The 57,671-nt window shown below is 52.6% G+C and carries 57 protein-coding genes, 1 tRNA gene and 1 other RNA gene (2 of these 59 only partly in view); 34 read left to right on the top strand and 25 right to left on the bottom strand.

From position 1 onward, the window contains the following. Positions 1–749, top strand: partial view of an AMP-binding protein gene (locus PED39_07315; GenBank protein WII07392.1) — the 3' end only. 928 nt of this gene lie to the left of the window's left edge; only the last 749 of its 1,677 coding nucleotides appear in the window; the start codon falls outside the window, past its left edge; the stop codon is at positions 747–749. Here the strand turns inward: PED39_07315 and PED39_07310 are convergent. The 6 genes from PED39_07310 to PED39_07285 form a co-directional block, all read right to left on the bottom strand. Next, positions 743–1,279: a YkgJ family cysteine cluster protein gene (locus tag PED39_07310; protein WII07391.1), complete on the bottom strand. Its 537-nt coding sequence runs from the start codon at positions 1,277–1,279 to the stop codon at positions 743–745. The genes PED39_07315 and PED39_07310 overlap by 7 nt on opposite strands. A gap of 2 nt (positions 1,280–1,281) precedes the next feature. Then, entirely contained in the window at positions 1,282–1,629 is a 348-nt protein-coding gene (locus tag PED39_07305) for a zinc ribbon domain-containing protein (GenBank protein WII07390.1), read from the bottom strand. Then, positions 1,626–2,546, bottom strand: coding sequence for a transposase (locus PED39_07300; GenBank protein WII07389.1), 921 nt, complete (start codon positions 2,544–2,546; stop codon positions 1,626–1,628). The genes PED39_07305 and PED39_07300 overlap by 4 nt, the downstream gene beginning before the upstream one ends. Positions 2,547–2,591: 45 nt before the next feature. After that, complete coding sequence (locus tag PED39_07295) at positions 2,592–2,960, bottom strand: helix-turn-helix domain-containing protein (GenBank protein WII07388.1); 369 nt, start codon at positions 2,958–2,960, stop codon at positions 2,592–2,594. A gap of 463 nt (positions 2,961–3,423) precedes the next feature. Then, the gene (locus tag PED39_07290) at positions 3,424–3,996 is read right to left on the bottom strand and encodes a methyltransferase domain-containing protein (protein WII07387.1); all 573 of its coding nucleotides are present in this window, start codon (positions 3,994–3,996) and stop codon (positions 3,424–3,426) included. Next, the gene (locus PED39_07285; protein WII07386.1) at positions 3,993–4,622 is read right to left on the bottom strand and encodes a hypothetical protein; all 630 of its coding nucleotides are present in this window, start codon (positions 4,620–4,622) and stop codon (positions 3,993–3,995) included. Before PED39_07285 ends, PED39_07290 begins: the two co-directional genes overlap by 4 nt. Positions 4,623–4,743: 121 nt before the next feature. Here PED39_07285 and ppk1 point away from each other — a divergent pair, with 121 nt between their 5' ends. Next, complete coding sequence (gene ppk1 / locus PED39_07280) at positions 4,744–6,801, top strand: polyphosphate kinase 1 (protein WII07385.1); 2,058 nt, start codon at positions 4,744–4,746, stop codon at positions 6,799–6,801. 34 nt (positions 6,802–6,835) lie between these two features. On the opposite strand, the gene PED39_07275 is transcribed toward ppk1, so the two are convergent. Beyond that, positions 6,836–8,218: a hypothetical protein gene (locus tag PED39_07275; GenBank protein ID WII07384.1), complete on the bottom strand. Its 1,383-nt coding sequence runs from the start codon at positions 8,216–8,218 to the stop codon at positions 6,836–6,838. Positions 8,219–8,317: 99 nt separating this feature from the next. Here PED39_07275 and PED39_07270 point away from each other — a divergent pair, with 99 nt between their 5' ends. The 8 genes from PED39_07270 (at position 8,318) to PED39_07235 (ending at position 16,582) form a co-directional block, all read left to right on the top strand. Then, positions 8,318–8,797 carry a hypothetical protein gene (locus PED39_07270; GenBank protein ID WII07383.1) on the top strand — a complete coding sequence of 160 codons (480 nt, stop codon included), beginning with the start codon at positions 8,318–8,320 and terminating at the stop codon, positions 8,795–8,797. A gap of 113 nt (positions 8,798–8,910) precedes the next feature. Beyond that, positions 8,911–10,017, top strand: coding sequence for an iron ABC transporter permease (locus tag PED39_07265; protein ID WII07382.1), 1,107 nt, complete (start codon positions 8,911–8,913; stop codon positions 10,015–10,017). After that, complete coding sequence (locus tag PED39_07260) at positions 10,014–10,781, top strand: ABC transporter ATP-binding protein (GenBank protein ID WII07381.1); 768 nt, start codon at positions 10,014–10,016, stop codon at positions 10,779–10,781. The genes PED39_07265 and PED39_07260 overlap by 4 nt, the downstream gene beginning before the upstream one ends. Before the next feature lie 12 nt (positions 10,782–10,793). Then, the gene (locus tag PED39_07255; GenBank protein ID WII07380.1) at positions 10,794–12,188 is read left to right on the top strand and encodes a hypothetical protein; all 1,395 of its coding nucleotides are present in this window, start codon (positions 10,794–10,796) and stop codon (positions 12,186–12,188) included. A gap of 172 nt (positions 12,189–12,360) precedes the next feature. Further along, positions 12,361–13,632, top strand: coding sequence for a phenylacetate--CoA ligase (locus tag PED39_07250; GenBank protein WII07379.1), 1,272 nt, complete (start codon positions 12,361–12,363; stop codon positions 13,630–13,632). Then, positions 13,632–14,054 carry an amino acid-binding protein gene (locus PED39_07245; GenBank protein ID WII07378.1) on the top strand — a complete coding sequence of 141 codons (423 nt, stop codon included), beginning with the start codon at positions 13,632–13,634 and terminating at the stop codon, positions 14,052–14,054. Before PED39_07250 ends, PED39_07245 begins: the two co-directional genes overlap by 1 nt. A 4-nt stretch (positions 14,055–14,058) precedes the next feature. After that, entirely contained in the window at positions 14,059–15,021 is a 963-nt protein-coding gene (locus PED39_07240; protein ID WII07377.1) for an EF-Tu/IF-2/RF-3 family GTPase, read from the top strand. Between the two features lie 259 nt (positions 15,022–15,280). Beyond that, complete coding sequence (locus PED39_07235; GenBank protein WII07376.1) at positions 15,281–16,582, top strand: phenylacetate--CoA ligase; 1,302 nt, start codon at positions 15,281–15,283, stop codon at positions 16,580–16,582. Positions 16,583–16,605: 23 nt separating this feature from the next. On the opposite strand, the gene PED39_07230 is transcribed toward PED39_07235, so the two are convergent. Together PED39_07230 and PED39_07225 are read right to left on the bottom strand one after the other, a co-directional pair. Beyond that, the gene (locus tag PED39_07230) at positions 16,606–16,977 is read right to left on the bottom strand and encodes a hypothetical protein (GenBank protein WII07375.1); all 372 of its coding nucleotides are present in this window, start codon (positions 16,975–16,977) and stop codon (positions 16,606–16,608) included. Between the two features lie 166 nt (positions 16,978–17,143). Next, positions 17,144–18,181, bottom strand: a complete 1,038-nt coding sequence (locus PED39_07225) for an mRNA surveillance protein pelota (protein ID WII07374.1) — start codon at positions 18,179–18,181, stop codon at positions 17,144–17,146. 144 nt (positions 18,182–18,325) lie between these two features. On the opposite strand from PED39_07225, the gene PED39_07220 reads away from it, so the two are divergent. Further along, positions 18,326–19,402, top strand: a complete 1,077-nt coding sequence (locus tag PED39_07220) for a carbamoyl phosphate synthase small subunit (protein ID WII07373.1) — start codon at positions 18,326–18,328, stop codon at positions 19,400–19,402. Then, positions 19,399–22,614 carry a carbamoyl-phosphate synthase large subunit gene (gene carB / locus PED39_07215; protein ID WII07372.1) on the top strand — a complete coding sequence of 1,072 codons (3,216 nt, stop codon included), beginning with the start codon at positions 19,399–19,401 and terminating at the stop codon, positions 22,612–22,614. The genes PED39_07220 and carB overlap by 4 nt, the downstream gene beginning before the upstream one ends. 48 nt (positions 22,615–22,662) lie before the next feature. Here carB and PED39_07210 read toward each other — a convergent pair. Further along, positions 22,663–22,746 (bottom strand) — tRNA-Leu (locus tag PED39_07210). Between the two features lie 95 nt (positions 22,747–22,841). Between PED39_07210 and iorA the strand changes: the two genes are divergently transcribed. Further along, positions 22,842–24,659, top strand: coding sequence for an indolepyruvate ferredoxin oxidoreductase subunit alpha (iorA, locus tag PED39_07205; protein WII07371.1), 1,818 nt, complete (start codon positions 22,842–22,844; stop codon positions 24,657–24,659). Further along, entirely contained in the window at positions 24,656–25,243 is a 588-nt protein-coding gene (locus PED39_07200) for an indolepyruvate oxidoreductase subunit beta (protein WII07370.1), read from the top strand. The genes iorA and PED39_07200 overlap by 4 nt, the downstream gene beginning before the upstream one ends. 49 nt (positions 25,244–25,292) lie before the next feature. Here PED39_07200 and PED39_07195 read toward each other — a convergent pair whose 3' ends face one another. The 4 genes from PED39_07195 to PED39_07180 form a co-directional block, all read right to left on the bottom strand. Then, on the bottom strand, positions 25,293–26,177 hold the full coding sequence (locus PED39_07195; GenBank protein ID WII07369.1) for an ABC transporter permease subunit: 885 nt from the start codon (positions 26,175–26,177) through the stop codon (positions 25,293–25,295). Continuing rightward, a complete protein-coding gene (locus PED39_07190; protein WII07368.1) occupies positions 26,174–27,118 on the bottom strand; it encodes an ABC transporter ATP-binding protein in 945 nt (314 codons plus the stop codon). Before PED39_07190 ends, PED39_07195 begins: the two co-directional genes overlap by 4 nt. An 80-nt stretch (positions 27,119–27,198) precedes the next feature. After that, a complete protein-coding gene (locus PED39_07185) occupies positions 27,199–27,879 on the bottom strand; it encodes a cell division protein FtsZ (GenBank protein WII07367.1) in 681 nt (226 codons plus the stop codon). A gap of 112 nt (positions 27,880–27,991) precedes the next feature. Continuing rightward, positions 27,992–28,351, bottom strand: a complete 360-nt coding sequence (locus tag PED39_07180; protein ID WII07366.1) for a ribbon-helix-helix domain-containing protein — start codon at positions 28,349–28,351, stop codon at positions 27,992–27,994. A gap of 270 nt (positions 28,352–28,621) precedes the next feature. On the opposite strand from PED39_07180, the gene leuS reads away from it, so the two are divergent. Beyond that, on the top strand, positions 28,622–31,522 hold the full coding sequence (gene leuS, locus PED39_07175) for a leucine--tRNA ligase (protein WII07365.1): 2,901 nt from the start codon (positions 28,622–28,624) through the stop codon (positions 31,520–31,522). Positions 31,523–31,553: 31 nt separating this feature from the next. On the opposite strand, the gene PED39_07170 is transcribed toward leuS, so the two are convergent. Next, positions 31,554–32,096 carry a UbiX family flavin prenyltransferase gene (locus PED39_07170; GenBank protein WII07364.1) on the bottom strand — a complete coding sequence of 181 codons (543 nt, stop codon included), beginning with the start codon at positions 32,094–32,096 and terminating at the stop codon, positions 31,554–31,556. Positions 32,097–32,100: 4 nt separating this feature from the next. After that, complete coding sequence (locus tag PED39_07165) at positions 32,101–32,709, bottom strand: zinc ribbon domain-containing protein (protein ID WII07363.1); 609 nt, start codon at positions 32,707–32,709, stop codon at positions 32,101–32,103. 109 nt (positions 32,710–32,818) lie between these two features. On the opposite strand from PED39_07165, the gene PED39_07160 reads away from it, so the two are divergent. From PED39_07160 to PED39_07135, 6 genes are all read left to right on the top strand, one after another. After that, complete coding sequence (locus PED39_07160) at positions 32,819–33,358, top strand: zinc ribbon domain-containing protein (GenBank protein WII07362.1); 540 nt, start codon at positions 32,819–32,821, stop codon at positions 33,356–33,358. 584 nt (positions 33,359–33,942) lie between these two features. Beyond that, positions 33,943–34,371: a 30S ribosomal protein S19e gene (locus tag PED39_07155; protein ID WII07361.1), complete on the top strand. Its 429-nt coding sequence runs from the start codon at positions 33,943–33,945 to the stop codon at positions 34,369–34,371. Between the two features lie 15 nt (positions 34,372–34,386). Then, positions 34,387–34,716 carry a DNA-binding protein gene (locus PED39_07150; protein WII07360.1) on the top strand — a complete coding sequence of 110 codons (330 nt, stop codon included), beginning with the start codon at positions 34,387–34,389 and terminating at the stop codon, positions 34,714–34,716. A 2-nt stretch (positions 34,717–34,718) separates the two neighbouring features. Continuing rightward, positions 34,719–34,874 (top strand): 50S ribosomal protein L39e, encoded by a 156-nt coding sequence (locus PED39_07145; GenBank protein ID WII07359.1) that lies wholly within the window; start codon positions 34,719–34,721, stop codon positions 34,872–34,874. Between the two features lie 5 nt (positions 34,875–34,879). Next, positions 34,880–35,143 carry a 50S ribosomal protein L31e gene (locus PED39_07140; GenBank protein WII07358.1) on the top strand — a complete coding sequence of 88 codons (264 nt, stop codon included), beginning with the start codon at positions 34,880–34,882 and terminating at the stop codon, positions 35,141–35,143. An 11-nt stretch (positions 35,144–35,154) separates the two neighbouring features. Then, complete coding sequence (locus PED39_07135; protein WII07357.1) at positions 35,155–35,814, top strand: translation initiation factor IF-6; 660 nt, start codon at positions 35,155–35,157, stop codon at positions 35,812–35,814. On the opposite strand, the gene PED39_07130 is transcribed toward PED39_07135, so the two are convergent. Further along, positions 35,815–36,459: an MBL fold metallo-hydrolase gene (locus PED39_07130; protein ID WII07356.1), complete on the bottom strand. Its 645-nt coding sequence runs from the start codon at positions 36,457–36,459 to the stop codon at positions 35,815–35,817. A gap of 85 nt (positions 36,460–36,544) precedes the next feature. On the opposite strand from PED39_07130, the gene PED39_07125 reads away from it, so the two are divergent. The 5 genes from PED39_07125 to PED39_07105 are packed head-to-tail and all read left to right on the top strand — an operon-like array spanning position 36,545 to position 41,906. After that, on the top strand, positions 36,545–37,651 hold the full coding sequence (locus tag PED39_07125; GenBank protein WII07355.1) for a DUF373 family protein: 1,107 nt from the start codon (positions 36,545–36,547) through the stop codon (positions 37,649–37,651). 4 nt (positions 37,652–37,655) lie between these two features. Further along, a complete protein-coding gene (locus PED39_07120; protein ID WII07354.1) occupies positions 37,656–38,291 on the top strand; it encodes a DUF115 domain-containing protein in 636 nt (211 codons plus the stop codon). 55 nt (positions 38,292–38,346) lie between these two features. Continuing rightward, on the top strand, positions 38,347–39,960 hold the full coding sequence (locus PED39_07115) for a site-2 protease family protein (GenBank protein WII07353.1): 1,614 nt from the start codon (positions 38,347–38,349) through the stop codon (positions 39,958–39,960). Between the two features lie 18 nt (positions 39,961–39,978). Continuing rightward, on the top strand, positions 39,979–40,923 hold the full coding sequence (locus PED39_07110) for a magnesium transporter CorA family protein (protein WII07352.1): 945 nt from the start codon (positions 39,979–39,981) through the stop codon (positions 40,921–40,923). Positions 40,924–40,928: 5 nt separating this feature from the next. Beyond that, complete coding sequence (locus PED39_07105; protein WII07351.1) at positions 40,929–41,906, top strand: methanogenesis marker 2 protein; 978 nt, start codon at positions 40,929–40,931, stop codon at positions 41,904–41,906. Between the two features lies 1 nt (position 41,907). Here PED39_07105 and ffs read toward each other — a convergent pair. Continuing rightward, an RNA gene (ffs, locus tag PED39_07100) (signal recognition particle sRNA) lies at positions 41,908–42,216 on the bottom strand. A 165-nt stretch (positions 42,217–42,381) separates the two neighbouring features. On the opposite strand from ffs, the gene PED39_07095 reads away from it, so the two are divergent. The 6 genes from PED39_07095 (at position 42,382) to twy1 (ending at position 47,506) form a co-directional block, all read left to right on the top strand. Then, entirely contained in the window at positions 42,382–42,516 is a 135-nt protein-coding gene (locus PED39_07095) for a hypothetical protein (protein ID WII07350.1), read from the top strand. Beyond that, complete coding sequence (locus PED39_07090; GenBank protein WII07349.1) at positions 42,509–44,143, top strand: sodium:solute symporter family protein; 1,635 nt, start codon at positions 42,509–42,511, stop codon at positions 44,141–44,143. Before PED39_07095 ends, PED39_07090 begins: the two co-directional genes overlap by 8 nt. A gap of 24 nt (positions 44,144–44,167) precedes the next feature. Further along, the gene (locus tag PED39_07085; GenBank protein ID WII07348.1) at positions 44,168–44,446 is read left to right on the top strand and encodes a hypothetical protein; all 279 of its coding nucleotides are present in this window, start codon (positions 44,168–44,170) and stop codon (positions 44,444–44,446) included. A gap of 166 nt (positions 44,447–44,612) precedes the next feature. Continuing rightward, a complete protein-coding gene (locus tag PED39_07080; protein WII07347.1) occupies positions 44,613–45,107 on the top strand; it encodes a zinc ribbon domain-containing protein in 495 nt (164 codons plus the stop codon). Beyond that, complete coding sequence (locus PED39_07075) at positions 45,107–46,504, top strand: replication factor C large subunit (GenBank protein WII07346.1); 1,398 nt, start codon at positions 45,107–45,109, stop codon at positions 46,502–46,504. The genes PED39_07080 and PED39_07075 overlap by 1 nt, the downstream gene beginning before the upstream one ends. Before the next feature lie 57 nt (positions 46,505–46,561). Then, positions 46,562–47,506 (top strand): 4-demethylwyosine synthase TYW1, encoded by a 945-nt coding sequence (twy1, locus tag PED39_07070; GenBank protein WII07345.1) that lies wholly within the window; start codon positions 46,562–46,564, stop codon positions 47,504–47,506. On the opposite strand, the gene PED39_07065 is transcribed toward twy1, so the two are convergent. From PED39_07065 to PED39_07055, 3 genes are all read right to left on the bottom strand, one after another. Then, positions 47,491–47,790, bottom strand: coding sequence for a DUF1294 domain-containing protein (locus PED39_07065; GenBank protein ID WII07344.1), 300 nt, complete (start codon positions 47,788–47,790; stop codon positions 47,491–47,493). The genes twy1 and PED39_07065 overlap by 16 nt on opposite strands. Positions 47,791–47,794: 4 nt before the next feature. Further along, positions 47,795–48,208: a hypothetical protein gene (locus PED39_07060; protein ID WII07343.1), complete on the bottom strand. Its 414-nt coding sequence runs from the start codon at positions 48,206–48,208 to the stop codon at positions 47,795–47,797. A 78-nt stretch (positions 48,209–48,286) separates the two neighbouring features. Continuing rightward, positions 48,287–48,835 (bottom strand): manganese efflux pump, encoded by a 549-nt coding sequence (locus PED39_07055; protein ID WII07342.1) that lies wholly within the window; start codon positions 48,833–48,835, stop codon positions 48,287–48,289. 177 nt (positions 48,836–49,012) lie between these two features. Here PED39_07055 and PED39_07050 point away from each other — a divergent pair, with 177 nt between their 5' ends. Then, positions 49,013–49,954 carry a hypothetical protein gene (locus tag PED39_07050; protein ID WII07341.1) on the top strand — a complete coding sequence of 314 codons (942 nt, stop codon included), beginning with the start codon at positions 49,013–49,015 and terminating at the stop codon, positions 49,952–49,954. Positions 49,955–50,007: 53 nt separating this feature from the next. Further along, positions 50,008–50,622, top strand: coding sequence for a 3'-5' exonuclease (locus PED39_07045; protein ID WII07340.1), 615 nt, complete (start codon positions 50,008–50,010; stop codon positions 50,620–50,622). Here PED39_07045 and PED39_07040 read toward each other — a convergent pair. The 4 genes in view from PED39_07040 to PED39_07025 are tightly spaced (at most 48 nt apart) and all read right to left on the bottom strand, a layout consistent with a single transcriptional unit that may run on beyond the window. Next, the gene (locus PED39_07040; protein WII07339.1) at positions 50,597–53,224 is read right to left on the bottom strand and encodes an HAD-IC family P-type ATPase; all 2,628 of its coding nucleotides are present in this window, start codon (positions 53,222–53,224) and stop codon (positions 50,597–50,599) included. The genes PED39_07045 and PED39_07040 overlap by 26 nt on opposite strands. 18 nt (positions 53,225–53,242) lie before the next feature. Continuing rightward, a complete protein-coding gene (locus PED39_07035; GenBank protein WII08389.1) occupies positions 53,243–54,847 on the bottom strand; it encodes a PD-(D/E)XK nuclease family protein in 1,605 nt (534 codons plus the stop codon). Between the two features lie 48 nt (positions 54,848–54,895). Next, entirely contained in the window at positions 54,896–56,128 is a 1,233-nt protein-coding gene (locus tag PED39_07030) for a UvrD-helicase domain-containing protein (GenBank protein WII07338.1), read from the bottom strand. Beyond that, positions 56,121–57,671, bottom strand: partial view of a PD-(D/E)XK nuclease family protein gene (locus tag PED39_07025; protein ID WII07337.1) — the 3' portion only. 1,077 nt of this gene lie beyond the right edge of the window; 1,551 of the gene's 2,628 nt are visible here — the last part of the coding sequence; the start codon falls outside the window, past its right edge; the stop codon is at positions 56,121–56,123. The genes PED39_07030 and PED39_07025 overlap by 8 nt, the downstream gene beginning before the upstream one ends.

Below are 57,671 nucleotides of genomic sequence, written 5' to 3'. Positions count from 1 at the left end.
AAGGCCACGACCTTTCGTCCCTCACCCACACCAACATCGCTGGTGAGGCGCTCAATGCGGATACATTCGACAAGTGGTATCAGGCCACAGGACTGAAGCTCATGGAGGGATTCGGACAGTCCGAGTCCACAGTCATAGTCGGTAACCTCAGGGGAATGACCCCCAAGCCCGGTTCCATGGGTAAACCCTCACCTCAATACAAGGTAGATATCATCGACGAGAACGGCAAGCCCTGTCCGCCCAGCGTGGTCGGGGAGATCGTCGTAGGAGTGGACCCCCACCCCGCAGGAATCTTCGTCGGCTATCTGCACGACAGGCAGAAGACAAGGGCCACGCTCTTCGGAGGATTCCATCATACCGGTGACCTCGCCTGGAAGGACGAGGACGGTTACTTCTGGTATGTCGGAAGGAACGACGACGTCATAAAATCCTCAGGATACAGGATCAGTCCGTTCGAGATCGAATCGGTTCTCCTGACCCACCCCTGCTGTCTCGAGTGTGCCGTCACTGCGGTTCCGGACCCGGTAAGGGGACAGATCGTCAAGGCCACCATCGTCCTGAGGGACGGATACGAGGGCACGGACGAGCTCAAGAAGGAACTCCAGGACTACGTCAAGAAAGAGACAGCCCCGTACAAGTACCCCAGGGCAGTCGATTTCGTGAAGGAGCTCCCCAAGTCCATCAGCGGTAAGATCAAACGTGTCGATATCCGCAACAAGGACAAGGAGCTTGCAAACCAGAATCAGTGAGCCTCAGGGAGGATAACGTCCTCTCTGCGCTCCTCTATCTTTTCTTTGATCGTCCTCTTGATGACCCTGGTGCAAGGCCATTTCGAGTCCATGTAGGCGATGAGTTTCAGAATATCCGCATCGGGATTGGTCAGAGCAAGGTAGACCCTGCTCATGAACATAGATACGGCGTAAGGGAAATCATCGCAGATCTGGGGTCTGTCCTTCCAGACGGTGCATCTCTTGTCATCGCCAAGGAAGGGACAGGGCCCGTTGTTCTGCTTGTTTATCAGGAACCTTCCGTCAGGCATCTCCACGACGTAGTTCCTTCTGAACATGAACGGCGTGATGCCTGCAGCCGAAGCGACCCTGTCGATCTCCTCCGGGAGGATCACGATGTTGGGCTGGTGGCAGCATCTTCCGCACATCTCGCACGGGAAGTCGTCCTTGTAGGACAGGCATATCTCGTAGGCAATGTCGAGGTTGTGCTCCATATCTGGAGTGATCTCGTCGAGACCTTCGAGTATGTACTTCCCGCGGTAGATCGCCATGTTCACACCAGGATCGTCAGTCCGTACATGAATGCGATGACGCTCAGCAGGAGTCCGATGCCGCCAAGGGCCAGCAGGAGGTTCTTGTTGGGCAGGTTCATCAGCCTGGATGCGTTGAAGGAGTATCCTCCGAGGACAAGTCCGATCGCACCGAGGATCAGGGAGACGATGAGCATGTCTCCGATGATTATGGGGATGACGGCGATTATTCCGACGATCAGGGCGACGTATGAGAAGATCGCACGGTTGACCTTCATCTCGGGTATGTAGGTCTCGCTCAGCTTCCAATCGCATTTCTCGCAGAAGAGGGCATCATCTGCGTTATCGAAACCGCATTTCGAGCATTTCATGCGTGTGTGATTGACTGCTCAGATATTAACCTGACTTTGACACATCGCAGCGATCCGGCTGACCGATCGGTGAAGGTCTCTGTACGTGCCTCTCCGCCTATCATGGCGGTCGGCGATTCGTCCTTTGCAGGAACGGGGTGGCCGGTCCACCCCCTGTGAAGTATATTGATCGCCGCATTGACATCCCTGTCCACGGTGAGGCCGCAGCAGGGGCACATATGTATGCGGACATCCAGCTTCTTCTTCACTTCCGCTCCGCATTGGGAACACATCTGGGAAGTCCCTCTGGGATTGACTTCGATCACCCTCTTGCCGGCGCATTCTGCCTTGCTTTGGATCCTGTTTCTCAGCAATCCCAGGGAACTGTTGACGAAACCGCGGGTCATGCTCTTCGATAACGACCTGTTCCACAGCTTCTTCACGTTCAATTTCTCCATCACAATGATGTCGTTGTTGTCCACTATCTCCTTCGATATCCTCTCTATGTTCTCCTTCCTTTTGTTTACCATTTTCTCATGGTGATGCCTGAGCCTGCTGCGTGCCTTCCTCTCCTTGACAGGATCACAGCAGTCCTTGGACAGCCTTTGACTGAGCTTCTTCAGTTTCTTCAGATCGTTCCGCATGTCGTTGCTGTGGTCGTAGGTCTTACAGTACGATGTTGCCGCTATGTGCCTTATGCCCATATCCACTCCGACGGCCTTGGGCTCCGAGTGCTCCTTGGGCTCTTCGGCTGGGAATTCGTAAGAGATGCACGCGTAGTATTCCATATGGGTGCCCATGTCCTTCCTTGATATGATGCAGGTCTTCGGCTCCCCCGGTAGAGGCGTGTCCTGGTTGTAGCACCTTATCAGCCCCTTGACCTTCCCCAGCCTCAGCTTCCTGACCCTCTTCCCGTTTACATTTACAGCATACTCCAATCCGAAGTCCCTTTTGGAAAGATGGGCGTAGGAATCGTACCTACCCTACTTCCTGTACCTCGGCCATGACATGTCAATCGGAGATCCGGCAGGTATGGTCCCTTTCGCCACGGCCCTGTCCCTCTTCCTGACCGCGTTCTCCCTGCATTTGGAACAGGCCTGATGTACCCTTCTCGATACGTCGTTGTGGGTCATGCTGTGCATCTTCCGGAAGCACGGCCACATCTTCCTTAATTTGGTGCAGAGGTTGTTCATCTCGAACTCAGATAGGATCCTCTCCTCCTCGGCATAAGCCAGTTTGTTGGCAGTGATGAGGTAGTTGAAGACGTACCTGTTGTAGCCGATGGTGCAGTCTATCATATCCCTTTGAGTAGCATTGGGCTCGATCCTCATCTTGAGCACTTTGTAGCACATCGTCGGATGGGTTGTATCTTTAGAATATAATTGTGCGTCCGGTTCGTCGGTCCCTATCCAGAAAATGCATGTTTATGTTCATCATAATAAACGCCGTATCATTCAATGGAACGTCACCGCTTGTGTTGCGCGATGATCATTCAGAGCATTTTCCATCCTTTGAAACAACTTCATTTGACACATGATCCGTTCGGTCCAGACGTCCGAGGACTCGGATTATTCTCGTTTAATCCGAGACGAAATTTGACAGCTGATGCCCGTTAGGAACATTGAATGGATGAGCGGTCCGTCGGTTCTTGATTTCCGATATAACTCAAGTCAGGAATGGGTGTCTATCCGTATCATATCGCCTGATGTGTCCAATCAGAGATGTCCTCCACGGTTAGATCCCGCTCCATATCGACAACTGTCAAATTCTGTCGGTTCCCGTTTTTTAGAATAATGATTGGCAGATGTGTCAAAGTCAGGTATTAAGTTTCATTAGGGCCTCGACTCTGGAGCGTACCGTGCCGAACCTGGTCGGTTCCTCCTTGGTCTCCAACGATTCGATGGTGAAATCCCTAAAGGCATCCCTGATCATCGATTCATCGTAGAAGCGATAGAAGATGTCGGAATCCTCTCTCTTCTTGGAGCGCATGTCGTTAGGGGTGAAGCTCCTGACGAAGACGTATCCGCCATCCTTCAGCACCCTGCGAATCTCTCCGACGGTCGAAGAAAGTTCCTCGTCGTTCAGATGCTCCATAACATGGACGGCCGTGATATAATCGAAGGAGCGGTCATCGAACGGCATATCTGTGATGCTGCAAACACGGAATTCCGAATCCTTGAAACGTTCCCTGCACTGTTCGACTGCCACCGATGAGAAGTCGACGCCGGTGACATCGTATCCGTTATCGATGAGGGTGGACGTCGTCTTACCGTTGCCGCATCCGAGATCCAAAGCCTTTCCTTTGTTCGGAATGGGGATGGAAGTGTTGCCTCTCCAAGTCGTCTGGTTCCCGGAATAGAGCCGATTCCAGAGCTCTTCCTGACTCATCTCCTGTACGCCTCGTTCACTGCCTTCAGCCAGTTGTAGAACAGCTCTACCGCCTTCTCGCTCAGGATCACGAATGTGTTGGCCGGGCCCTTCATCATCCTGTCCGGACGCATGGAGATCTTCAGATCGCCCATCTCGAAGATCATGGACCTGTCGGAGACGGAGTTGTTATGCATGACCAGATTCCTCATCAGGAACACCAGGTCCCATTCCTTGAGCTCTTTCTCCGAGACCAATCCCTTCTTGGCCGAGGCATAGATGATGTACCTGAGGTACAGGTAGCTGTTGTCCTTCATCGCCTCTTCCTTGATGTCGTTCATCCAGTAAGCGGGGATGCAATCCTTCGCAGCCTTCTCTATCGAGGACATGGTGTCGGTGAACAGCCCTCTGGTGACTATGACGACCCTCTCATTCTCCTGAGCCTGGTTGTCCTCTTCCTGGAATGGTCTGACCGACCTCTCCAGAAGTGTGACGATCTCTCTGGTCAGGATGCCGCGGTTATAGATGTTGTAGAAGCACATCGAACGGAAGTCATTCTGCCTGTTGACGAAATGGTTCTCCACATCTTCGATCATCGATCCGACTCCGTCGATGAATGTGTTAAGTTCTTCCGTAACGGTGTTCACGTTCTGGAGACGGTATTAATCATTGATATCCGTAGCGGTTTAGAATTTTACCAAGTTAAGTAAGCACCTTTATTAATTATAATTACCTTAATAAGCCTGCATTTTCAAAGGATGGATGGGAATGTCAACGAAAATCGATCTCTACGACAAGAAGTACTACATCAACAGGGAGATGTCATGGCTAGAGTTCAACCAGAGATGTCTGGATGAGGCCAACAATTCCGACAACCCCTTGTTGGAGAGGGTAAAGTTCCTTGCGATCTGCTACAACAATCTGAACGAGTTCCTGATGATCCGCATGCCGGGTCTCCTCAGCAAGACTCCTTCAATCGCCCAGAGCGCTCCCGACTACATCAACAACGACAAGATCATCGGCATGGTGTCCGAGAGGATGAACAAGCTCTACAGCGACTACGAGGTCTGTTGGAAATCGTTGAGGAAACTCCTTGCCAAGGAGAAGATCCGCATCAAGAGAATCGATGAGTTGACGGACGAGCAGCTGGAGTGCGTCAGGAAGTTCTACAAAGAGAGGGTCCACATGATGTTGACCCCGCTTGCCCTGGACATTTCTCACCCGTTCCCATTCATATCGAACAACTCAGTCAACGTAGCATTCAGGCTCAGGGGAGAGGAGAACGGAGTCGTATATGCTAGGGTCAAGGTGCCCGACACACTGAACAGGTTCGTCCGCGTCACCGCAGGTAAGAGCAAGCTGGAATACGTCCTCCTGGAGGATGTCATCAAGGACTCCGCGCATCTGCTGTTCCCCGGAATGACCATCCTCGGTGCGTACTCGTTCTGCATCATTAGGAATGCGGATGTCAAGATCACGATCGATGAGGCATGCGATCTCATGGATGCTGTGGAGGAGAGCATCAACGGAAGGGATATGGGTTACCCCGTTGCCATGATCACTGAATCGTCCATGCCCAAGAACATGCAGTCAAGGTTCCTCAGGAACCTCAACCTATCTGATGAGCAAGTCATCACCACCAAGGATGCACTTGCCCTTTCCAGCCTCTGGCAGCTGTACGCCATAGACCGTCCTTCTCTGAAGGAGAAGCCGCTCATACAGACGACGCCCACCGATCTTCAGGAGGATGGCGACATCTTCGAGTGGATTAAGAAGAGGGACAGGATCCTCTACCACCCGTACGAGTCGTTCGCCAACATCGTCAGGTTCATGAGGCAATCCGCTATGGATCCCAACGTCCAGAGCATCAAGATCTGCCTTTACAGACTGGGAACAGATCCATCTATATTCGAGGCCCTGAAGGCCGCCAGGATGAACGGGAAGAGCGTATCCGTCCTGATGGAGCTCCGTGCGAAGTTCGATGAGGACCGCAACATCAAATGGGCGAAGGACCTGGAAGCCATCGGAGTGCATGTGGTGTACGGCCCCGTCAATCTCAAGGTCCACTCCAAGCTGCTCCAGGTAGTCAGGCTGGAAAATGGACATCTCGTCACATACACCCACCTCAGCTCAGGTAACTACAACGTCAGTACTGCCAAGCAGTACGGCGACATATCGTTCCTCACGGTCAATAAGGAGATCGGAGAGGACGTCAGCGAACTGTTCAACGCGCTAACCGGATACTACGGACAGAGGAAGTACAACCACCTGCTCGTAGCCCCTGCAACTCTCAAGGCATCGCTCCTCAAGAAGATCGATACGGAGATCAAATGCCATGAGTCCAACGGAAACGGCCACATCATCATGAAGGCCAACGGACTCATCGACCAGGATATCATCGCAGCCCTTTACAAGGCATCCAACGCCGGTGTCAAGATAGATCTGAACATCAGGGGACTCTGCTGTCTCCGCCCCGGAATCTCGGATGTATCCAAGAACATCCGCGTCATCAGTATCGTCGACAGGTTCCTGGAGCACTCGAGGATCTACTACTTCCACAACAACGGCAAGCCCGAGATGTACATGGGATCCTCGGATATGATGCCAAGGAACCTTCTGGCAAGAATCGAGGTCCTGTTCCCTGTTCTGGATAAGGATCTCATGAAGTCCATCAAGGAGAACATCCTGGACATCCACTTCGCGGACAACGTGAAGGCCAAGGAGCTGAAGGAGGACGGAACCTACGTCCCTGTCAAGAAGGATGGCAAGGCGCTCCGTTCCCAGCAGTGGTTCATAGAACACAACGGCTGCTGGCAGCTGAAGTAAAAAACTATGGGGGTCGAACCCCCATTTTTATGTTTCAATCGAGCTCTTTCTTGAGAGTATCGACTATGGTCTGGAGGACCTTGATCCTTCCGTACCTCTTGTCCACGCATTCAACAGCGACCCAAGGAGCATAACTGGTGTTGGTCTGCTTGATCATGCTGTTGACGTATTTCTCATAGACCTCCCATTTCTCCCTGTTGCGCCAGTCCTCATCGGTCAGCTTCCATTGTTTGAGGGGATCGGCAGCACGGTCATTGAAGCGTTTGAGCTGTTCCTCGTTGGTGATGTCTATCCAGAACTTGATGAAGATCACATGGCTCTTGGCCAGCGAGGATTCGAAGAGGTTGATCTCCCCCGCTGCGCGGGAGTATTCGAGCTCGCTGCAGAATCCTTCAATGGGCTCCACCATCATCCTGCCGTACCAGCTCCTGTCGAAGATCGCTATCTTCCCCGGGTCCGGTACGCTCTTGGCGAATCTCCAGAGGTGTGTGTGGGATTTCTCCTCGGCCGTAGGGGCAGGGACAGGGAATGTCTTGTAACCGCGAGGGTTCAGAGCTTGGGTGACCCTCTTGATGCATCCTCCCTTTCCAGCGGCATCCCATCCCTCGAAGACCAGAACCATCGACTTGTCGCTCTTGGCCAGCTTTATTTGGAGTTCAGCAAGCTTCTTCTGAAGCTTTGCAAGCTTCTTCTCGTAATCATCCTTGCTCATGGTCTTCGTGAAGTCCAGTTTCTCCCTGGGATTGGGGCAGGCCTCGATGATGTCGAACTTCTCCGGATGGCGGGGCATCTTAAGGAGGTCGTTGAATCTGAATTCGATAAGGTCGGCGATCTTCTTGACGGTATCCTTGTAGTCGCCCATATCGATGATATCCCAAGTCGCGTACTTGCTGTTGGTCTGGTCGAGGAGGTTGCTGATCTTGTTCTTGGAAACGTTGAACTCTTTGATATGACCGAGATCGTTGAAGACATCGTCCTCGCCGTCCAGAGTCACCGGATAGGATTTCTTGTGCTTCTTCAGCTTGTCCTCATCGAAGTTCAGGAAGATCTTGATCACATTGACGCCGTTGTTGTACAGATACCTCTCGAACGAGTTGGCGAGATTGATGTTGTGGGAGAGGTTGCTCTCCTTGTCAGAAAGGATTCCGGTGTACCATCCTCTGTCGAAGATTGAAATGGTGCCTTTTGGTGCGATATTGAGGAGACAGTATTGGATCCATGGGAGCTTGGCGTTGCTCACGCAATGGTATTTGATGTTCCTTGGCTCAAAAATCGCAACTATCTGGTTCACGATGTGCGACATGGCCATACCGCCCTCTCCCTCGAAGAGGATTACCGTGGCCATTTTCCTATCCGCTAAATCGTGCTCCAACTGTGTGAGTGTGGTGGCTTTTTCCTTGCTGATTAGGAGGTCCATGTGATGCGTAGCGGGATTTTCGTATTTATTGTAGAAGATGGATGGATTTGGTTTTGATTGAACGCAGGCTCTTTTTATGTTGATGATGCTGCAGGTAATATGGAAGGTGGCTTCGGCAACAAGTCAACCGCAATAGCGCTTGTCATGGTTATGATGATGGGCTCTATACTGATCTTTGCCATGTACGAAATGGCCATGTTCAACAATCCAGATCCTCATGACCATTCCCATGAGTACGAGGTTACTGGAATCCTGTTTGGAGAGGAATGCGAAGGTAGCGCGGAATCGAGCTATAGGCCAGAGTCTGCAGGGGAGTACCTGTACCAATTCGTATACGAGGCCACATCCGCCAGCCATACGGTCAAGAACAGCGTCGGATTGTTCTTCGACATCAATGATCGCCCTCTTAGCATGTATTCATACAGAGGTCAGGAATCATTGGACGGGACCCTTTACGATTTATGGTCGATATCGATAGGGGATGTCGAGTATCTTTTCTACATAGGCGACCTGTGCAAAGTGGTGAAATTCACTGTTTCAGGTTCGAATTACAACCTGTCTGCCAGATTAGTCAATTGATTATGACTAATGTCCTATACAGGTAATCTTTCTCCGCCAATCATAATGGACTATATATCCAACTTATTGAATCAGAGTTCGATACCATGGATGGAAACAGTCCAAATGGTGAAATGACCGAAAAAGGCAGCCCGTCAGAAGACGTCCTTGCTATGATTAAGAGCAAAGAGGAGGCCGTTCGTTTCCGCGAGTCCTACTCAAAGCTTATTCGTCACAGGGTTCTTTTCATCATAATCGCCACAATTTTGCTGATAATTACGGCATTGTACGCCATAACTATCGGTTCCTATACCATCACATTTACTGAGGTTTATGAGAACATTTGGTATTGGATATCAGGTGCTGAACCTCCGGATATAACAAAGTACCATATTGCTGCGGAAGTCAGGCTCCCAAGGGTGCTCACAGCCATGCTGGCCGGTGTCGGTCTCGCAATCGCGGGAACCACCATGCAGGGTATGCTGAAGAACCCATTGGCCGACCCATACACCATGGGTATTTCCTCGGGAGCGGGATTCGGAGCGGCCCTGGCTCTCATCGTAGGCTTCGAGATCATCGCCGGCGGAGGAATCGTCATCAATGCATTCGTGTTCGCAGTCATCCCTGCCGTCGTCATTCTGATGATGTCGAAACTGCATACTGCATCGCCTACTGTGATGATCCTATGCGGTATCGGTATGATGTATCTGTTCGATGCCCTGACGCAGCTGTTCATGATCTCGGCTCATCCCGAGGATATGTCGGCTGTTTATCAGTGGATGGTCGGATCCATATCCGGAACAGACTTCAGCAACGTGATCGTCATTCTTGTCATTGTGATCGCAGGTTCAATCGTCCTCCAGGCCCTATCTAAGCAGTTGAATGTCATGGGCCTCGGCGATGAGAGTGCTAAAGCATTGGGAATCAATGTGGAAAACCGCAGGATGCTCATGATGTTGGTCCTTACGCTCATGGCAGCAGCCATCGTTAGTTTTACCGGAATCATCGGATTCGTCGGATTGGTCTCGCCCCACATCGCAAGGGTGTTCGTGGGAACGGACAACCGTTATCTCATACCTTCATCCGCTATTGTCGGAGCCCTGTTGCTCGTTGTTGCTGATATTGTCTCAAGGACGATCGTCGCACCGAACATACTGCCGATTGGAGTGGTCACTTCCTGTATCGGAGGTCCGCTGTTCCTGTTCCTGATCCTTAAAGCTAGGAAGGAGGCGTGGGCATGACAGTACTCAAGGTGGAGAATCTGGATTTCAAGTATCCAACTAAGCAGATCCTCTACGATGTCAGCGTGACTTTCGACAAGCCGGAGCTTGTGTGCATCCTTGGTCCGAACGGTGTAGGTAAGACCACCATCGCCAAGACTCTGAACAAGCTCTACATCCCTTCAGCAGGGAATGTATACATCGACGGCGAGAACGTGGCCGACATGTCCCGTCTGGACATAGCCAAGAAGATTGCTTACGTTCCCAATAGTGTGTCCAGTGCCTTCTCCATGAAGGTGCTAGAATCAATCCTTCTAGGACGTGCACCAGTCTCAGGTTACAGCATTACGGAGAAAGATCTCGAGATAGTAGAAAAGGTCGTGACGCTACTCGATCTTGACGAACTCTGTGAACGTGATATCAGTCAGCTGAGTGCCGGACAGGCCCAGCGTGTCACGATAGCACGTGGATTGGTCCAGGATCCGAAGGTCCTCATCCTTGATGAGCCCACATCCAACTTGGATGTCCGTTATCAGATGGAGATCATGAGATTCCTCAAGGACTACGCTAAAGAGAAGCAGATCATCATCATAATGGTCTGTCACGACCTCAACATTACCGCTGCATACGCCGATCGCGTTATCCTCATGCATCAAGGAAGGATATTCGCCGACGGAAATGTTCAGGATGTTCTCACAGAGGAGAACATGAAAACGGTTTACCGTATTGATACAAAAGTCGTCCAGATAGATGGGTTGACTCATATCGTACTGAATCCCCTTTAATCAGGTGATATAATGGATAAAAAGACAATGATCGTTATAGCCGTCGTGGCTGTAGTGGCAGTAGCAGGAATAGCTGCTTACTTTGTCATGAGCGGAAACGGCGGTGGCGACTCCGACGACGATGGAAAACTGGTCGGAAAGATACTCAAGGAGTCCGAATACCCCTCTAAGTCATCGAGGCTTTGGGTGTATGGAAACGCAAATGAAGATGACAAGCTGGACAACTCTGACGTGACATACCTTGAGGGAATAATTAGCGGAAAGAACAAGGCGACGGTCCTTGCAGATGCGAATGCAGATGGAAATATCGATTCCAAGGATGTCGCATACGTCAAGAGTATCATCAACGCTAAGGCCAACACGAAGCTGGCAGTATACTACGTTGACAACTACCACCAGATTTCTGCAGTCCACTGGCCTGTCAACAGCATCGCTATCGGATTCTCATCTGGAGCTTACCTTGCGGATCTGACTGGTCTCATCGACAAGGTCGGAATGGTTGACGACACAATTCTGAAGAAGAATTGGTACAAGATCAACGACAAGTACGGTACTCTCCCCTCGTTTGGATGGGAAGAGGAGCCCGATCTCGAGAACGTCCTCGAATACAAGATCGATGTGTATGTCCCCGGATACTGTTACACCATCACCGACAAGGACACCAGGAAGTTCTTCGAGGGAACCAGTACCGACTGTATGTACATGAACACCTGTGACAAGGATGGAGGAGGAGACGATTCCGCCAAAGAGGATATCGACAGATCGATCGTCATGTTCGCATTCCTGCTTCAGGGAGATATGGACAGGACATACGAGTACCTTGCATGGCATGACGAGGTGCTGAACGACATCCAGAAGGCAGTCGCAAACATCACGGAAGCTGACAAGGTCCCCTACATCATGTTCAGGGATTCACCCAAATATGTCGAGACCGGAATCTACACCATCGCTGGAAAGGGTAACACCTGTACCTACCACGGAGAGTTCGCCAAGGCACTCGTTCCTGGACAGAACCTTGAATTGAAGGATGTCTACAACAAACTCGACGAGGATGCGATCTACGAGATCGTCAGAAAGTACGCCAAAGACGGACAGATGTACATCATCTACAACGAGAACGACGGATTGAGGCAGGATAAGCAGCTCATTCCTGGAATCAAGTCCATCGCTGAGATGATGAAGAACTCCGGAGTGACCATCAAGTACCTCGGAATGGCAAGAGAGACCTGTAACAGCGGTCTGTACCTGGCTGAGACAGCATTCTACCTGAACATGCTGTACCCGGAGTGCTCCGGTGACATCGACTACAAGGAGATCTTCGATTACTACTACGAGCATTTCGTAACCAAGGATCTGTCCGATCTCATCGACATGGACCATTTCTTCCTCGAGGAAATTCCTAACTGAAACACCAAAGCTCCCGAAAGGGAGCAAACCCCCTTTCTTTCCTTTTACGAATTTCGTAGCATCTACCAAAGTGCTTTCATTCAATCGCACATTATATAATGGGCTCGGATATCGAGGATTAACCAAAACAAAGCTGGGAATGAAAATGTTCTGGAACCCGAAGATAGAATGTATGCCACCGGAGGAGATGAAGAAACTCCAGTACGATGAACTGAAAGCGCTCGTCACGAAACTGTACGAGTCCAACCAGTTCTACCATGACAGGATGGAGTCCAAAGGTGTTAAGCCCGAGGACATCAAGTGCATCGAGGACATCTCGAAGCTGCCTTTCATGTTCAAGCAGGATCTGCGCGACAACTATCCGACCAAGATGTTTACCGTTCCCAACAACCAGGTGGTCAGGTACCATGTTTCATCCGGTACCACCGGAAAGCCCACGCTCGTGGGATACACCGAGAATGACCTTGGATACTGGACAGAGGCATTGGCAAGATCCCTCACAAGAGCAGGAGTAGGTCCCGAGGACGTACTTCAGGTCTGTTACGGATACGGGCTGTTCACCGGCGGATTGGGACTCCATTACGGAGGAGAGAAGGTCGGTGCCACCGTCCTTCCTGCCAGCACAGGCAACTCTGAAAGGCAGATCGAGCTAATGCTCGACCTCGGCGTCACGGCCATCGCCTGCACGCCATCATACTTCATCCACCTTATCGACGTGGCCAAGAAGATGGGAGTGGACTTCAGGAGGGACACCAAGCTCAGGGTCGCCTTCCTTGGAGCCGAGCCCTGGTCCGAGGCGATGAAGAAGAAGATCGAGGACGCGACCGGAGTGGAGGCATACGACATCTACGGTACGTCCGAGCAGGGCGGTCCGATGTTCACCGACTGTCCTTGCCACAATGGAATCCACATCGATGCAGATATCATGTACATAGAGGTCATCGATCCTGAGACCGAGGAGGTCTTGCCTGCTGGACAAAAGGGAGAGCTCGTCGTTACCATGCTCAAGAAAGAGGCCTTCCCTCTGGTCAGGTACCGCATCAAGGACATGACTGAGATCATGACCGATCCCTGTCCCTGCGGCAGGACTTCTCCGAGGATCGCTAGGATCACTGGAAGGTCTGACGACATGCTGATCATTCGTGGAATCAACGTGTTCCCCAGCCAGATCGAGTATACTCTGATGCAGATCCCCGAGGTAGGGGACCAGTACATGATCTATGTGACCAGGGATGGAGCCCTCGACAACATGAAGGTCCAGGTGGAGATCAAGCCTGATGCCTTCAGCGATAACATGGACGATATGCTCAAACTCAGGGCCCACATCGAATCCGCTTTAAAGAAATACCTCAATATAGCCGTCACAGTAGAGCTCAAAGCCCCCGGAGAACTTCCCAGGTTCGAGGGCAAGGCCAAGAGAGTGATCGACAACAGGGTGATCTGATGTCCAACATAATCAAGCAGCTTTCAATATTCGTCAACAACGAGCCCGGACGCCTGGCGTACATATCATCGGTGCTCAAGGAATGCAACGTCAACATGAGGGCCTTCAATCTAGCCGAGTCCACAGAGTTCGGTATCCTGAGGACCATCGTTGAGAACCCCGACGATGCCTACGACAAGCTGAAGGCCAAAGGCATCATCGTCAAGAAGACGGATATGATCGGAGTCTATCTGGATGACACTCCCGGTGCCCTATTCCAGTCCGCCGATGCCCTGGGAAAGGCTAATATAAACATTGAGTATGGTTACGCCTATTCCTACAATGACAAGGCGATATTCTTCATCAGGGTTGATGACCCTGAGAAGGCCGTCGATGTCATCGGCAAACAGGGCATCAAGATGGTGTCCGAATCGGAGATTTGATTAAATGGGGAACCTGAACATCGCGGTACTGGGAGCAAAGGATTACGCAGGAAAGATCGGTAAGAAGGGCACAGTCACTGACATGACCTTCTATGAGTACAAGGACGGGCACGACTCGTTCACCCTCATAGAGCCCTCCAAATTCCCCGAGAAACTGTCGTCCCTTTTCTACTCGGTCGCGATGTCAGAGTTCGTCGTACTGGTGGTTGACAAGATCGATTCCTTCCTAGGGGAGACCATCGTAATGGTCGACTCCTTGGGCATAGACAAGGGATTCGTCATCCTCCAGAATTACATTCAGCCAGAACAGCTGGCACCTCTTCTCGCAGGTACCTCTCTTGAGCACTATGAGCCTCGTGAGGACGATCCCATAAAACTTAGGGAGGAGCTCATCGGCATGGCCAAGGCCCAGGCAAAGACCGCCGGAGACGGCACATGCGGATCATGTCCCGTGGACAGCCACTTCAACGTCAAGGGCGTAGGAACTGTCGTTCTCGGTTCAGTCATAGACGGATATTTCAAGGTCCACGATAAGATGACCGTCTTCCCCACTAAGAAGGAGGTCATCCTGAAGTCCATCCAGAAGCACGACATTGATGCTCAGGACGGAATCAAAGGGGACCATGTAGGTCTTGCGCTCAGAGGAATCGAATCAGAGGAGCTGGACAGGGGATTTGTGGTCACAACCGATCCTTCAGTCAAGATGAGCCGCTCCGTTTCTGGACAGGTATCGCTCGTCAAGTTCTGGGCCTCGCCCCTCAAAGAGGGAATGGTCGTCCATATCGGTCACTGGATGCAGATGGTGCCCTGCAGGATCACTGCAGTCGACAATGGTTCGGATTTCAGGACCGCTAACGTTACTTTCGAGATGGACGACGACATGATACACAAGCCCGGTGACAAGGCGATCATCATGTATCTCGAGGGCGGAAAGCTCAGGGTAGCAGGTTCCATTTCGCTGCCGTAAAGCTTACAGGACCTTCAGAAATTACGTTTTCTTGCATCCCTTAGCCACTTTTTTTTGAAATTTAGCTAATTAAGTAATTAGCTATATTATTATAATTGACTAAGCAAATAATAAAGCTATAAGAAAATGCTTTTGTTTGAATTCTTGGAAAGTCACTTTTTATAATGGAAAGGGTCCAAACTCCAGCAATCCTTATATTGAAAGTATCATTACAGAGGGGTACCGTGCTAAGTGATAGCACACGACATTGGTGTTTAAGATGGCTTTCTGGAACGAGAAGATCGAAACGATGCCCCGTGAGGAACTCGAGAAGATGCAGCTGCGCCTCCTTCAGGAGAAGGTTGCGGAGATGTATGTTAAGTCCGAGTTCTTCCACAAGAGGATGGACGAGGCTGGTGTTAAGCCCGAGGATATCAAGAGTTTCGAGGATTTCAGAAAGGTCCCCTTCATGAAGAAGACCGATCTCCGTGACAACTATCCTGACAAGCTCTTCGTCGTTCCGTACGATGATCTCGTGAGGATACACGTTTCGTCAGGAACCACAGGTAAGCCCACTGTCGTCGGATACACCCAGAAGGACCTGGATAACTGGACAGAGGCCCTCGCAAGAGGAATGACCTCGTTCGGCATGACCAAGAAGGATATGGTTCAGAACATGCACGGATACGGACTGTTCACCGGAGGACTCGGTGTTCACTACGGTGCAGAGAGGATCGGTGCAACCGTTCTTCCTATCAGCACAGGAAACACAAACAGGCAGATCCAATTGATGCAGGACCTTCCGGTCACGGCTCTCGCAGGAACACCGTCGTACTACTTCCATATCGCTGATGTCTGTGATCAGATGGGCATTGATCTCAGGAAGGCTACCAAGGTCAGGAAAGGAATCGCCGGGGGAGAGCCCTGGTCCGAGAGCATGAGGAAGAAGCTCGAGGAGCGTACCGGAATTAAAACTTACAACTGCTACGGCGCCAGTGAGTTCTACGGCCCCATGTTCCTCGAGTGCGAGCAGCAGGATGGGCTCCATCTCTGGGCCGACCTTGCTTATGTCGAGATCCTTGACGAGAACGACCAGCCCTGTAAGGAAGGAGAGAGGGGGGCAATCGTCATCACGATGCTGCAGAAGGAAGCTTTCCCGCTCATCAGGTACAGGATAGGGGATATCTCAGCCATCGACTGGACCCCTTGCAAGTGCGGAAGGACTCACCCCAGACTGATGAGGATATCAGGAAGGACAGACGATATGCTCGTCGTCCGCGGAGTCAACGTGTTCCCCAGCCAGATCGAGAGCGTCATCGGCGAGATCTCATGGCTCTCACCGTTCTACCATTTGACACTCACCAACGAGAACTACATGGACAACCTGTTGGTCGAGGTCGAGCTCACAGAGGAGTCCCTTACAGAGGACATGGTGAAGCTCAATAAGATGTCCAATGAGCTCTCCAGGAGACTCAAGGATGTCCTGAATATCAAGGCCGAGGTCAAACTCTGCCTGCCCGGCACCCTGCCTAGGTTTGAGGGCAAGGCCTCGCACGTAACCGACAACCGCAGTTACGAATGAAACATCAGGGGGATAACCCCCCTTCATTTCTTTTCGTCCACTACCGACTTAGCTTTCTTGCCGACTGTGAACATCTCGATATTGGACATCACATGGTTCCATCTGGACTTCTCCATGTTCCCGCCCGAGAGCTTCTCAAGTTCGCATAGGGATGTCGCATACTTCTCTCCAAGGTCTGTGAGGTAGAGGGCATTCATCATGCCGTTGTAGCCGTACGTCTCCTCGATCAGCCCCATGGACATCAACATCTCTATCTTAACAGCCATGCGGGGGTTGCGTGAGATGTTGTCGTAGATCTCCGTTCTAGTCTTAGGGCCGAAGAGGTACAGGAATAGGATGATGTTAGGTGCATTCTTCTCATCGAAGATTCTGTTTATGAGTAAACCTTCAAACATGGATCCTACGTTTCTTTCTTAGTTAATAAGCTGATATCCCCGTTTTCGATTTCAAATCGAGGGGAGTCTCTGATAACATCGTTAGGGGTACGGAAAAATCATCTGATGTCTGGATTAGATCAATGATTGATAGGATTAAATAGGGATGTTGTCCCGATTTAGGAATTTACACCTTATAGCGCAGGATCGCACCCATTCCGCCCAGGGCAGCGAGTTCCTTGCCCCCGTCATGCTGAGAGGATATGATGATCACAGACCCCTTCTGCGACTCGACCGCACGCACTATGTCGTCCAGGTCCTGCTCGCGGACCTTCGAGTCCAATATCAACAGTTTATCGACCGCACCGGACATGGCAGCGTTCATGACCTCGTTCGGACCGTATGTTCCGAGCCCGTCCTTAGCTATCTCGGTCATAAGCTGCTCTACGGCCTCTATCTCCGATCCCACGGCGGACTCCCTGAGCACATCGGCCCCCATTCCAGCCTTCATCAGCTCGTTGATCCCCACCATGCCGGATTGACCGGTGTGGTAGACGTAGACCTTCTTGTACATCTCGGGATCGATCTTCTTCAGACCATCCGCCAGGGTCTCCTTCTCGAAACCAGGGCCCAGAAGGACCAGGGGCATATTGGGCTCTATGATGAATTTCAATTTGGAGTGAATCTCTCCGTGATAGCCGTCGACGGAAGGCTTCTCTTCATACTGTTTTCCGGACCTTCCTGAACGTACAGTGGCGATCTCCTTCAATCCGTACTGCCTGAGGATGGCGATGGTGGCCTCATCCTGATCAAGGGATACGAACACTATGCGGGGTTTCTTGGATTCGGTGACGGCCTTCTTAACCCTATCAAGCTGCGTTGCCCTCCATTTCTTCTTCTGAATGGTCATGGAGTCCCCGTTCTCGAAGATCAGGGTATGGTGCTGACCGATGTCCTGCGGGCCGGTCTCGATGATACCTAGGAGCTTAAGCCTGAGGTCGTCCTCCGAGAACTCGATCTTCTCGATGCGGATCCCGAGGGTCATCCTCTTCTTCTCCATCTTCTCGGCCCTGAGCTTGTCCGCGGCCTTCTCTTCGCGCCTGGTCGTCGATGCGGTAACTAGGTCACCTACCTCGATGATGTTGTACAGATGCCAAAGATCTTCATCCGTCTCAACCTGGAGTTTCACACTCTCGTTGGAGGCATCCTCGCCCAATACGCGCATGATTGAGTGATGTTATCGACTTATAGAAATGTATCCAAAAAGCCCCTTCTGAGGGTAAATGTCTGAAAACCGACAATCTGAAAAATAGTATGTAAACTCGAAGGACAAGGAATTATATAGGCTACGTAAATCACTAAAATCTCGATGACAGGAGGCTACCTGGTCCTGGAAGACGGGACCAAATTCGATGGTCAGCTGATCGGTGCCAACATCGAGAAAGCTGGAGAAGTAGTGTTTTTGACCGGAGGGGTCGACGGATATCAGGAGACAATCACTGATCCGTCGAACAAAGGGAAGATAATCGTATTCACTTACCCTCTGATCGGGAATTATGGCGTTACAGACGAATTCAATGTGTCCGACAAGGTCCACGTCAACGGTGTAGTGATGAGGGAGCTCTGCACGGAGCCCTCCGAGTTCTACAACGGAACCCTCCTCGGCGACTTCATGGTCGAGAAGGGAGCAGTGGGCTTAACCGGAGTGGACACCCGCGAACTTACCCTCAAGATCCGCAAGTGCGGAACGATGAAGGGAAAGATCGTCAAAGAGGGAACGGACATAGAGAAGACAGTCAAGGAACTCAAGGACCTGAAGGTCGACAAATCCGTCAAGGATGTCTCTCCCAAAGAGGTCAAGAAGCTCGATAACGGAAAGGATGTCACCATTGCGGTGATAGACTGCGGAACCGGATGCGGACTTTATGAGACACTCGGAGAGAGGTTCAACGTGATCAGGTTCCCCTATGACGTTAAGGCCGAGGACATAATCAAGTCCGGTGCCAAGGGAGTAATAGTCTCCAGCGGACCTGCATGCCCTAACGACCCTGAGCTCGCACCCACTGTGGCAACGGTCAAAGAGCTCTCGTCCAAGATGCCCATCATGGGTGTCGCGCTGGGATCAGAGATTCTCGCCATCGCCATGGGAGCAAAGGTCTCCCACATGAAACTGGGCCACCACGGATGCAACCAGCCTGTCAAGATCAAAGGTCGCATCTGCATGACATCCCAGATGCAGGACTACTTCGTGGAGCCCGACAGCCTCAAGGCGGCCGGACTCGAGGTCACACAGACGAACCTCAACGACAACATCATCGAGGGATTCAAGCATTCCAAGCTCCCGGTGTACGGATACGAGTACCGCCCAGAGGGAGGCACTGGACAGGGGGACACGGTGTTCCTCTACGATGACTTCCTCGCTGTCGTGAAGGGGGTGTCCCAATGAAGAAGGATTACAAGAAGGTCCTGGTCATCGGATCCGGACCCATAGTCATCGGTCAGGCAGCGGAGTTCGATTTCTCCGGAACACAGGCCTGCCGTTCCCTCAGGGAAGAAGGATACAAGACGGTCCTGGTTAACTCCAACCCTGCAACCATCCAGACAGACACCGAGACCGCTGATGCGGTCTACGTAGAACCGCTTAACGCCGAGACGGTAGCCAAGATCATAGAGAAGGAAGGCGTTGACGGAGTGGTCTCCGGAATGGGAGGCCAGACGGGACTAAACATCTGTTCAGAGCTTGCTGAGAACGGCACCCTGGACAGGCTTCACTGCGAGCTCATAGGAACACAGCCCGATGCCATTGCGAAATCCGAGGACAGAGAGTTGTTCAAGGAGGCCATGATGAAGATCGGCGAGCCGATCCCGATGTCCGAGAGCGTCAACTCCATCGATGAGGCGATCAAGGCAGCCGAGAAGATCGGAAGGTACCCGGTCCTGGTCAGGCCCGCATTCACGCTGGGAGGTACCGGAGGAGGTATCGCCTACGACGAAAAGGAGCTGAAGGAGATCACCGCACACGGACTCGCTTACAGCCGTATCCATCAGGTCCTCATCGAGGAATCTGTACTGGGATGGAAGGAGATCGAGTTCGAGGTCATGAGGGATTCCAACGACAGCTGCATCATCATCTGTAACATGGAGAACATCGACCCGATGGGAATCCACACTGGAGAGAGTATCGTATGTGCTCCCATCCTCACACTGTCCGAGAAGGACGTGGACAAGCTCAGGAACTCAGCCATCAAGGTCATGAGGGAGCTCAACATCGAGGGAGGATGCAACGTCCAGTTCGCATTCAACCCCAAGAACGGCGACTACAGGCTGATCGAGGTCAACCCCCGTGTGTCCCGTTCATCCGCACTGGCGTCCAAAGCCACAGGATACCCCATCGCCAGGGTATCGATGAAGATCGGTCTCGGCTACACGCTGGACGAGATCCCCAACAGGGTCACGGGAACCACCATGTCGGCCTTCGAGCCTTCAGTGGACTACGTTGTGCTTAAGATCGCCAGATGGCCATTCGACAAGTTCCGCACAGTGGACAGGCATCTCGGAACGCAGATGAAGTCCACCGGAGAGACCATGGCCATCGGAAGGACCTTCGAGGAGTGTCTCCTCAAGGGCCTCAGGTCATTGGAGATCGGAGTCAACGGACTCGACAGGTTCGACGTCCTGGACAAGGACATCGAGGACCTGCTTAAGCACGCAACCGATCAGCGCATATTCGTGATGGGAGAGGCACTCAGGAGAGGCTGGACGCCCGAGAAGGTCGCAGAGCTCACCAACTGGGATGTCTTCTTCATAAGGAAGCTCCAGAACATCGTGAAGATGGAGTACAAGATCAAGGCCGGACTCACACCAGAGGTTCTGAAGGAAGCCAAGCTCATGGGATTCTCCGATGAGACCATCGCAGAGCTCACCGGCAACCCCTCGCTGGACATACGCGACATGAGGAAGAAGCAGGGACTGGTCCCTGTCTTCAAGATGGTCGACACCTGTGCGGGAGAGTTTGAGGCCAAGACCCCCTACTTCTACTCGACATACGGATGCAGGGAGACTGAGGCCAAGCCCTCCAAGGACAAGAAGAAGGTCGTCATCGTAGGAGGAGGACCCATCAGGATCGGACAGGGAATCGAGTTCGACTACTGCTGTGTCCACGGAGTCATGGCCCTTCAGGAGGAGGGAGTGGATGCGGTCATCGTCAACAACAACCCCGAGACTGTCTCGACAGACTTCGACATGTCCGACAGGCTATACTTCGAGCCCCTCACACTCGGAGACGTCCTGAACGTCATCGAGGCAGAGGATGCCGACGGAGTCATCTGCCAGTACGGAGGACAGACCTCCGTCAACCTGGCGGTGGACCTTGAGAAGGCACTGGCAGGGACCAAGACCAAGGTCCTGGGAACCACACCAGACGATATGGATGTGGCAGAGGACAGGCGCAGGTTCTCCAAGCTGATGGACGACCTGAAGATCAAGCAACCCTCATCCGGAACCGGATACTCATTCGAGGAGGCCAAGCAGATCGCAGAGGACATCGGATACCCTGTCATCGTCAGGCCTTCGTACGTCCTTGGAGGTAGGGCGATGGAGATCGTCTACTCGACCGAGGACCTGAAGACATACGTCGAGAGCGCAGTCAAGGTATCCAGGAACCACCCGATCCTGATCGATAAGTACCTCACCGACGCCATCGAGATCGATGTGGACTGCGTGGCTGACGGAACGGACGTCTACATCGGAGGAATCCTGGAGCACGTCGAGTACGCCGGATGCCACTCAGGAGACGCAACCATGGTCATGCCCCCGAAGATGATCGGACAGGACAAGATCGACGAGATCCTGGACATCACCAAGAGGGTCGCACTCGCACTGCACATAAAGGGACTGATGAACCTCCAGCTGGCGGTCAAGGGCGACGAGATCTATATGATCGAGGCCAACCCCAGAGCATCGAGGACCGTACCCTTCATCTCCAAGGCCACCGGAATCCAGATGGCGAAGATCGCCACCAAGATCATGCTCGGAAAGACCCTGAAGGACTTCGGACTTACCGGATACAAGCAGCTGGACCACTACGCTGTCAAGGAGGTAGTGTTCCCGTTCCTGAAGCTCCCCGGAGTGGACTGCATCCTCACACCCGAGATGAAATCCACCGGAGAGGTCATGGGAATCGACGAGGACTTCTACGCAGCATGCTACAAGGCCCAGGTCGCTGCCGGATGCAACTATCCAACCGAATCGGGAGGGGTCTACATCACGGTCAACGACAACGACAAGGAGAAGATCCTTCCGTCGGCCAAGGCACTGGATGAGCTCGGATTCACGATCTACGCCACCAAGGGAACCGCTAAGTATCTCATCGATCACGGAGTGCCTGTCGCCACCCTGTACAAGGTCAGCGAGAATCAGGCACCCAACGCCGTAAGTGCCATGCGCGAGGGCAAGATACAGATGATCATCAACACCCCCACCCAGAAGTCCGGTGCGATCAGGGACGGAGCGGCCATGAGGAGACTCGCGGTCGAGCTGCAGATCCCGATCATCACCACCATACAGGGTGCTGAGATGACCGTCGGAGCCATAAAGGTCGCCAGGAACGGCAAGACCGGTGTGAGAAGCCTCACCGAGTTCCACAGACTGGTGAACTGAAAACCATAAAGACGGTGGGCAAAACGCCCATCGTCATTTTCTGAGAAGTGCGAGGGAAGGGATTCGAACCCTTGAACCACTAAGGACAGGATCCTAAGTCCTGCGTCTTTGACCTAGCTCGGCAACCCTCGCTTGTCCCGCAGTATCAACTGCCCTTTTATTATCCTTCCCCTACCCAAGCATTAAATTACGCGATAAGATAGGCAGTGCCATTATAAGGTGTTCAAATGCCGAATTTACTCGCTGAAAATGGCAAGCAGCTCCTTCTGGGCAACGAGGCCATCACTAGAGGATTGATCGAGGCCGGTACGGGCTTCGCATCAACGTATCCGGGTACCCCCTCATCGGAAGTGGGGAACATCCTGGAGAAGATCTCATCCGAAGCAGGCATGTACTTCGAGTTCTCGACTAACGAGAAGGTGGCCATGGAGGTATCCGCAGCCGCTGCATCCTCCGGAGTAAGGTCCTTCGTGTTCATGAAGCACGTCGGATTGAACGTTGCTGCGGATCCGATGATGACCCTGGCCTATGCTGGAATCAGAGGCGGAATGCTCATCATGTCCGCAGATGACCCTTCTTGCCACAGCTCTCAGAACGAGCAGGACAACCGTTACTATTCGACATTGGCCCTGATACCGATGATGGAACCCTCCACGCCCCAGGAGGCTAAGGATATGGTCAAGGAGGCCTTCAGGGTCTCCGAGGAGCTAACTCTCCCCTTGTTGTTCAGGACCACCACCAGGGTCAACCATGCCCGCGGTGTAGTCGAGCTCGGCCAGAAGGCAGAGCCCAAGACCATCGGCCACTTCGACAAGGATGTCGCTAGGTTCGTCAACATCCCCGCTTATGCGAAGCAGAACAGGGTCAGGCTTCTGAACCTGTACAAGAAGGCCCAGGAGATGTCTGAGGAGTCTCCCCTGAACTTCACGGAGGGCTCCGGGGAAATAGGAGTCATCACATCCGGAGTATCGTACACATACGTCTGCGAGTTCGTCAAAGGCGTCAGCATCCTCAAGCTAGGATTCACCAACCCTCTGCCTGAGAAGAAGATCGCCGAGTTCATGAAGAACAAGAAAGCAATCATCGTCGTGGAGGAGCTGGAGCCCTTCCTAGAGGATCAGGTCCTTAGGATCGCTGCACAGAACTCCGTTTCAGTCAAGGTCTACGGAAAGAGGTCCGGACATCTTCCCAGAGAGTGGGAGTTCTCCCCGGACACGCTCAAGGGAATCAAGGAACTGGTCGAGGTACAGGAATTCAGCGAGCCTATGCCCAAGGTATCGATCGTCCTTCCCAACAGGCCGCCCACACTCTGTGCCGGATGCCCCCACAGAGGAATGTTCGCAGCAGCGAAGAAGGCGGCAGGCAACACTGACGTGATCTACTGTTCAGATATCGGATGCTACACCCTCGGTGTCCAGCCCCCATTCCAGGCTGCTGACTTCATCATCTGCATGGGAGGAGGAGCCGGAGCGGCGGGAGGATTCGCGCAATCAACCGAGCAGAAAGCTATCGCATTCATGGGTGATTCCACATTCTTCCATGCGGGAATCCCACCGATGATCAATGCGCTGTTCAACAACCACAAGGTCGTCATCGTAGTCCTGGACAACCGTACGACAGCGATGACCGGCCATCAGCCCAACCCCGGAACCGGAAGGGACTTCGGAGGCATCTCCACCGAAGCCATAGACATCAAGTCATTGGTCGAGGGAGTCGGGGTCAAGTTCGTCAGGGAGATCAACCCTTACGACGTGAAGGCAGCTACAAAGGTCATGAAGGATGCCTTGGACTTCGACGGTGTCGCTGTGGTCATCTCGAAGTGCCCCTGCCCGTTGGAATTGAAGAAGCAGAAGCAACTGGTGATCAAGGCTGTGGAAGTCCACCAGGATAAATGCATCAAGTGCTACAACTGCGTCAGGACCATCGCTTGTCCGGCTTTGTTCAAGAGCAAGGAGGGGCAGATCTCCACAGATCCCACTCAATGCATAGGGTGCGGAATGTGCGCTAACGTATGCCCCACCGGAGCAATCGAGGTGAAACAATGAAGTACACCGTCCAGATCGTCGGAGTCGGAGGACAGGGAGTCCTGCTCGCCTCCATGGTGTTGGGAAACGCTGCGATGAAGCAGGGATACAAGGTCGCCATGAGCGAGGTCCACGGAATGGCCCAGAGGGGAGGAAGCGTCCTATCCACATTGCGCTTCGGTGACGATGTCATCAGCCCTCTGGAGGCAGCCGGATGCGCCGATCTCATCATGGGATTCGAGCCCGCAGAGACCTGCAGGAATCTGCCTCTCGGAAACAAGGATTCCATCATTCTAATGAACCTCGATCCAGTCCTTCCGTCAATGGTGGCGGCAGGATTCGAGGAGTATCCCGAGATAGAATCGCTCAAACAGGCCGTTCTGGCAGAGAACAAGAACCTCTATACCATCGATGCCACCAAGATCGCCATCGACGCAGGAAAGGCCGTTGCGGCCAACGCTGTGATGATCGGTGCGGTCGCCGCCATGAAGGGATTCCCGATCCCCAAGGATGCGCTCAAGGAGTGCCTTTTGGAGCAGGTCCCCGAGAAGTTCAGGGAGCTCAACGACAAGGCATTCGAGATGGGATATTCCGCGATGTGCTGAGAAATGGATCTGGGCAGGACGGTTCCTGCCCAGTCCTTTCAAAACGTTTTCAGAGCTGTTTTCTCTGGACCATATAGAGTCCGAATGCCACCATCCCCAAGGACCAAGCGGCACCTATGCCGAAGAACACAGGCACATTGAGGATATCTATCATGCTGAATGCTCCGAACATCCCGAATGACATGGGAAGCCCTCCGAGGATGGCTACAGCATAGTCGGGGAACCAGCAGGGGAAGAGTGCGATTACAGAGTCGTCCAGGTATTGGTCTATACTGATCCCGACTATTGGCATGAGGAAGAACATCAGCACCACAGGGAGCAGAACGTTGGCACGGGTGAACACAGTGCTGAGCCCGAAAGCGGTAGTGGAGAACACCACCACACCCATGACCATGTAAGCGATGGACTGGATGACCTTATCTGTATCGGGGGAGCCCTCGAATATAATCATAGACATGATGTAGGCCAGAACATACGCCAGCATGAAGATTCCAAGGCAGACCGTCAGTCCTGCGAATAGCTTTCCGAGGGCGAAGGATGTCCTAGATACTGGCATCGCCAGGTTCATGTAGGCTGTCTTTTCCTGATATTCGTTGGGGATCTGCTTACCGCAGGCATTGGCCGTGAATATGGATACCAGCACGGTCAGGAGTACAAGTATGCTCCCCATTCCTGATGTAGGGTCGATCGCACCTATGATATCCCTTAAGAAGTATGCAACCGGTATCAGGAAGGCCACGATTATGGACGCATAGAGTCCGTAATCACGGGACATCCTTTTCAGCTCGGTCAGCATGAATGTCAGGGTCTGACTGGCAACAGATGCGGCCTTGTATTCGGTATCGCGGTGAGCCTCCTCATCGGTTGCAGCATATCCGGAGGATTCCCATGATCCATCGGATACTTCTTCATAAGTCTTCGAGAAAAGGCTCATTCCGACACCTCCTCCGTAAGGTCCATGTAGAGGTCCTCGAGATCCATTCCCTTCTCGTTGACCGACAGAAGCCTCAGACCACCGTTGTAGGCCATGGAAATGACGTCAGCCTGCTGTTCGGTGCTACCGTTGAACTGCAGCTTGACTATGTGCTCTCCCAGCTTGTCATAGCCTGTTACTCCGGCACATCCTGAGAGGTTGGTAACGAATTCATCTGTGAGCGGATCAAGAACCTTGACCTCTAGGGTTATGCCGCTGTCGCTACCATGCTCCAGCAGTTTGGCCACATCTCCGGAAAGGACAGCCTTGCCGTTGCGTATCATGGTGACCTGCCCGCACATCTCAGAGACCTCTTTCAACATATGGGTGCTGATCAGAAGGGACCGGTCCCGCTTCTTCAGATTGTTCAAGAGGGTGCGTATCTCGATCATCCCTCTGGGATCGAGACCTGACGTAGGCTCATCCAGTATAATGACCTCTGGATTGGTCAGAAGGGCCTGAGCAAGGACACATCTCTGTTTCATTCCCTTGGAGAAACCCCCGATCTTCTTGTCCCTCCATTCCCAGAGCTTCACCTCTTCCAGGACATCGCGAGTACGGATGGCGTTCTCGGCTTTGCTCATCCCATAGAGCCTCCCTACATGTCTGAGGAACTCATTGGGGGTGAATTCCGGATAGGGTTCAGGTGTCTCCACGACACATCCGACATGCTCCAGGGCCTTTCTATGGTCCTTGATGTCTACTCCCTGTATTGTCACTGTACCCGAAGTGGGAGTCAAAAGTCCTGTGATGGCCTTAAGGGTGGTGCTCTTACCGGCCCCGTTGGGCCCGAGCAGTCCCATGAACTCTCCTCTAGGGACATTGAAGCTTATGTCGGACACCGCTGTGAAATCACCGTACTGCTTCACAAGGTGAGAGACCTCGATAGCGTTCTCTGCCATGATATCTGGAGATACGTATGGAGGAATGAGGATAAAAGGTAAGTGCGGATGGCCAGAGGCCACCCGCTAAGGGGGAAAACTTAAGCGTTAATGAAAGCGAAGATGGGAGAGTTCCTGATGAAGGAGTCGAACCCATCGTCATTGTCGATGGTCTGAGATACACCGTCGTTGTCCCTGGTGATGTCCATCAGGCGGGCCTCGATGTAGTTCATGATCTCGTTGTTGACGACCGCGTATGCCTCGTCAAGGGTCTTGTCGGACATGAGTCCGATGAGCGAATCGTTCTTGATCGCGATGCTGTAGGGGCAGACGGCTCTGATCTTGTCGTATCCCTTGCTGGCGACCTCGACCCTGCTTCCCTCGAATCCGAAGGGCTTGATGGCGATGGCGTCGGTCATGATATTCAGAGACTGGATGGCGTCGATGATCACTGGAGTGGCACCGGTTCCGGTACCTCCGCCGAGTCCTGCGATGACGAAAACCCTGTCATAGCCTGAGACTGCCTCTTTGATCTCCTCGATGTGGATGTCAGCGCACTTCTTACCGAGCTCTGCCTCTCCTGAGGTTCCCTGTCCGTGGAGGACACCCTTGCAGATGTAGATCTTCGCGTCAGCATGTGCCTCGTGAAGGGCCTCCTTGTCGGTATTGATAGCTATCGTATCCATTCCATATCTTCCGGTGAAGGCGGAGACGACGTTGCATCCTGCGCCGCCGACTCCTACGATCGCTACTTTGAGTTCGTTCTTTGCGTTGTACACCATTGTGTGCATCCCCATTCGTTTTGATTAAAGAGTTTCCAACAGCATGATCCGGCTAGGCCAGAGGCCTTTCCCATCCGCCGGACTATGCTTTTATTTCCCATCCATTTTTTCTTCACTTGTATACAGCTTTCATCTGGGCAGCCCTGAATGCATTCTCGATGCTCTCATCCTCGACGTTCTTGGGAACGATCTTCTCGATGAGGCACTTCCTGATGAATTCCTCTCCGGACACGGTTATGCCGGTCCTGACGAGGCCATCGAGGGCGTCCATCTGTATGTCGCTGAGGCGGACGAAGATCCCGCCTTCCTCAATCTGGGGCTGTCCGGCTCTTATGGAGGCGATGTAGCCCTTGATTGCGTCACGGATGAAGTCGGATCTGTTTCCGATATCGTGATCAGCCATGAAGTCCTCCATCATCTGGATTTCCTCTGGTCCCATCCTGATCGTGATCTTGGTCCCGTCGTCCGACATTTTCATCCGTCCTTCTTTTTTGAGTGCAGCTCATTAAGAGTCCCATCCCTTTCTTTGCTGCAATAACTACAATACACTGAGGGTATATATAGCTGTCGGACAAAAGACGACGTAAGTCTGTCACAAATCTTACAATTGTCTTATCAGACACCTCATCCACATCATCGATAAAAAGGTTAGTCCTCCAATTCTCTATAGACCCTTCTTGCAGGCGCGCTATAAATTATTATAAGCGGGCAGTATTCCAGCATTACTCATACAGGGATACGTATGGCATACGACTACGGAGCGATGGAAAAGAAGTGGCAGAACCGCTGGACTGAAGCGGGTCTCGACAAGTCTGATAGGGATGACAGCAAGCCGAAGTTCATGGCGATCTTCGCATACCCCGGTGTCACCGGATACCTACATGTCGGACACCTAAGGGGATACACCTATCTGGACGCCATCACCAGGTACAAGCGTATGACAGGCTACAACGTACTCTTCCCTGTGGGAACTCACGCTACAGGAAACGGCGGAATAAGTCTCTTCAGGAAGATCTCCAGGGGAGACGAGAACACCATCGACTACCTGAAGAGGAACGGATGCACCGACGAGGACATCGCGAAGATGAAGGATCCCCTGTCGGTCATAGACTTCTTCAACCAGGTCTACCAGAACGATTACTGGCGCAAGTTCGGTTTCTTGTCTGACTGGCGCAGATTCACCTGCACCCTGTATCCCGATTACAACAAGTTCATCGACTGGCAGTTCAGGAAGCTCCATGATGCCGGTATGCTCATACAGAAGCCCTACTACGCTCCTGTCTGTCCCAACTGCGGACCGGTGGCGGTCGACGCCTCGGAGACCGATATCTCCAAGGGAGGTAAGGCCGAAACGCAGGAATACACCATACTGAAGTTCAGGCACGGCGACGAGTATCTCATCGCCGCCACGCTCAGGCCCGAGACCGTTTACGGACAGGTCTGCTTCTGGGTTGACCCCGAGACCGAGTACAAGAGGGTGAAGTACAACGGAGAGACATGGATCGTCTCCCCCCAGGCAGCAGAGAAGCTCACGCTCCAGAAAGACGGAATCGAGGAAGTCGGTTCCATCCCCGGAAAGGACATGATCGGCTGGATGTGCGAGGCACCCATGATCCACCGCGAGATCCCCGTATTCCCTGCCACTTTCGTCAACCCTGACGTCGGAACCGGACTGGTCACATCCGTCCCTTCAGATGCGCCCGACGATTGGATCTCCCTTGAAGCTATCAAGAAGAATCCTGAGATGATCACCAAATACGGTCTCTCCAAGGACATACTTGACAAGGCTGTGCCCATCTCCATCATCGAGATGAAGGGCTACGGGGACTTCCCCGCTAAGGATATCATCGACAAGCTCGGCATCAAAGAGCCCGGCGACCCCAAGCTCCTGGACGCCAAGCACATCGTGTACAAGGATGGATTCCACACCGGAAAGATGAAGGACATCTGCGGCGAGTTCGCCGGACTCCGTGTCCAGGAGGCTCAGGAGAAGATGAAGCAGGCGATGATCGCTTCCGGTGAGGCGGATGTGTTCTACGACCTGACCGAGGAGGTCGTCTGCAGGTGCGGATCCCGTGTCCACATCAAGAGGATCGACGACCAGTGGTTCATCAACTACGCCGACCCCAAGTTCACCCAGATGACCAAGGATCACTGCAAGGACATGGAGCTCAACCCACCGGAGTGGAGCGACAACGTCTACGGTGTCCTGGACTGGTTCAGAGAGAGGGCCTGCGTCAGGCTCGGAAACTGGCTTGGAACGAAGTTCCCCTACGATGACAAATGGATCATCGAAGCCATCTCCGATTCAACACTCTACCCTGTTTACTACATCATCTCCATCTACGCCAACGAGGGAAAGATCAAGCCCGAGCAGATGACCGAGCAGTTCTTCGATTACGCCATACTAGGTAAGGGCGATGTCAAGAGCGTGTCCGACAGCACCGGAATACCCGCCGATCTCCTGGACACCATCAGGAAGGATGTCCTATACTGGTATCCCCTCGATCTCAATCTGGGAGGAAAGGAGCACATGACCGTGCACTTCCCGGCTTTCCTGATGAACCATGTGGCCATCCTCCCGCCGGAGATGTGGCCCAAGGGAATCACCGTCAATTGGTACATCACCGGAAAGAAGGACAAGTCCGGAGAGGCCAGCAAGATCTCGAAGTCCAAGGGAGGCGCTCAGCCTATCCCCGGAGCGGCGGCCAAGTACGGAGTGGACGCCATGAGGCTCTACTACGCCAATGTCGCTTCCATGTTCGTGGATGTCGAGTGGGATGAGGATACCGTCATGACCTACCGCCAGAGGGTAGACAAGCTGATGATCGCCGTGCAGGATCTCATCGCCTCAGAATCCGATTCACCCAAGTCCGACATCGATGCTTGGCTGGTCTCTAGGTTCAACAACCATCTGGTAGCCATCAGGAAGGCGATGGACAAGAACGACCTGAGGGCCATGACCACTATTGTCTACTTCGATATGTTCAACGACCTCAAGTGGTACAACAGGCGCGGAGGAAACAACAAGGAATCCATCCTGGACGCCATGAAGATCTGGATCCAGTGCATGATGCCTGTAACCCCACATGTCGCAGAGGAACTCTGGGAGCAGGCGGGATTCGAGGGACTCGTCTCAGCAGGACAGCTTCCCGAACCCGATCAGTCCAAGATGTCCGACGCAGCGGAATACGGGGAGAACCTCCTCAGGGATGCCATGTCCGACATCACCGAGATCAGGAAGATCGCGGGCATCGATGTGAAGAAGATCGTCCTCTACACTTCCGCTCAGTGGAAGAAGGATGTCATGTCCATGGCCCTTGACATGATGAAGGAAGGAAAGCTCACAATACCCGACCTCACTAAGGCCTGTATGGCCAACGAGGAACTGAGGAAGAACGGAAAGGCCGTCTCCTCTCTCGCTCAGAAGGTCGCTGTCGAATTCCAGAGGTCAACCGTCGAGCAGAAGCTCCCGCTGGTCACCACCGACGAGACCGCATTGTTCACATCGGCCGCCAAGTTCCTCTCCGAGGAGAACGGTGTGCCCGTGGAGGTCTACTCCGCAGATGCCGAGGGAATCTATGACCCGCAGGGCAAGGCCAAGGTTGCAGTGCCCGGAAGGCCAGCAATCTATCTGGAATGAGAAACCTGAAGGAATGACGGGGGAGACCCCATCATTCCCATCTTTTGTAAAGGCTGTGCTCCTGGCCCAGCTGGTCCAGGCATCTTCCGACGACGATGTTGACAAGATCGTCAACCGTCTTGGGTTTGGGATAGAAGCCGGGGTTGGCATCCAGGATGCACACCCCGAGCCTAGCGAGTTTGAGTTCATTCTCAAGCATTATGGCGCTCTTCGGCGATTCCCTGGGGAGGAGGATGAGTCTCCTGCCTTCCTTGAGACATACCGACACCGCACGGGAGATGAGCGTGTCGCCGATACCGCAGGCGAACTTCGCCAGGGAGGACTCGCTGCATGGTGCGACTATCATCGCATCGTAGGAGAAGCTCCCCGATGCGATGGATGCGAACATCTGGTCATCCTCGAAGACCTGGTCAGCCATGGCGTATACCTGTTCGACGGTGTAATCGGTCTCTTCCGGGAGAATGGCCTTGGCTGTGGCTGACATGACGAGTATCTTCTCGCCCTTGAGCTCTTGAAGGAGCCTTACCCCGTAGATTGAACCCGAGGCCCCGGTGATCGCGATCACGTATCTCATGCTATCAGCTGATGAACTTGTCCTTTGCGGCGTAGATGAAATAGGTCATGAGCAGACCTATGGCCGATATCAATATCGTGCCAATCATACTGCCGCTGACATGGAATGACATGTCCAGAGGGATGGAGAACAGAGGCACCAATGACGCCACCAGACAGCAGACCAATGCCGCTTTCCAACTGGAGACCTTCCCTGCGAGATGTCCTGCGACCAAGGCGAAAATTCCGCTCAGCATCATCAGGATAGCTATGGCAGTGAAGTAGATCATGTTCAACTGGGCCAATACCTCGATTACTGCCAGTATCTCAGTCCTTGTTTGAGGGTCCATAGATTCGGCGTATTCCCTGGCGATCGTGATTATGGAATCGATCGACATGCCTACCATGATCATGAAAATGCCTGCAACGATGGCCAGTACGCCATACACCATGATGAGTATGGGAATGATCCCCATGTCTCCCTTAGGTGGTTCCTGTGTAGGCCTAGCCGTATATTCAGCCCTCTGAGGCTCCTCCTTCCCGGTGAGGTTCGCACCGCATTCAGGACAGAAGTCGCTCGGTTCAGGAAGTTCAGCACCGCATTTGAAGCAGTACTTGATCTTGTAGTCTGACATGCTGGTTGCATAGTTATCATAGTTAAAAAGTGTCTTGCGAACTTGTTTAGTTTAACAAACTGAAACACCCTGCGATTATGACTTATATCTAAGGTAAGATTCGTATCCTATGGAAGATAAGTACAACTTCTGCGTGAAATGCGGAAGGGAATTGCCGGACGATGCCGAGTTCTGTCCCGAGTGCGGAGCGGTCATTGGAGGAAACCACGAGCACCGTGATCTCAGTCACCAGATGAGCGCATCCATCAGCGACGGTAACGGCACCATGATGACCGTACTGATCTTCGTCTACGTCCTGTTCGCATTCTATATGGCGTACGAGTTCTTCTTCATAGGACTCAATCCCGAATGGGTTATAGAGAACACCGCCCAGATGTACGAATCTTTCCCAGAGCTTGAAGCAGCCGTCCTGAGTCTGAATCCCGAGGTCCTCACCTACATGGGGTTCGCACTCGGAGGCCTTTATGCTGCAAGCGGTGTAATGGCAGCCATCACAGGTATACTCTGGAGCACCAAAAGTCGCTTCAAAGTGGCCTATTACTCATGCCTAGCAGCATCTGTCCTGTCCTTCCCCACTGTGATAACTGTGGTCGTAGGTATCGTAATTTCAATGAAGATCAAAGAGAAGCAGTATCTCTTCAACAATTGAGTAAGAAAAATCCGATGGCACCGAAGGATAGGATAGGATGGATGGAATTTCGGTGCCATCCGGAGGATTTGTGCTTTTGGGGATGCACTTCTTATCCTCTGATTATACGATCGCCCCCGGAGTATTTAAAGCTCTGAAGGGGAGGTGACTGAAAGTGGACTGTTTGATTTTGCAGTCTGGATATCAATTTTTTGGACTGAAAGTGGAAACGAAACTGGAGTGGGGAGACGGCCCCTCTAGAGTTATGGAATCAGTATGCAGATGAGAGATCCTAGCTTATTTCCTGAGGTTGAAAATCAATCGGTTAATGAAATCAATCTTGTGCAGCGATAATCGGTATGGGTGCGATGTGCGGTAGAGTTCTTATACTAAGACTATATCGGGAGTATCACGGAGATCAGGGTCCGCATTATGGATTCTGCCGTGGAGGATGTTTCATCCTCAGGCCGTACGGGGGCGAGTGCCGAACGTGCGGAGTTGGAATACCTGATTTTATATCATTTATTTTAGCAACGCTTATATACAATACCACTATACCAAAGTATCAGTTAGGTCCACTCTGTGGACATTAGCGAGGTAATGAAATGGTAACTGTCTACGATGTTCCTGCCGAGCAGCTCATACTCAAGACAGCCCAGAAGCTCAAGGAGAACGACAAGATCGTTCCTCCCGAGTGGGCAGAGTATGTCAAGACCGGTAGGCACACAGAGAGAGCGCCTTCCCAGGATGACTGGTGGTACACTCGTGCCGCCTCCATCATGAGGAAGCTGTACGTCAAAGGACCCATGGGATCCTCCAAGCTCGCCGCCGAGTACGGTGGTTACGCTGACAGGGGATCAATGCCGAACCAGGCAGTCAAGGGAAGCCGCAACATCGCAAGGAAATGCCTGATGCAGCTCGAGGCCGCCGGTTATTTGGTATCCAAGGACAAAGAGGGCCGTGCAATCAGCCCCGCAGGTCAGTCCCTTCTGGACAACACTGCGAAAGAGGTCTACGACGAGATGAAGGCCTGAAAGGAGGTCTCAGCAATGGACGATCCGGAATTAGAAGCATTGAGACAGAGGCGCATGCAGGAAATCCAGCAGCAGGCTGCACAGCAGCAGGCGCAGGAGCAGCAGAGGCAGCAGGTCGAGATGCAGCTTCAGAACGCTATGAGGCAGATCCTGACTCCCGAGGCCAGGGACAGGCTCAACAACATCTTGCTTGCCACCCCCCAGATGGGACAGCAGATCGAGATGCAGTTGGTCCAGTTAGCCCAGAGCGGAAGGATCCCCGTCCCCGTCGATGACGACACGCTGAGAAGTATCCTAGGTCAGATCACCCCCAAGAAGAGGGAGATCACCATAGAGAGGAGATAATCATGTCAAGTACAAAGGCCCCCGCAATGAAAGCCAGGCTGAACAAGAAGGTCAAAGAGAACCGCCGTGTCCCCGCATGGGTCATGATGAGGACCAGCAGGCAGTTCCTCCGCCACCCCAAGAGAAGGTCGTGGCGCATGAGCAAGATTAAGGAGTGATTCGGATGGCAGACGAAATCGAGAGAACAATCGTCGTTCCCCTCAGGAAGACAAAGCAGGCGCCCCGCACCCGTAGGGCGAACCGCGCTGTGAAGGAGCTCAGGGAGAACATCGCCAGGCACATGAAGGCCGAGGATGACCAGATCTGGATCGACGCTAGCGTCAACGAGAAGATCTGGGAGAACGGAATCCGCAACCCTCCAAACAAGATCACAGTCAAAGCTGTAAAGTTCGACGACGGTCTTGTCGAAGTCTCGCTCGCAGAGTGAAGGTGCCGTCGATGATGAGATTCTCGCGCTATGCAGGCACATCCAACATAGGGGTGTTCGCCGTCGCCAACGAGAGCTTCTCATTCATCGCGGCCGACGCCGCCCCCGAGTTCGTGAAGGACGTGGAGGAGGCGTTACAGGTAGAAACGCAACTGATGACGGTGGCCGGATCATTCGTGATCGGGTCACTCGTCGTCATGAATTCCAACGGTGCCGTGATCTCCGGTCTGGCAGACCCCAGGGAAGTATCCATTTTCGCGGAGCGCATCCCATGTACCGGAGTAGATGACCCGCTGAACGCAGCCGGAAACAACATCCTGGCGAACGATCACGGAGCAATACTAAATCCTGAGTACACCGACGATATGGTCAAGGTCATATCCGATGCCCTCGGAGTCGAGTGCGTCAGGTCCACCATAGCAGGACTGAATACAGTCGGTTCCATATGCAAGGTCACCAACAAGGGATGCGTCTGCCATGCTGACGCATCCGATGACGACATACAGCTGATCAAGGACATCCTGAAGGTTGAGCCCATCAGGACCACCGTCAACCACGGTGCGCGCATGGTGGGAGCAGGCATACTTGCTAACTCCAAGGGCGCATTGATCGGCGATGACACAACACCCATCGAGATGGGTAAGATCGAAGAGGGTCTCGCCCTCTACTGATCAGCTGTCGAAAATCCAGCATTCTTTTGTTTCCGGAAGGTCGGAGACCATTATGTCCAGCTCGTTACCGATGTAATCGGTGGCGCCGTCTGGTATGATCTCCAAGAATTTGTCCAGTGGGGAAAGGCGGAAGGACAGCCCGCCGACCATGTAATGCATGGGGATGATGATCCTCGGATTCACCAGCTCAATGAACTTTCTGATCTCAGGGATCTCCATGGTGTAGATCTCCCCGACGGGGATGAACATGAAATCAGCGCCCTTGATGGCCTGGATGACATCATCGGACGGTATGCATCCCAGATCGCCGCAGTGGCATATCCTGATGCCGTCCATGACGAAACTGTAGATCGTGTTGGGGCCGCGCTCCGAACCCTCCGAGTGGTCATGCCATGACGGATAGCCGGTGACCTTGAGTCCGTTAGAAGTCTCGAACTCGCCTGTAACCAGCTTGAAATCTTTGTGCTCCCCTTTGATGACGCGGGATGCGTTATGATCGTAATGGTCGTGAGTCATGAGGACAACATTGGCCGTCGCCACAGGAGGTTTGAGACCGAGCGAACGGCCGTCGTGCGGATCGATTACGACGGTGGTCTCCCCGTCGGTGAATTCGAAGCATGCGTGGCCGTGCCATCTTATGATCATGAGTGTCGAATGCGTGATTTAGATAATAATGGTATCAGGAGCGCAGGGATTATGACATTTATACGCGGTTGACGATTACGGGTATATGAAGCGGACTCTGGTCTTGGCAGTTGACAGGGATGACGATTTCGGCGTCAAGGGTAAAGTTGTGACGCCCGTCATCGGCATGGATCAGTGCCTGGATGCCGCCAACGCCCTGGGGATAGCGGACCCTGAGGATTCCGACCTCAATGCTCTATATGCGGGAATAAGCACATGCATGGAGCTCAGAGAGGACGGCGTGGATGCCGATGTAGCTCTGATCTGCGGTGACGAGAGGGTCGGGCACAGGTCCGATTTGGCTCTGGTCTCCCAGCTGGAGAAGGTCCTCGATGAGTACAAGCCCGATAACATCATCTTGATCGGTGACGGGGCAGAGGACGAATACATCTATCCGATCATATCGTCCCGTGCACACGTTGATTCAGTCAGGAAGGTGTACGTCAAGCAGGCACCCAACATCGAGAGTTCGTTCTACGTCATCACCAAGATGCTCTCCGAGCCAAACAAGAGGAAGAGATTCCTGGCCCCGATAGGCGCCCTGATATTCGCGATAGCATTCGTCATGCTGGTGCCCGATCTGGTCCTGCTCATAATGTCCGGCGACTTGTCATCACTGCCCGCCATAACCAGAGACGCGGTTCTCCTGGTCATCGGATTAGTCATACTGGGGTACGCTTACAGCTTCCAGGATAAATGGGAAAAGATCACCTCTTACGTCAAATCCAACATCCTCGGCAGGGGAATAATGATGGTGATGAGTTTCTTGGCAGTCGGTATTGTTCTCATCGGAGCTATAGTGTCGTACTATCAGGTGATGGATACGTTTTATCCGAACGGCCTGGTCATGATCGTCTCTTACGGGAACACGATGGTCTGGCCTGTTATGCTTGCGGTTATGGCCTTCTTCTTCGGAAGGATGATGGATGACATACAGGTTGATTCAGTTCTCCGTCTGACCAATCTCTTCAACTGCTTCAGCATAGCTAGTCTCGGGATCACGCTCACGGGTATCATCGACATTGTCCTGTACTACATCAATCCCGGATATGATGGGCTCATCGGAATAGTGGAGATCTTCTTGGGATTGGCTATAGCGATAGCATCCAACTTCATCAAGAGGCAGTATTCAGTCCCTACCGTAGCCGGGTGATCCGTTGGATTTCTCAGAGTGGGAACCCATCTACATTGAGATCCTGAACGACCTCGGTTACAGCCGCGATGAGGATGAGAACTCAGTACGCATACTCAAAGCGGTAACATTGAATTCCGATCTCCGCTCGGGTGAAGATGCGGCGGAAATTCTGGGGGATGTGGTCACAGTCGTGGGGAATGCTCCATGTCTCGAGGCGGACATCTCTAGAGGGGTAGAAGGAACGGTTCTTTGCTCAGGTTCCGCAGTGGGAAGATTGATGGCCCAGAGCATCATGCCGGACATGATATTCACCGATCTGGATGGGGATATCGATCCCCAGATAGAGGCCAGTTCCAAGGGGGCATTCACCTTCATACATGCCCACGGGGACAATGCTGATCTGATCATGAAGTATGCCGGCATGTTCAAGGGGCCTGTCGTCCAGACTACACAATCCGCTCCGGAGTACACAGTGTTCAACTACGGAGGATTCACCGACGGGGACAGAGCCTTTTGCTTCGCCAGACATTTCGGTGTCAAGGACATACACCTGGTCGGTTTTGACTATGATAATCCCATGCCCAAGGAAGGATCGGATCCTGCTGTGAAGAAGAGGAAGCTGGTCTGGGCCAGAAAGATCATCCAATCCCAATGCTGATTCCACTCATCCTATTATTATAGGATGAAGGCTTTGTCTGCACTCGAGGCATAGCATGGATACGGCATACTTGGTCATGATCATTCTCTGTGTCGTCTACATCCCAATTTGGTTCTGGGTGTGGAGGAATCCTGAGAAAGCGGCCAAGTACCATCTTGTCAAGTACGGTCCGACCGTCATGATCAAGACCCAATTGGGTATCAAGGCCATGGACAGGATCGGGAAGCACCGTCTGTTCTGGCGCGTCTTCGGATTCATATCGAGGCTGCTCGCGGCCATCCTGTTCTTCATCATGATGTACATGCTGATCATGTCGCTGCTGGCCCTTCCTTCCAGAATAGGTTCCGGAGGAATAGGCATCCAGTATGCTCTGGCCATCCCGGGATTCAACCCCATGCTGCCGCTCACATACGGTATTCTTGCACTATTCATCGCTATGGTCGTCCATGAGATGGGTCACGGCATCCAGTCCAGGGCCAACGACTGCAAGGTCGATTCTACCGGACTTCTCTACGGAGTCGTACCGCTGGGAGCCTTCTGCGAGCCTAATGAGGAAGAGCTCAAGCATCTCTCCCGCAGGGCTCAGATGGATGTCTACTCTGCAGGAATATCGGTGAACACATTCGTCGCGGTCATATCGCTGGCGCTGATGCTTCTGATATGCTCTGCCATCCCCGTTGCAACGTTCTCCAACGAGGTCGACGGGGATCTGCCCGGAATCTATTCCATCGATGAGGGCTCCCCAGGATACCTATCCGGTCTGACCACATCAGCTTTGATCACAGGAGTCAAGGAGGTCGACGGCGAGGATTATCTACCAGTCTATGCCGATGTATACGGCAGATACGTTTCGATAGGTTCAGATTTGGAATTCTCTCCGCTGAACATGTATCAATTGCGTTACGTCCTAGGAGACGGCGTCGTCAGATATTCGGAACCTTTGCAGATGGGTGCTCTGATCAAATCAGTCACTAATAACAGTCCTGCCAGTTCAGCTGGACTGCAGCCACTCAACTATCTCTACTCCATCACGATAACCGATGATGATTCAACCACGGTCTACGAGATACATGACGCTAATGACTTCATGTCGACCATGACCAAGACGCATGCCGGAGACAAGGCGACGATAACCACCGCTACAATCGCCGAGGACGGAAACATAGAGCTGCATGATTACGAGACCACGCTCACGGCATCTGGATCGCAGGGTTACCTCGGACTGTCGGTGACCAATTCCGGTTTCACCCTCACCACTCCGACCATCATGATGGATTCCGCCACGAATCCGTTCAAGAACTGCACGGATCCGCTGAGTTACGTCCAGGCTCTGTTGACCTACCTTTCAGGCCCGCTGAACGGTCTGGACCCCATTCCGGACAAGATCACATGGTGGTATGACGCCCCCGGCGGAGACCTCACATGGATTATCGTGAAGATACTGTATTGGGTGTTCTGGTTGGACATCCTGCTAGGCATTTCCAATGCTCTCCCCGCCTATCCTTTCGATGGAGGATTTTTATTTGAGGGAGGCATCAATTGGTTGTTGGAGCTCCTAGGTGTTAAGGACGAGGAGAGGCGCAGGAAACTGTCGGAGAGCATCTCCGGCTCGATATCCAACGTCGTACTGCTCATGTTCTTCCTAGTCCTGCTCGCATTCGTAATATGAGGAAAAGAGGTGAAAGAGATGATCGATATCTACGAGATGGTCAACGGCAAGGTCGCTAAGACCGACGAGATCAAGGACAACGTATGGATCAACATGGTGAATCCCACCGTTGAGGAGATCGACGCTGTGCAACAGGCGCTAGGTATCGATAGGGAAGCCCTCACCGCCGCTCTGGATGACGAGGAGGGTTCCAGGACAGAGGTGGCAAAGAACTATTCTATCGTCTTGGTCGATGCACCTACCAGGGAGTGGAGGAATGGACACGAGGAGTTCACAACCTTCCCTATCTCCATCACGCTCACGGACAAGGTCATCGTTACCGTCTGTCTGCAGCCCCTGTTCGCTATCAACAACATCCTGTCGTCGATGAACAAGTACATCAACACAGTGGATGTCACCAACAGGTCGCGCTTCCTGCTCCAGATCCTCTTCAGGATTGCAATCAACTATCAGTCCGACCTCAAGTACATCGAGGTCAAGCGCAATGCGATCGAGGAGTCGATACGCAAGGCCACCAAGAGAGAGGACCTGTTCGAGCTCCACGAGTTGGAATCCAACCTGGTCTACTTCAAGACCAGTCTGTCTGTGAACGCTTCCATCATAGAGAGGATCAGCAGGCAGTCCAGGCTCATCACGACGCCCGAGGACAGGGAGCTCATAGACGATGTCATAGTCGAGACCAACCAGGCTCTGGAGATGACCACCACGTACTCGCAGATCATCAAGGGTACCAGGCAGCTCGTAGAGGCCGATCTCAACAACTCCCTGGCGAACGTCATGAAGTTCTTGACATCGATCACTCTGATCATCTCTATTCCGACTATGATCGCCAGCTTCTACGGAATGAACGTGGAGCTTCCGGGAGGAGGCTACGAGTACACGTTCGTCATCCTGCTGATCATCATGGTCGTGCTCTGCGCCATATCCGTCGTGATATTGCGCAAGAGAGGTCTTTGGCGCTGATCACCATGGTAGATCTGGAGAAGCTCGCTAACGCCATCCGTACCTATCCCGGGGTCACCAGGAAGAACGCCATCCACAAGGTCGTGGACATGTTCCCGACCTCCGGTTTCCCCAAGGTGATCGCTGCCGAGGGTGAAGATGCCGCTGTTCTGGAGAACGGTGACCACTGCGTCCTGTTCGCGGCAGACGGTATCATGGAATCCCTCATGGAGGCCGATCCCTATCTGGCAGGCTATTACGCTGTTCTCGTGAACGTCAACGATATAGCCGCTATGGGCGGGCGCCCTCTGGGGATGGTCGACGTCCTCTCGATGAACGACGGCAAGGGCGAAGAGGAGGTCATTCGCGGAATCCAGGCGGGTATCAAGAAGTTCGGAGTACCCATAGTGGGCGGCCACACACATCCAGACTGTGATTACAGGGCGATTGAGATCTCTATAATCGGCTCAGTGAAGAACGGTGATGCTCTGCTCAGCTCCACTGCACAGGCAGGGGACGATATTGTCTTCGTGATCGATCTGGATGGCCGCTTCCCAGAGTCTGTTCCCTATACTTACGATACCACATCCGCCAGGTCGGATGAGATCGTCCAGGCACAGCTTGAGGCCGTAGCAGTCATCGCAGAGAAGCACCTGGCCCATGCATGCAAGGATATGAGCAATCCGGGACACCTCGGTACACTTGGAATGATGCTGGAGACCTCCTGCAAGGGTGGGCTGGTCGATGTGAACAAGATCCCTATCCCGGAGGGAGTGGATCCAATCGAGTGGTCCAAGATCTATCAGGGATGCGGATTCGTTTTCTCTTGCGACCCATCGCATTCACAGGAGATTATCGATCTATTCGCCCAGGTATGCTGTGCCGGTGCCGTTGTGGGGAAGGTGGACGATTCCAATGTCCTGAAGATAACCGATGGAAAGCAAACTGTCACGCTTTTCGATTTCGATAAGGACATCATAACCGGTGTCAAAGTTAAGAAATAAGTGTCTGGCCACAGCGGTTGTTCTCGCATCCGTCCCCAAGTTGACCATTTCGCGCCTCAACCCTGCGATCCCGTAAACGTCAGTGGTTCGAAGTAAGGCTGCTCCCGTCAGGACCTGACCCGGTTCCCCCGATTAATGCCTGGAGAACGACCCTCCGGCCGTTTCTAAGACAAACTCCGACTCTACAGGACAAGATTTCATAGTTGCTCGATGGGCTCAAGGACATCAACGGGCCCGCCCGCTGCTGTCACCCCCGCGTATTGACGATTTCGGGTATAGGGCACGCCAAGCACCCCGGTCAAGCCAAACAATAGGTAATTCTTGATGTTGTTAAAAAAACTAATGCACAATAAATCCAAGTCGTTGAATGTCTCAAAATTAGGCCAGTAATTGCTGGTACGTCAATTTTATATACCAAACTATCATAACCCCAATTACCGTGCTATGTGTTAGCACGCCACATTGGTGATTGAAAATGAGTATCTTAGGCCTAACGGACCCCTGGGTAGTAGCCGCATACGTAGGATGCATACTGTCTGTTGTGTTCTGCATCTGCTACAGCATAAAGAAAGGCAGGGAGCCCGACGATGGAGATGATTTGGATGACTGACGGTGTCGATCTCGTAATCCTCGGCGCAATGACGGCGGTGTTCATCGCTGTCACGCTGTTCCTCGGTTGGTACGGATACAGGAACACCAAGAACAACCAGGAGTTCCTTCTCGGACGTAACAAGACCAGTCCGTTGATCATCGCTCTGTCCTATGGGGCAACATTCCTAAGTGCTTCTGCCGTCATCGGTTTCGGCGGTCAGACTGCCGTACACGGAATGTCATTGATGTGGCTTTGCTTCCTGAACCTCTTCGCAGGTCTGGTCGTAGCATTCATTATCTTCGGTAAGAGGACAAGAAGGATCGGCAGAAAGCTCGGTGCGGCAACATTCGCGGATTTCCTTGGAAAGGTATACAACTCCAAGGGGATCAGGGTGTTCACTGCGATATTGATCCTTGTGATGATGCCCATCTACTGCGCTGCAGTTCTTAAGGGAGGAGTGAACTCCCTGGCGGTCATCACAGGCCTTACAGAGTACTACAACCTCATTCTGATCGGACTTTCCCTTGTCGTTGCCGTATATGTCGTATACGGAGGTATCATCGCTGTCATGTACAACGATGCTTTCCAGGCATTCATCATGTTCGCTGGTATGCTGGTCATCCTCTTGGTGACCTGGGCATACACCGGCGGAATCACCGCAGGAAATGAGTCTCTAGTTAGCCTCTGGGATGCCAGGATGGGAGACATATCCGGAATCGGAGTAGCGGACGGATTCAACGGATGGACAGAAACGTCATCATTCGGAACCCGCGAATGGCTTACCGTCGTGACCACATTCATCATGGGTGTAGGCATCGGTGCGTTGACGCAGCCCCAGCTGGTCGTCAGGTACATGTCTGCTAAGTCCGACAAGGATCTAGACAAGTCCCTCCTCATAGGGTCGATATTCATCTTGGTGGTTGTCGGCGCCGCATACACCGTAGGTCCTCTGACCAACGTGTTCTTCACAAACGAGCACGGAATGTTGTCTTACGAGTACCTCACCAGCATGGGTCTCGGAACGGATTTCATCATCCCGCAGTACATCCTGGAGGTGTTCAGCAACATCACGTTCGGCGAGGTATTCGTATCGCTGTTCCTGCTGTCGCTGATCTGTGCTTCCATCTCGACAATCAGCGCCCTGATGCACACCATCGGAGTCGCTGGGGGATACGATCTGTACTCGGAGTTCAAGAGCAGGAAGACCGGAATCAGAGCGGATTCACAGAACATCAACCTGAACAGGGCATTCATCGTCGTCTTCATGGTTCTCGTGGTGGTTTACTGCTACATGATGCCCAGCGACATCATCGCTAAGGCGACTTCAGTGTTCATGGGAGTCACCGCTGCCGCATTGCTGCCAGCTTACTTCCACTCTCTGTACTCCAAGAGACCGAACAGGAAGGCTGCAGTGGCGAGCATCGTCGTCGGTACCACGGCGTACATGTTCTCCGCACTCTTCCTGAATGCTGGTATGAGCATATTCCTGCCAATCTGCAAGATGATTACCGGATCGGCCGTGCTTTTCCCGGGAACCACCATCGCATTCGTGGATCCCCTGGTGATCTCGCTGCCTCTTTCGACAATCGTAATGGCAATCATGATATTAGTTCAGAAAAAAGAACCAAATACAGTGAGCGCATAAAACAACACAAGTGGTAGGACGACTGTGACCAGAGAGAAGTCTGTTGCATCCTTCGAGGAGAAGCATCTGATATCGATAATGATGTACATGTCGATAAACGAAGAATGCAAGAAGATGGACATCTACGAGCAGATCACGTCGAACCCACGCATACCGGAAAAACTCGACCGTCTGGAGGGCATGGGTCTGATAAAACAGATCCATGACCCCAACCAGAGGTCCATTATCATTTCTCTAACCCCCAAAGGGAAGCAGGTCTGCGATCTCCTGAAAGAAGTGGACAGGCTGATCAAGTCGGAATAAACCGGGAGCATCCCAGCATTCTTCGGCATTCCGACCATTGACGGGCACTGTGCTCGGGCATCTCAGATATCAATTATGCCCGCTGATGCCCCACATCTATAGTCAAAGTATTAAGGGCGAAGAGCATGGAGGTGTCTAGATTGCATTTGGACGGAGGTGAAGTTCAGTGAGGCATGTGTGCATCGGATGTGGAAACGAGATCCCTGAAGGTCAGGAGTTCTGTTACGTATGCGGTGCCTTGGTCAAGGATTCTCTTATGATTAACGATGATGGTAACATCATCAACGTTCCTTACTGCAAGAATTGCAACTCGCCTGTCCCCAGAGGACTGGAGACATGTCCAAAATGCGGAGAGCCTGCGGATATCGCCTCTATAGACATGGGCTTCACCAGACCCAAGAAGTTCGGAGCAATGGATTACATAGCTTTGTTCTTGGCCATTGTACCGGGATTCTTCAACGTGTTCGGATTGGGACAGATAGTGATGAAGAGATGGTCAAAGGCCTTCTTCTACATCTGCGCCACGATAATGCTATACTATCTGGCCCCTAATCTAATGACGACTTCGTCCTCCTACATGCTGCTGATAGTCGTAGAGATGTTCATCTTCCTGTTGTCCATAATGGATGTCTACAACGCCGTTCTGAGAGGTGAGTCGTGATGGACTGGACAGAGAAGTACCGTCCTAAGACACTCGATGACGTCATAGGCAATCCAGGAGCCGTGAGCTCGTTGAGGCTCTGGGCCGAGTCCTGGGAAAAAGGCATACCAGAGAAAAGGGCGGTCGTGCTGATAGGCACTCCGGGAATAGGGAAGACCACTTCCGCGGAAGCATTGGCCATGGATATGGGCTGGTCAGTTGTGGAGATGAACGCTTCGGACCAGCGTACGGGGGATGCCATCGAGAACATCGCCATTCGCGGATCCAAGTTCAATACCTTCTCTGATTCGGGTGAATACCTCGATACGGGCAAAGGGCAGCGCAAGCTGATCATCCTGGACGAGGCCGATAACTTCTTCGGCAATGTGGACAGGGGCGCGATCCCCGTCATCACCAAGTTGATCAAGGAGACGCTCCAACCGGTCATACTCATAGTGAACGATTACTACGAGCTGTCACGCAAATGCAGCGCAGCCAAGACCGATACGCTCCAGATAACTTTCCAAAAGCCCAAGGCCGTTTCCATGGCCAAGGCACTATACAAGATCGCCGAGGCAGAGGGTATCGAAGTAGATCCCGATGCAATGACGATGATCGCTGAGAAGGCCAACGGGGATATGCGTGCAGCCGTCCGTAATCTGGAGGCGCTATCGCTCGGCCAGACACACGTGACTGCTGCGATGGCCGAGGACCTCTCCACCCGTGACAAGCGCAACGACATGTACGCCCTCATGTCCGCTATATTCAGATCGAACGACGCGATGAAGTCCCGCAATCTCTTAAGGGATGTGGATACCGATCCGCCAGAGTTGGAGCTTTGGGTAGATGAGAACCTTCCTTACGAGTATCTGGACAAGGGAGATCTCGTCCGCGGATACGAGAAGCTCTCACGTGCCGACATCTATCTCGGCAGGGTTCAGAGGAGGCAGTACTTCGGCTTCTGGTCCTACGCCAGCGATACTATGACTGCTGGGGTCAACTCGGCCCGTATGAGCAACAGGTTCTCACACGACCGTCTTCATTTCCCATCATATCTGATGAAGATGTCCAGGAGCAAAGGCGTCCGCGCTCTCAGGAAGAGCATTGACCTCAAGCTTGCTATCTATCTACACACTTCTACAAGGCGTGCTGATCTGGACATCCTGCCCTATCTGAAGCAGATGATCGCAAATGATTCTGATCTCAGGATCATAGTTACAAAGGAACTCATGCTGGAACCGGAGGAACTCGGATTCCTTCTGGGGAAGAAACCGGATTCCAAGGAAGTAAAGGCCGTATTCGCTGCTATCGAAGCAGATTCTGTCCCTGAGGTCAAAGAGGCCCCAATCAAGAAGGCGAAACCAAAGAAGGCCGAACCTGTACCCGAGCCTGCACCTGTCGAGGAGAAATCCGCCTAGCAATCCAACGATCGCAAGAAGAATCAGGCCAGCCTTTTCGATTTCTGAGTGGATAGCATGGACGAGGATTACAGGAACCTACTGATCAAGCAGCAGTACCGTATCTACAAGGACCATGCCGCCGTCAAGCTCTGCCATTGGATGAAGGAGAGCATGCTCCATGAGCGCCACTGCTACAAGCAGGATTTCTATGGCATCCAGAGTCACAGATGCCTTCAGATGACCCCGGCCATAAACGAATGCAGCCATCTCTGCACGTTCTGCTGGAGGGTACAGGGCAGCGATTTCCAGGTGAACGACTGGGCCGAGCCCAAGGAGATGCTAGACGCGCTCATAAACGAGCAAAGGAAGCTCATTCAGGGATTCAAGGGCGACCCCAGATGCGATCGCCAGAGGTTCGAGGAGGCGATGAACCCCAACCAGGTGGCAATCTCACTAGCCGGTGAACCTATCACCTATCCATATCTGTCGGATTTCATCAAGGAATGCCACCGCAGGAAGATGTCAACCTTCCTAGTAACGAACGGTACTTACCCCGAGAGGCTTGCTGCCTTGGAGGAGCTGCCCACCAAGGTCTACGTCACTGTAGCAGCGCCTAACGAGGAGACCTATCGTAAGATCTGCAGGCCCAAGATAAAGGATGGATGGCAGAAGCTCATGCAGACCTTAGAACTGATGCCTTCCCTTGAAACGGGTACTGTCATAAGGCATACTTTGGTCAAAGACATCAACATGATGGAAGTCGACAAGTATGCGGCGCTGGACAACATCGCTCAGCCCGATCTCATAGAGCCTAAGGGTTACGTCTTCGTGGGCGGATCGAGACAGCGTCTCTCGATGTCGAATATGCCTTCTTTCCAAGAAATAATGGATTTCGCTAATGAACTGGGCCCCCTGGTGGGGATGGAAGTCATCCGCACCAGAGAGGACAGCCGTGTCGTTTTGTTGGGTCACCAGGACTCAGAGCTTGACGTCAGCAAATCTTATCAGTTGAACAGGTGAAGCAGGAAGTCCAGGCGTCCGGTGTACGCCAAGTATGCGATCGCGATGACGTGCAGCACCAGGAACAGGTAGACCAGTTTGAACTTCAGCTTCTGCGTCTTATGCCTGACTGCAAGCATTCCCGCGGTCGCACCGAAAGGTCCGAAGAAGGCCAGAGCGATGAGTGTGGACTCCTTGGTCCTCCACATGTCCTCCTTCGCCTTGTGCTTGTCCCAAACAAAGGCCAGGAAGGCGATGATGTTCAGTACGATGTAGACGAGGAATACGATAAGTCCGTATTCCATCGGATCATCCCAGTCTGGAGATGAATGAATCGACTTCCGCAGGGAATCCGGACTCGTTCATCTCTTCTGCCTTCTTGGGGATGTAGAACGCATTGGAAGCTTCTACTCCAAGATCCTGAGCGATCTGAGCAGCCTGCTCAGCGTTCTTCTCATCGTCTTTGGAGACCAGGACGTAGAGGTATTTCTTCTTCTTCGCCAGAACATCTGTGTTCTTTTGGACGAACTCATCAACAAGCTTATCGGCCCTGCCGCTGTTGTTCGCGGTACCGAAGATGATTGTATCGTACGCATCCAGGTTCAGAGTCATCAGGTCCTTCAGGTTGAAGATGTCTGTCTTAGCGTTTTTTGAAATGTACTTGGCAATGGGGATGTTCCCCTTTGTCATGAAAGTTGTAGCGAATATGAGTGCTTTTGCCATCCCATCACATCCAGCCACGGCGCTCCGTGACTAAGACCCAGATGCAGTTGATATTATATACATTAATCGACCGATTAATCAGAGGATTTCAAGGCCTTCTAAAAGCGCCCAGATGCTGTTGAATATGAGGAGGCATCCGCCGAAGATGGCAGCGATCGTACCGAACCTTTCACCGATATGGTTCCCCAGGTACATTCCTATCACTGTAGCGAGGAACACGGTGCATCCAAGAAGTACCGACCCCTTGAAGTTACCGGTCTCTCCGACAGCGAAATAAACGCCCAGAACCGCTGCATCTATACTGAGGAGGATAGATAGGGGAAGCATCCTTTTGAAGGAGAGGTCGAATTCGGGCCTCTCATCCTCGTCCAGCAAGGCATCTTTTATCAGAACTATTCCCAGGACCAACATGATGACGAAAAGAATGTAGAAGCTGTAATCAGAGATGAAATCAGAGAATTCCGCACCCAGAGACCAACCGATCAATGGCATAAGGCCGTGGAATACACCGAACCATAGTCCGACCTTGAACAGCATCAAGGGCGTGATCTTCTTTTCGGAAAGACCTATCCCCAAAGACACGGCAAAGACATCAGCAGACATTCCGATGCATATCAAGACTGTCATCCAGGTGATCATCTTAACACCGTGTAATAGAATATGATCTTTATAGAGAATTTCATCGCTGAAGATGAAATTTTGTTGTTCAGGCTTAATCGCTTTGAGTGAAGCACAACATATCACTTCACTCCCTCAGGGGAGGATTCTCCTTTTTACCCGATAGCGCCATTACAGTCCGATAAGATGGCGTACGAGACCAAGATCATCGACACTGCAAGGACCAATGAGCTCCTCGAGATATGCAGACCCATGAACTACTATCGCCACAAGGCCGATATCAACGGTATCTGTGTGGAGCTGTTCTCCTGCAGGAAAGAGTTCATCGATATGTGGTCTGACAACTTCTATCATATGTCCGATTCAGTGAGGTCACACGCCAGGATCTATTGCATAGATGACGGTACAACGGAGCTGCATGCCGAGTACGACATCTCCACACATACGATATTCCTGTTCAATTTCGACTACTACGGCTGGATAAAGAGCGTGGCCTTGGGATTGGCCGGAAACATATTGGAGAGGGAGCATTGGGTGTATTCCGTCCACGGAGCGGCCATCGACATCGACGGCAAGGGTGTGACCCTCATAGCGCCTTCTAAGACCGGAAAGACAACTCAGTCGTGGGGCCTTCTAAGAGAAGCCAACTCCCATCTTATCTCGGACGATTGGTATTTCGTCCAGTTCGGAACCGGCCGTCCTAGGATAAACGGTTCTGAGAAGAACTGCTACATCGATGCGGATATAGGGGACGTCTGGGAGGAATACAAGCCCCTGGTCACCGGCGTGAAGTTCGATAACAAAGGCAGAGGGATCGGCAACGTCCGTTGGGTCCGGGGACAGGGTTCAGTCATCTCCAAGACATCCATGTCCATCGTCATCCTTCTCAAGAGGGACAAAGAAGATCCCACAATCGTCAGCGAGCTTAGCACGGAAGATGCCCTCAGCTATCTCCAATCCCATGACTTCTGCAATCCGCACCAGCTCATAAGGGACGAGACCAGCGTAGGCATCCGTACCGACTTCTTCAGGAAGTATCTCTCACAATGCAAGGTCTACATGGTCAACACCACATGTTCTGCCGAGGAGACACAGGAGCGTATACGCACATTGATCAGACAGTCGTGATTCTAAAGACCGACAACACAGGACTTATACGCGTAGAGCTTATCGGACGAACCATGGACTTCATGACCCTGGATGCCATTCCGCCGGACGAGATATACGTCCTCGATACCGAGACCACAGGTCTGTTCGGTGCACCGAAGGATGTCGTAGTCGATGTGGGCATCACGAAGGTCTGTCTGAGGCAGGAGATCGTCGAGGACGTCTATTCCTCCGTTCTGGGCTATGATGTGGACGAATGGGACGATTACAAGCGCAATGCATGGATCTTCCAGAACACTGATTTGACATTGGACATGGTGGCAGGTGCTCCTCCCGCAATGAACGTTATTGAGGATGTCCGCAGGATCCTCAGGAACAAGGCAGTCACTTCCTACAATGTGGCATACGACATGAACAAGTTCCTCTATCTGGAGCCCTGGTGTCTCAGGGGGACGTTCAAACCCTGCACGGACATCATGGTGGCCGCCACGGAGGTCTGCAGGCTCCCCAGCGAGTACTACGAGAGGAAGTACCGCTATCCCAAGCTGGATTACGCCTACGCCAAGATCCTCGACGGAGAGGACCCTGCGGGCATCCACGGAGTCCAGGACCACAGGGCGCTTTCCGATGCCCGGATGGCCTCTTACATCATGATAAAGATGTTCAAAGACGGCTCATATCGTCCTTGATCTTCTCGGAGAGGTTCGTCTCATTCACAACGTCTCCCTTGGTGTACTCTTTGTCGAGCCTGTTGAGATACCACTTCTCGAACATCTCCACCGGTCTGTGCATGATGTTCCTCTTCACACATATCAGGATCAGGAAGAACGCTATCGCCACCGCGGCTACGACCAGCATCGCGCAATCGCTGGGGAGACGGGCCATTCCGATGACCGCTGCGAACCACGGGAAGAAAGCGAACATTATGCATACCAGTCCGAGGACGAAGACCACCAGGAAGATGGGCAGTATCTTCTTGTTGACGTTGCCGTCCACCGACAGGAACTTGAAACGGGGACAGACGATGAGCAGCTGAAGGGCACCTACGATGGCAGCGAACTCCACCATGCTGGACCTTGCAACTATATCTGCTACGGCGGAGGCCGATGGATATTCGTAATCCATCGATACCAGGAAATAATTGACGAACTGAGAAAGCGATATGCCCAGTCTGTCGGCGTACTCCTGAAGATAGCTGAAATCCATAAGATCGGGATTATCGTACATCATATTCCATGTGAGGGCGTAGATGATCACGCCCATGACACCTATGATGATGGCTGAGGGTATGGCGAAACGCAAAACGCCTGGCAGGATAAGCTCATCGTTCTTGTCTGGGGTCGCGAAAACGGTCATGAAGAATGCGATGACCGTGACGGCCACGAATGCGTAGAACATATTCTGGATGGGGAGCATGGGCATCCTGCCGAACACGAAGAACACCAAGGCGAACATTATAGCAAGGGCGAAGTTCCTTGAGATGTAGACCTTGAGGATGTCCCTGATTCCAGAGATCGTCCTCCTTCCCTCGACCAGAGCCTTCGGTAGTGCTGAGAAGTTGTCATCCACCAGGATCATGTCGGCGACTCCCCTGGCGGCACCGGAACCGGATTCCAAAGCTATACCGACCTGGGCGGATTTGATGGGTTTGACGTCATTGACCCCGTCACCTATCATCGCGACGTACTTGCTGTTGCGCTTGAGAACCTCGATGACCTTCTCCTTGTTCTCAGGTTTCATCCTTCCGAAGATGTTAGTCCTGAGGACGACCTCGTCCAATTCGGAATCCGGAAGGGCCTCAAGCTCGGGACCAGAGATTATGTTCCTCTCTCCGGGGATGTCCGCGATCTTGAACAGTGCATCGACCGTTACCGGATCGTCACCCGAGATGACCTTGATGTCCATGCCGTTCTGAATGAACACATCGATGGACTCCCTGCAATCGGGCCTGACCTCATCCCTTATCGTGATGACGGATACGGGAGTGAGAGGGTTGATGACGTAATCATCGCCCTTGTTGAGCGGAAGGTCCTCGGATCTGCAGAGCACCAGTGTCCTGAACCCCTTGGAGGATTCTTCCTGAATGATGGAATCGATCTTGTCTGCGTCGGAACAGTGCGGGCGCAGGACATTCCATGCTCCAGAGTACAATGTGTAAATAATGCCCTCGTCCCTGACCTTGACCGCGCTGTATTTTCTGGCCGAAGAGAACTGTATCTCTTCGATTAGTTCTGTCTCGGTCTCTCCGAACTTATCAATGAGGGTCCTGATCGTTCTGTTCTTGCTGCCAGTGGCGTTGGAGAATAGGCGGACCATGTGCTCCATCTCGGAATCGTCCACGAAGTTGGTGGCGGATTCATAGAGGAGGTTGTTGGTCGTTATGGTCCCGGTCTTGTCCATGCAGACAACTTCCACATGGCTGAGTGACTCAACGGAGTTGAATCTCTGAAGGAGCACACCGGTATCCGCCATCCTGATCGCGGCTATCATGTAGGTGAGGGTGATCAGGAGGAACAAAGCGATGGGCACGATATCCAGACAAAGGACAAGGATCTCAAGGATGCTCTCGAAATCCTCTATATCGAAGATGTTCAGCCCGTGGATCACCTCGAATATGATCGAAAGGAATAGCAGGAAGAAGGCTACGACCATCAGCACGGTGGTTATAGTGCCCGTCTCCATCTGGAGGGGGGTCTTCTTGGATGTGAACTTCTTGGCGCTGTTCAGCATCTGGGATGCGTATGATTCGTTTCCGAATGCCGTTACGACATACTTCGCCTCACCAGTGACGCAGACAGATCCCGAATAGATCGTGTCCCCCACGTTTTTCTTTACGGTGCTGGACTCTCCCGTGAGCAGGGATTCGTCCATCTCCATGGACCTGCAGTATATCAGTTCGCCGTCAACCAGTGCCTGCTCCCCTGCGGCGATCTTGATCAGATCGTCCTTCACGATGTCCTTCTGGTCGATGACGACCTCGCCGCCGTTGCGGATGACCGTAACCTTGGGACGGGTCAGGAGGGATATCTTGTCCAGACGGCGTTTGGCACGGATCTCCTGTATGGTGGAGATTATGATGTTGACCGTGATGATTCCGGTGGCGGATATGGCGCTGGTGTAGTTCTCGAGGACTATCAGCGCCGCTCCTACGATGAAGAGTATTATGTTGAAGGGTGTGACGATGTTCTTGACTATGATGTCGGTGTAAGACCTGCTGGTCTTGATATCGGCATTGTTCATCTGACCGTTCTTTATCCTCTCGTCAACTTCTTTCGAAGTCAGCCCTTCCATACCACAAGGATTACTCTATCATTTATTAAGTTCACCCGCGTAATCCAGTACACGTTTCTTGATTACCGACATATCCACGGGCTCTATCTTCTTGAAGATGCCTCTGGACACATAGTCGATGTAGCAGTCGACGGGCTTGTTGTAGAATCCTTGCACAGCGTACGCGTAGACGGAAAGCTGAATGGTGTACTCCTCCTCGAACCTGTCCGATACGTCGGTCTTGTAGTCGTGGACCTCCATACGATCCGGATACAGGACCAGCAGATCTATCACCCCTCTAAGGGTGGCGTTCAGGTCGTCTATGGGGAGACCGCAATCGATCTCGGTGTACTTGATATCGGCATCGGAAACGCCGGCCAGGACCTTGCGTATCTGCTCCACCTCCGGATAGCTCTCGTCAACGGGCTTGCCCTCCGCCATCAGCTCTGCTATCTTGTGGACCTCGGTTCCGTACTCCATGCCCTTGCCTCCGACCTCGTCGGACCCCATAGTGTTGGATGTCCCGTCCCCGTCATTGAAGTTCAGGATCTCGTGCACACCTATTTTTTGGCGTCTGGAGGGGTAGTCGGGCACGTCTGGTCTGTCGATGAGCTGCTCTCTTAGAACATCCGGATCGTATTCCACATTGGGGATGGCGGAGAATCCGTCTTCCATGAGCCCTTCTATGAACTTGGAGGGTTTGGGTCCGCAGATTACGGTCTCGTACTGCTTCGCCCTGGAGAGTGCGACGAACATCAGTCTCCTCTCCTCGCTGTAGTCCATGGAGAGGACGGATTTGGCCAGCCTGGTCCTCCAGTTTATGCAGATCTTCGAGTAGTCGCCGAAACGGCCTATCTCCTTACCGCAGCGGACTCCGAGGGTGTCGTCGAAGAAGAACGTTCCCGAATCCCTGTTGGTGCTGGGCATCACGCCGGAATCTATGAACGGGGTGATGACAACTGGGAACTCCAGACCCTTGGATTTGTGCATGGTCATGATAGTGACCGCTTTGGTGTCGATGAGATTCTCGACCGGATATGTGGAACCATTCTCGATGTCGTCGTCGATTATCCTTATGACATCGGAGATCGTGAGCAGGGTGCCCCTGTGCACGGAAGACACGGTCGAAATGATGGCCTGGGTGACATCATTGTCCAGGCTGTAGAACTGGAACAGGCTTGTGAGAAGATCCGTGATGCGGCGGCGTTTCTTATAGAGCTCATCCCTCTGTTCGACTAGGATCTTGGGGATCAGATCGGGGTTCTTCACGGCTGACCTGATCTGCACAGGTGTGTAGTCCATATCGGCCATTATGGGGACGAAAGCCCATGGATCGCGCTCGTTGTTTACATATCTCAGCCATGCGAGGGCCAGCTTCCCTTCGCGCGTGGACATTATCTGCACATCCCCCTGGAGATAGGCGGGGATCCCCTCCGCCTCGCAGGCGTCCCTAATCATCCTGCAGTGCTCGGTCTTGCGGCAGATGACCGCTATGTCACCGAAGCCCACGTTCCTGGAGGTCTCACCGTCCCTGACGGCGTATTTCCTGGAGAAAACGTATTCCTTGATGGCACGAACTGTGTCCGTGACCTCATCATCCTTCGATTCGGACTGGACAAAACGGATGCCCTTGCAGTCACCGATGTCCTCCCTTCCTGCCTGGATGAGGACGACGTCCTCCTTCAGCTGTTCCTAGCCGATGACATCATCGTTCGAACCCGGGAGGCAGATGCACTCGAATGCGGTATCTATGATCTCCTGGGAAGAACGGTAGTTGACGTCCAGAGGGAGCTTAACAGCCTCGGGGATGGAGAAACCGACCCTCTTATCGCCTATGTTCAGGAATCTCCTGTACTCTACCGTCTTTTCCTCGAATCTGGTGATGTTCTCTATGGAGACGTACCTGAAGCCGTAGATCCCCTGCTTCCAATCCCCGACAACGCAGAGGTTGGGCTCCTTCAGGATCATCAGGGAGATCATCAACTGGTTGGCGTTGGTGTCCTGGAATTCATCCACCATCAGGTAGCGGAAGGAGTTCCTTTCCCTGACGTTCCTCTGTCTGTACAGCACAGTGAACGCGAGGATGGCCACCAGATGGAAGGTCAGGCGGTTGTCGGTGATCGACTGTTTGATGTAATCATAATAGACGTCGTGGACGAACCTGTAAAGCTCTGTCCTGTTCTCACTTGCGGATTCCTCAAGAAACGATCCGTCGATGTTGCCGCCGTCGTTCCTCCCGGGGACATTGTATCCCTGGTCGTCATCGATCTTGGACAACGCGTTGACGTTGAGGCATTTGCCCCTGGCGGTCACGGAGTTGTTGGCCCTCAGGAGTTCGAGTATCTGTTCCGTATCCCCCTCCAGGATGCGGTCGGCGTGGTTGCCGAACCATCCTTTGCTCAGTGGGATGAGACCGCGAGACATCAGGTTCTCGATGAGGTCCATCAGGGATTCCGGGTTCTCGCTGGCTATGACGGCAATATCACCGTAGTCGGAACCCTTGCTGCTAAGGAAACCGTCGAAGAAACGATGGAAGTAGTCCCTGTTCAGGGAGTCGTTCTCCTGCATGTATGCCGATCTGGTAAGCTTCTCCTTGAAGCCGAAGAATTCGCTGATCTCGTCAGGGGAATCCATAACTATCGACAGACAGAATGCGTCAAAGGTCTTGGTCATGACAAGCTTGGAATCCCTCTCCATGCCCTTCTCGGTCATACGCCTCTTTATGCGTTCTTCCATCTCCGCCGCGGCATTGTTCGTGAAGGTTAGCAGGAGGACATCCTTCGGGGATATGTCCTGCCTAGAGATCATGCTGATGTAGCGCTCCACTATGGTATGCGTTTTCCCGGTACCGGGACCGGCATCGACGACAATCATTCCCTCGTGGGTGTCCGCGATCCTCTGTTGGGAGGGGTTCAGCTCACTCATCGGTCTCACCTCCGACATCAATGACCTCCTTGGTACACACCGAGAAATACTGACAATCCTTGCATTTTTGTCTGGGTTGGGCCGGAAATTCTACCTTGCTCTGCTCAATCATCAGCAAATGCATATCTGAGATTCTCTGCATCCTGGAATCCAGCTCGGACTGCGGCATCTCGATGATGGAGCCGTAGCTGAGGATACCTCCCTTGGTCAGCGAGGCTATCTTCCTCAGACCGGGTTCGATGGTAGATGATTTTATGCCCAGACGATTGTTGATGGCTGCAACCAAAACCGTATCCTGGTCCCAATAGGCAGGATCTTCCCCGCCCAACTCTTGGATGACGGACATGAGGCTGTCAACATCGTTCCTGAGTTCCTTGCTGAGATAACAGGCGAGGAATGCCCTAAACGGCCTGCTGCTTACGACGATCTCCTTCAGGGTCTTGTCATGTACGATGACGGATCTTACGTTGGATGTGATCGGGGTCTCGCCTGTGGCGGCGGTCGTGTCGTTATCCATGGCGTAGAACAGGTCGAACCTTCCCTTGTTCCCGACCTCCTGCTGAATCAACGAGAGGTATATCGGTGCTTGGAACTCGGGGTATCTGGCCTTGGAATCGAATGTCATGGCCTTGGCGATATCCGCAGGTGTACTGGCCTTTCCGGTCTTGTAATCGGTAATGGATCCGCCCCAGACGAGGTCCAGCTGGCCGTGGACGGGGAACTTATCAGACCTGATGTCCCTCTCGCATACAGAGCTGGTCCATTCCTTCCCCAGAGCCTCCATGAACCTGTTGGGGTTTTTCTTGTCGGAGATCTTCACGTCAAGGGGTGCATCCTTAACGTCCAGATGATCTATGTATTCGATGATAGCCGACATGGCCTGCTTGATCTTCGCCACATCGAGGTCCTTCATCATCGGGGATGAGAGGCCAGAGTACCTGTCGGATATCAGCGACACGAAGTGGTCGATACCGAGTTCCCTGACATCTTCGGGATAGCATACATAGAACTCAGCGAAGGAGTGTATCAGGGTACCGAACTCGGTGCTCTTCTCATCCGGTGTGGTGAGGAATGAACCGTAGAGGTACTTCCTCGGACATGAGTAGTAGTTGTTGAATGATGATTTGGAGAAGTAAGATGAGAAACCGTCGTCCGCAGGCCCCTGTTTGGTCGGATCCGCGGGTATGAGTTCGTCCACGGGCCTATGCCATCTGCCCTTGACCAGTTCCCTGCACATCATAGAGAAGGATTCCATCGGTTTCCTGTAGATCAGGTCGAACAGCATGCAAGGCCTCGCCGGTTTGCCGCCTTTCGTGGAGTTGACCAGATAGTACCTCACATTGCCCTGCTGGAGCAATGCGTTCAGCCTGTCGACGTTCTTATCGGTCTCGTCCTCGACATCTATGTAGGGTTTGCCGACAACGGAGATGTTCCATTCCTGCTCCATGCCGAGGTATATAACCACAGGCCTATCGATGTAGACGGAGTTCTTGCAGTCGACCAGGAGCACACCTCTCTTCTCGTTCTCGGGGATCTCCTCGTT

This window comes from Methanomassiliicoccales archaeon LGM-RCC1, assembly GCA_030168575.1.
Taxonomy (GTDB): Archaea; Thermoplasmatota; Thermoplasmata; order Methanomassiliicoccales; family Methanomethylophilaceae; genus Methanoprimaticola.
Note: the sequence above shows the minus strand (reverse complement) of the source record. Positions and strands in the feature narration are given on the sequence as shown.

Excerpts from the sequence above, each read along its gene's own strand:
- PED39_07310 (WII07391.1), bottom strand. The coding sequence starts at position 1,279 with ATGGCGATCTACCGCGGGAAGTACATACTCGAAGGTCTCGACGAGATC.
- PED39_07305 (WII07390.1), bottom strand. The coding sequence starts at position 1,629 with ATGAAATGCTCGAAATGCGGTTTCGATAACGCAGATGATGCCCTCTTC.
- PED39_07295 (WII07388.1), bottom strand. The coding sequence starts at position 2,960 with ATGTGCTACAAAGTGCTCAAGATGAGGATCGAGCCCAATGCTACTCAA.
- PED39_07290 (WII07387.1), bottom strand. The coding sequence starts at position 3,996 with ATGAGTCAGGAAGAGCTCTGGAATCGGCTCTATTCCGGGAACCAGACG.
- ppk1 (WII07385.1), top strand. The coding sequence starts at position 4,744 with ATGTCAACGAAAATCGATCTCTACGACAAGAAGTACTACATCAACAGG.
- PED39_07275 (WII07384.1), bottom strand. The coding sequence starts at position 8,218 with ATGGACCTCCTAATCAGCAAGGAAAAAGCCACCACACTCACACAGTTG.
- PED39_07270 (WII07383.1), top strand. The coding sequence starts at position 8,318 with ATGGAAGGTGGCTTCGGCAACAAGTCAACCGCAATAGCGCTTGTCATG.
- PED39_07265 (WII07382.1), top strand. The coding sequence starts at position 8,911 with ATGACCGAAAAAGGCAGCCCGTCAGAAGACGTCCTTGCTATGATTAAG.
- PED39_07260 (WII07381.1), top strand. The coding sequence starts at position 10,014 with ATGACAGTACTCAAGGTGGAGAATCTGGATTTCAAGTATCCAACTAAG.
- PED39_07255 (WII07380.1), top strand. The coding sequence starts at position 10,794 with ATGGATAAAAAGACAATGATCGTTATAGCCGTCGTGGCTGTAGTGGCA.
- PED39_07250 (WII07379.1), top strand. The coding sequence starts at position 12,361 with ATGCCACCGGAGGAGATGAAGAAACTCCAGTACGATGAACTGAAAGCG.
- PED39_07245 (WII07378.1), top strand. The coding sequence starts at position 13,632 with ATGTCCAACATAATCAAGCAGCTTTCAATATTCGTCAACAACGAGCCC.
- PED39_07240 (WII07377.1), top strand. The coding sequence starts at position 14,059 with ATGGGGAACCTGAACATCGCGGTACTGGGAGCAAAGGATTACGCAGGA.
- PED39_07235 (WII07376.1), top strand. The coding sequence starts at position 15,281 with ATGGCTTTCTGGAACGAGAAGATCGAAACGATGCCCCGTGAGGAACTC.
- PED39_07230 (WII07375.1), bottom strand. The coding sequence starts at position 16,977 with ATGTTTGAAGGTTTACTCATAAACAGAATCTTCGATGAGAAGAATGCA.
- PED39_07225 (WII07374.1), bottom strand. The coding sequence starts at position 18,181 with ATGCGCGTATTGGGCGAGGATGCCTCCAACGAGAGTGTGAAACTCCAG.
- PED39_07220 (WII07373.1), top strand. The coding sequence starts at position 18,326 with ATGACAGGAGGCTACCTGGTCCTGGAAGACGGGACCAAATTCGATGGT.
- carB (WII07372.1), top strand. The coding sequence starts at position 19,399 with ATGAAGAAGGATTACAAGAAGGTCCTGGTCATCGGATCCGGACCCATA.
- iorA (WII07371.1), top strand. The coding sequence starts at position 22,842 with ATGCCGAATTTACTCGCTGAAAATGGCAAGCAGCTCCTTCTGGGCAAC.
- PED39_07200 (WII07370.1), top strand. The coding sequence starts at position 24,656 with ATGAAGTACACCGTCCAGATCGTCGGAGTCGGAGGACAGGGAGTCCTG.
- PED39_07195 (WII07369.1), bottom strand. The coding sequence starts at position 26,177 with ATGAGCCTTTTCTCGAAGACTTATGAAGAAGTATCCGATGGATCATGG.
- PED39_07190 (WII07368.1), bottom strand. The coding sequence starts at position 27,118 with ATGGCAGAGAACGCTATCGAGGTCTCTCACCTTGTGAAGCAGTACGGT.
- PED39_07185 (WII07367.1), bottom strand. The coding sequence starts at position 27,879 with ATGGTGTACAACGCAAAGAACGAACTCAAAGTAGCGATCGTAGGAGTC.
- PED39_07180 (WII07366.1), bottom strand. The coding sequence starts at position 28,351 with ATGTCGGACGACGGGACCAAGATCACGATCAGGATGGGACCAGAGGAA.
- leuS (WII07365.1), top strand. The coding sequence starts at position 28,622 with ATGGCATACGACTACGGAGCGATGGAAAAGAAGTGGCAGAACCGCTGG.
- PED39_07170 (WII07364.1), bottom strand. The coding sequence starts at position 32,096 with ATGAGATACGTGATCGCGATCACCGGGGCCTCGGGTTCAATCTACGGG.
- PED39_07165 (WII07363.1), bottom strand. The coding sequence starts at position 32,709 with ATGTCAGACTACAAGATCAAGTACTGCTTCAAATGCGGTGCTGAACTT.
- PED39_07160 (WII07362.1), top strand. The coding sequence starts at position 32,819 with ATGGAAGATAAGTACAACTTCTGCGTGAAATGCGGAAGGGAATTGCCG.
- PED39_07155 (WII07361.1), top strand. The coding sequence starts at position 33,943 with ATGGTAACTGTCTACGATGTTCCTGCCGAGCAGCTCATACTCAAGACA.
- PED39_07150 (WII07360.1), top strand. The coding sequence starts at position 34,387 with ATGGACGATCCGGAATTAGAAGCATTGAGACAGAGGCGCATGCAGGAA.
- PED39_07145 (WII07359.1), top strand. The coding sequence starts at position 34,719 with ATGTCAAGTACAAAGGCCCCCGCAATGAAAGCCAGGCTGAACAAGAAG.
- PED39_07140 (WII07358.1), top strand. The coding sequence starts at position 34,880 with ATGGCAGACGAAATCGAGAGAACAATCGTCGTTCCCCTCAGGAAGACA.
- PED39_07135 (WII07357.1), top strand. The coding sequence starts at position 35,155 with ATGATGAGATTCTCGCGCTATGCAGGCACATCCAACATAGGGGTGTTC.
- PED39_07130 (WII07356.1), bottom strand. The coding sequence starts at position 36,459 with ATGATCATAAGATGGCACGGCCACGCATGCTTCGAATTCACCGACGGG.
- PED39_07125 (WII07355.1), top strand. The coding sequence starts at position 36,545 with ATGAAGCGGACTCTGGTCTTGGCAGTTGACAGGGATGACGATTTCGGC.
- PED39_07115 (WII07353.1), top strand. The coding sequence starts at position 38,347 with ATGGATACGGCATACTTGGTCATGATCATTCTCTGTGTCGTCTACATC.
- PED39_07110 (WII07352.1), top strand. The coding sequence starts at position 39,979 with ATGATCGATATCTACGAGATGGTCAACGGCAAGGTCGCTAAGACCGAC.
- PED39_07105 (WII07351.1), top strand. The coding sequence starts at position 40,929 with ATGGTAGATCTGGAGAAGCTCGCTAACGCCATCCGTACCTATCCCGGG.
- PED39_07095 (WII07350.1), top strand. The coding sequence starts at position 42,382 with ATGAGTATCTTAGGCCTAACGGACCCCTGGGTAGTAGCCGCATACGTA.
- PED39_07090 (WII07349.1), top strand. The coding sequence starts at position 42,509 with ATGACTGACGGTGTCGATCTCGTAATCCTCGGCGCAATGACGGCGGTG.
- PED39_07075 (WII07346.1), top strand. The coding sequence starts at position 45,107 with ATGGACTGGACAGAGAAGTACCGTCCTAAGACACTCGATGACGTCATA.
- twy1 (WII07345.1), top strand. The coding sequence starts at position 46,562 with ATGGACGAGGATTACAGGAACCTACTGATCAAGCAGCAGTACCGTATC.
- PED39_07065 (WII07344.1), bottom strand. The coding sequence starts at position 47,790 with ATGGAATACGGACTTATCGTATTCCTCGTCTACATCGTACTGAACATC.
- PED39_07060 (WII07343.1), bottom strand. The coding sequence starts at position 48,208 with ATGGCAAAAGCACTCATATTCGCTACAACTTTCATGACAAAGGGGAAC.
- PED39_07055 (WII07342.1), bottom strand. The coding sequence starts at position 48,835 with ATGACAGTCTTGATATGCATCGGAATGTCTGCTGATGTCTTTGCCGTG.
- PED39_07050 (WII07341.1), top strand. The coding sequence starts at position 49,013 with ATGGCGTACGAGACCAAGATCATCGACACTGCAAGGACCAATGAGCTC.
- PED39_07045 (WII07340.1), top strand. The coding sequence starts at position 50,008 with ATGGACTTCATGACCCTGGATGCCATTCCGCCGGACGAGATATACGTC.
- PED39_07040 (WII07339.1), bottom strand. The coding sequence starts at position 53,224 with ATGGAAGGGCTGACTTCGAAAGAAGTTGACGAGAGGATAAAGAACGGT.
- PED39_07030 (WII07338.1), bottom strand. The coding sequence starts at position 56,128 with ATGAGTGAGCTGAACCCCTCCCAACAGAGGATCGCGGACACCCACGAG.